Origin of the sequence: Pseudodesulfovibrio senegalensis, assembly GCF_008830225.1 — a bacterium.
GTDB lineage: Bacteria > Desulfobacterota > Desulfovibrionia > Desulfovibrionales > Desulfovibrionaceae > Pseudodesulfovibrio > Pseudodesulfovibrio senegalensis.
In genome coordinates, this window is record NZ_WAIE01000004.1 from 1 (window position 1) to 57671 (window position 57671).

At 59.5% G+C, this 57671-nt stretch carries 53 protein-coding genes and 1 tRNA gene (1 of these 54 running past the window's edge); 34 read left to right on the plus strand and 20 right to left on the minus strand.

The genetic code is table 11. The features are described from left to right. Positions 1-411: 411 nt before the first annotated feature. Positions 412-1116, minus strand: a complete 705-nt coding sequence (locus tag F8A88_RS09990) for a DUF554 domain-containing protein (RefSeq protein ID WP_151151021.1) — start codon at positions 1114-1116, stop codon at positions 412-414. A 171-nt stretch (positions 1117-1287) separates the two neighbouring features. Between F8A88_RS09990 and F8A88_RS09995 the strand changes: the two genes are divergently transcribed. After that, positions 1288-1374 (plus strand) — tRNA-Leu (locus tag F8A88_RS09995). A gap of 9 nt (positions 1375-1383) precedes the next feature. Here the strand turns inward: F8A88_RS09995 and F8A88_RS10000 are convergent. Continuing rightward, positions 1384-2217, minus strand: a complete 834-nt coding sequence (locus F8A88_RS10000) for an AbiU2 domain-containing protein (RefSeq protein WP_151151022.1) — start codon at positions 2215-2217, stop codon at positions 1384-1386. Positions 2218-2451: 234 nt separating this feature from the next. On the opposite strand from F8A88_RS10000, the gene map reads away from it, so the two are divergent. Together map and F8A88_RS10010 are read left to right on the plus strand one after the other, a co-directional pair. Further along, entirely contained in the window at positions 2452-3348 is an 897-nt protein-coding gene (gene map, locus F8A88_RS10005; RefSeq protein WP_151151023.1) for a type I methionyl aminopeptidase, read from the plus strand. Between the two features lie 83 nt (positions 3349-3431). Next, entirely contained in the window at positions 3432-4316 is an 885-nt protein-coding gene (locus F8A88_RS10010; RefSeq protein WP_151151024.1) for an NAD(P)-dependent oxidoreductase, read from the plus strand. 215 nt (positions 4317-4531) lie between these two features. On the opposite strand, the gene F8A88_RS10015 is transcribed toward F8A88_RS10010, so the two are convergent. After that, positions 4532-5521 (minus strand): DUF3089 domain-containing protein, encoded by a 990-nt coding sequence (locus tag F8A88_RS10015; RefSeq protein ID WP_338325291.1) that lies wholly within the window; start codon positions 5519-5521, stop codon positions 4532-4534. A 356-nt stretch (positions 5522-5877) separates the two neighbouring features. On the opposite strand from F8A88_RS10015, the gene F8A88_RS10020 reads away from it, so the two are divergent. The 19 genes from F8A88_RS10020 to F8A88_RS10110 all read left to right on the plus strand — a co-directional run bounded on the left by F8A88_RS10020 (position 5878) and on the right by F8A88_RS10110 (position 25189). Continuing rightward, positions 5878-6846, plus strand: coding sequence for an ABC transporter substrate-binding protein (locus F8A88_RS10020; RefSeq protein ID WP_151151026.1), 969 nt, complete (start codon positions 5878-5880; stop codon positions 6844-6846). Continuing rightward, positions 6843-8786 carry a SpoIIE family protein phosphatase gene (locus F8A88_RS10025; RefSeq protein ID WP_151151027.1) on the plus strand — a complete coding sequence of 648 codons (1944 nt, stop codon included), beginning with the start codon at positions 6843-6845 and terminating at the stop codon, positions 8784-8786. Before F8A88_RS10020 ends, F8A88_RS10025 begins: the two co-directional genes overlap by 4 nt. Before the next feature lie 6 nt (positions 8787-8792). Then, a complete protein-coding gene (locus tag F8A88_RS10030; protein WP_151151028.1) occupies positions 8793-9122 on the plus strand; it encodes an STAS domain-containing protein in 330 nt (109 codons plus the stop codon). 11 nt (positions 9123-9133) lie between these two features. Continuing rightward, entirely contained in the window at positions 9134-9565 is a 432-nt protein-coding gene (locus F8A88_RS10035) for an ATP-binding protein (RefSeq protein ID WP_161598379.1), read from the plus strand. Positions 9566-9606: 41 nt separating this feature from the next. Beyond that, complete coding sequence (locus tag F8A88_RS10040) at positions 9607-10587, plus strand: pyruvate formate lyase family protein (protein WP_151151030.1); 981 nt, start codon at positions 9607-9609, stop codon at positions 10585-10587. A gap of 194 nt (positions 10588-10781) precedes the next feature. Further along, positions 10782-11348 carry an acyltransferase gene (locus tag F8A88_RS10045; protein ID WP_151151031.1) on the plus strand — a complete coding sequence of 189 codons (567 nt, stop codon included), beginning with the start codon at positions 10782-10784 and terminating at the stop codon, positions 11346-11348. Between the two features lie 10 nt (positions 11349-11358). Next, positions 11359-12525, plus strand: coding sequence for a glycosyltransferase (locus F8A88_RS10050; RefSeq protein WP_151151032.1), 1167 nt, complete (start codon positions 11359-11361; stop codon positions 12523-12525). Between the two features lie 487 nt (positions 12526-13012). Beyond that, entirely contained in the window at positions 13013-14071 is a 1059-nt protein-coding gene (locus F8A88_RS10055) for an N-acetylneuraminate synthase family protein (protein ID WP_206666403.1), read from the plus strand. Between the two features lie 2 nt (positions 14072-14073). After that, on the plus strand, positions 14074-15195 hold the full coding sequence (gene neuC, locus F8A88_RS10060; protein WP_194163285.1) for a UDP-N-acetylglucosamine 2-epimerase: 1122 nt from the start codon (positions 14074-14076) through the stop codon (positions 15193-15195). Between the two features lie 72 nt (positions 15196-15267). Continuing rightward, positions 15268-15927, plus strand: coding sequence for a TylF/MycF/NovP-related O-methyltransferase (locus F8A88_RS10065; RefSeq protein WP_151151034.1), 660 nt, complete (start codon positions 15268-15270; stop codon positions 15925-15927). Next, on the plus strand, positions 15924-17267 hold the full coding sequence (locus tag F8A88_RS10070; RefSeq protein ID WP_161598380.1) for a surface carbohydrate biosynthesis protein: 1344 nt from the start codon (positions 15924-15926) through the stop codon (positions 17265-17267). Before F8A88_RS10065 ends, F8A88_RS10070 begins: the two co-directional genes overlap by 4 nt. Before the next feature lie 105 nt (positions 17268-17372). After that, positions 17373-18725, plus strand: a complete 1353-nt coding sequence (locus F8A88_RS10075; RefSeq protein WP_151151036.1) for a surface carbohydrate biosynthesis protein — start codon at positions 17373-17375, stop codon at positions 18723-18725. A gap of 21 nt (positions 18726-18746) precedes the next feature. Beyond that, positions 18747-19907 carry a polysaccharide pyruvyl transferase family protein gene (locus tag F8A88_RS10080; RefSeq protein WP_161598381.1) on the plus strand — a complete coding sequence of 387 codons (1161 nt, stop codon included), beginning with the start codon at positions 18747-18749 and terminating at the stop codon, positions 19905-19907. 15 nt (positions 19908-19922) lie between these two features. Then, the gene (locus tag F8A88_RS10085; protein WP_151151038.1) at positions 19923-20639 is read left to right on the plus strand and encodes an acylneuraminate cytidylyltransferase family protein; all 717 of its coding nucleotides are present in this window, start codon (positions 19923-19925) and stop codon (positions 20637-20639) included. Next, positions 20636-21460, plus strand: coding sequence for an imidazole glycerol phosphate synthase subunit HisF (gene hisF / locus F8A88_RS10090; RefSeq protein ID WP_151151039.1), 825 nt, complete (start codon positions 20636-20638; stop codon positions 21458-21460). Before F8A88_RS10085 ends, hisF begins: the two co-directional genes overlap by 4 nt. A gap of 2 nt (positions 21461-21462) precedes the next feature. After that, positions 21463-22131: an imidazole glycerol phosphate synthase subunit HisH gene (gene hisH, locus F8A88_RS10095; protein ID WP_151151040.1), complete on the plus strand. Its 669-nt coding sequence runs from the start codon at positions 21463-21465 to the stop codon at positions 22129-22131. A gap of 11 nt (positions 22132-22142) precedes the next feature. Beyond that, positions 22143-23351 (plus strand): N-acetyl sugar amidotransferase, encoded by a 1209-nt coding sequence (locus tag F8A88_RS10100; RefSeq protein ID WP_151151041.1) that lies wholly within the window; start codon positions 22143-22145, stop codon positions 23349-23351. A gap of 140 nt (positions 23352-23491) precedes the next feature. Further along, positions 23492-24247: an N-acyl homoserine lactonase family protein gene (locus tag F8A88_RS10105; protein WP_151151042.1), complete on the plus strand. Its 756-nt coding sequence runs from the start codon at positions 23492-23494 to the stop codon at positions 24245-24247. Positions 24248-24562: 315 nt separating this feature from the next. After that, a complete protein-coding gene (locus F8A88_RS10110) occupies positions 24563-25189 on the plus strand; it encodes a cysteine hydrolase family protein (RefSeq protein WP_151151043.1) in 627 nt (208 codons plus the stop codon). Here the strand turns inward: F8A88_RS10110 and F8A88_RS10115 are convergent. The 10 genes from F8A88_RS10115 to F8A88_RS10160 all read right to left on the minus strand — a co-directional run bounded on the left by F8A88_RS10115 (position 25178) and on the right by F8A88_RS10160 (position 34994). Continuing rightward, positions 25178-26293, minus strand: coding sequence for a glycosyltransferase (locus F8A88_RS10115; RefSeq protein WP_151151044.1), 1116 nt, complete (start codon positions 26291-26293; stop codon positions 25178-25180). The two genes, F8A88_RS10110 and F8A88_RS10115, sit on opposite strands and share 12 nt — an antisense overlap. Then, positions 26290-28212: an asparagine synthase (glutamine-hydrolyzing) gene (gene asnB, locus F8A88_RS10120; protein ID WP_151151045.1), complete on the minus strand. Its 1923-nt coding sequence runs from the start codon at positions 28210-28212 to the stop codon at positions 26290-26292. The genes F8A88_RS10115 and asnB overlap by 4 nt, the downstream gene beginning before the upstream one ends. Then, positions 28200-29333 (minus strand): glycosyltransferase, encoded by a 1134-nt coding sequence (locus F8A88_RS10125; protein ID WP_151151046.1) that lies wholly within the window; start codon positions 29331-29333, stop codon positions 28200-28202. The genes asnB and F8A88_RS10125 overlap by 13 nt, the downstream gene beginning before the upstream one ends. Continuing rightward, positions 29333-30214 (minus strand): glycosyltransferase family 2 protein, encoded by an 882-nt coding sequence (locus tag F8A88_RS10130; RefSeq protein WP_151151047.1) that lies wholly within the window; start codon positions 30212-30214, stop codon positions 29333-29335. The genes F8A88_RS10125 and F8A88_RS10130 overlap by 1 nt, the downstream gene beginning before the upstream one ends. Continuing rightward, entirely contained in the window at positions 30211-31311 is a 1101-nt protein-coding gene (locus F8A88_RS10135; protein WP_151151048.1) for a glycosyltransferase family 2 protein, read from the minus strand. The genes F8A88_RS10130 and F8A88_RS10135 overlap by 4 nt, the downstream gene beginning before the upstream one ends. Then, on the minus strand, positions 31308-32591 hold the full coding sequence (locus tag F8A88_RS15910) for an ABC transporter ATP-binding protein (RefSeq protein WP_206666404.1): 1284 nt from the start codon (positions 32589-32591) through the stop codon (positions 31308-31310). The genes F8A88_RS10135 and F8A88_RS15910 overlap by 4 nt, the downstream gene beginning before the upstream one ends. Position 32592: 1 nt before the next feature. After that, on the minus strand, positions 32593-33420 hold the full coding sequence (locus tag F8A88_RS10145) for an ABC transporter permease (RefSeq protein WP_151151049.1): 828 nt from the start codon (positions 33418-33420) through the stop codon (positions 32593-32595). A 1-nt stretch (position 33421) separates the two neighbouring features. Next, complete coding sequence (locus F8A88_RS10150) at positions 33422-33946, minus strand: winged helix-turn-helix domain-containing protein (RefSeq protein ID WP_151151050.1); 525 nt, start codon at positions 33944-33946, stop codon at positions 33422-33424. Positions 33947-34048: 102 nt separating this feature from the next. Then, positions 34049-34306: a hypothetical protein gene (locus F8A88_RS10155; protein ID WP_151151051.1), complete on the minus strand. Its 258-nt coding sequence runs from the start codon at positions 34304-34306 to the stop codon at positions 34049-34051. 7 nt (positions 34307-34313) lie between these two features. Continuing rightward, positions 34314-34994, minus strand: coding sequence for a YkgJ family cysteine cluster protein (locus F8A88_RS10160; protein ID WP_151151052.1), 681 nt, complete (start codon positions 34992-34994; stop codon positions 34314-34316). Positions 34995-35360: 366 nt separating this feature from the next. On the opposite strand from F8A88_RS10160, the gene dsrA reads away from it, so the two are divergent. From dsrA to F8A88_RS10205, 9 genes are all read left to right on the plus strand, one after another. Further along, the gene (gene dsrA, locus F8A88_RS10165) at positions 35361-36680 is read left to right on the plus strand and encodes a dissimilatory-type sulfite reductase subunit alpha (RefSeq protein WP_151151053.1); all 1320 of its coding nucleotides are present in this window, start codon (positions 35361-35363) and stop codon (positions 36678-36680) included. 15 nt (positions 36681-36695) lie between these two features. Next, positions 36696-37841: a dissimilatory-type sulfite reductase subunit beta gene (gene dsrB / locus F8A88_RS10170; protein WP_151151054.1), complete on the plus strand. Its 1146-nt coding sequence runs from the start codon at positions 36696-36698 to the stop codon at positions 37839-37841. Positions 37842-37907: 66 nt separating this feature from the next. Further along, the gene (locus F8A88_RS10175; RefSeq protein WP_151151055.1) at positions 37908-38153 is read left to right on the plus strand and encodes a dissimilatory sulfite reductase D family protein; all 246 of its coding nucleotides are present in this window, start codon (positions 37908-37910) and stop codon (positions 38151-38153) included. Positions 38154-38226: 73 nt separating this feature from the next. Further along, on the plus strand, positions 38227-39633 hold the full coding sequence (locus tag F8A88_RS10180; RefSeq protein ID WP_151151293.1) for a cobyrinic acid a,c-diamide synthase CobB: 1407 nt from the start codon (positions 38227-38229) through the stop codon (positions 39631-39633). Between the two features lie 98 nt (positions 39634-39731). Beyond that, positions 39732-40223 carry a peptidylprolyl isomerase gene (locus F8A88_RS10185; RefSeq protein ID WP_151151056.1) on the plus strand — a complete coding sequence of 164 codons (492 nt, stop codon included), beginning with the start codon at positions 39732-39734 and terminating at the stop codon, positions 40221-40223. Positions 40224-40593: 370 nt separating this feature from the next. After that, on the plus strand, positions 40594-42306 hold the full coding sequence (locus F8A88_RS10190; protein ID WP_151151057.1) for a long-chain-fatty-acid--CoA ligase: 1713 nt from the start codon (positions 40594-40596) through the stop codon (positions 42304-42306). Between the two features lie 332 nt (positions 42307-42638). Beyond that, positions 42639-43298 (plus strand): winged helix-turn-helix transcriptional regulator, encoded by a 660-nt coding sequence (locus F8A88_RS10195; protein ID WP_241667419.1) that lies wholly within the window; start codon positions 42639-42641, stop codon positions 43296-43298. A gap of 2 nt (positions 43299-43300) precedes the next feature. Further along, on the plus strand, positions 43301-44392 hold the full coding sequence (locus F8A88_RS10200) for an N-acetylneuraminate synthase family protein (RefSeq protein WP_151151058.1): 1092 nt from the start codon (positions 43301-43303) through the stop codon (positions 44390-44392). Positions 44393-44551: 159 nt separating this feature from the next. Next, a complete protein-coding gene (locus tag F8A88_RS10205) occupies positions 44552-45499 on the plus strand; it encodes a chemotaxis protein (RefSeq protein ID WP_151151059.1) in 948 nt (315 codons plus the stop codon). A gap of 21 nt (positions 45500-45520) precedes the next feature. On the opposite strand, the gene F8A88_RS10210 is transcribed toward F8A88_RS10205, so the two are convergent. Then, positions 45521-45802, minus strand: a complete 282-nt coding sequence (locus tag F8A88_RS10210; protein WP_151151060.1) for a DUF2325 domain-containing protein — start codon at positions 45800-45802, stop codon at positions 45521-45523. Positions 45803-45992: 190 nt separating this feature from the next. Beyond that, positions 45993-47273, minus strand: coding sequence for a right-handed parallel beta-helix repeat-containing protein (locus F8A88_RS10215; protein ID WP_241667431.1), 1281 nt, complete (start codon positions 47271-47273; stop codon positions 45993-45995). Positions 47274-47521: 248 nt separating this feature from the next. On the opposite strand from F8A88_RS10215, the gene F8A88_RS10220 reads away from it, so the two are divergent. Continuing rightward, positions 47522-49624 (plus strand): methyl-accepting chemotaxis protein, encoded by a 2103-nt coding sequence (locus F8A88_RS10220; RefSeq protein ID WP_151151062.1) that lies wholly within the window; start codon positions 47522-47524, stop codon positions 49622-49624. Between the two features lie 43 nt (positions 49625-49667). Here the strand turns inward: F8A88_RS10220 and F8A88_RS10225 are convergent, their stop codons facing one another. The 4 genes from F8A88_RS10225 to F8A88_RS10240 form a co-directional block, all read right to left on the minus strand. Continuing rightward, entirely contained in the window at positions 49668-50219 is a 552-nt protein-coding gene (locus F8A88_RS10225) for a hypothetical protein (protein ID WP_151151063.1), read from the minus strand. A 2-nt stretch (positions 50220-50221) separates the two neighbouring features. Beyond that, positions 50222-52828, minus strand: a complete 2607-nt coding sequence (locus F8A88_RS10230; protein ID WP_151151064.1) for a PAS domain S-box protein — start codon at positions 52826-52828, stop codon at positions 50222-50224. A gap of 156 nt (positions 52829-52984) precedes the next feature. After that, on the minus strand, positions 52985-54574 hold the full coding sequence (gene groL / locus F8A88_RS10235; RefSeq protein ID WP_151151065.1) for a chaperonin GroEL: 1590 nt from the start codon (positions 54572-54574) through the stop codon (positions 52985-52987). Between the two features lie 30 nt (positions 54575-54604). Further along, positions 54605-54865 carry a co-chaperone GroES gene (locus F8A88_RS10240; RefSeq protein WP_151151066.1) on the minus strand — a complete coding sequence of 87 codons (261 nt, stop codon included), beginning with the start codon at positions 54863-54865 and terminating at the stop codon, positions 54605-54607. A 221-nt stretch (positions 54866-55086) separates the two neighbouring features. Between F8A88_RS10240 and F8A88_RS10245 the strand changes: the two genes are divergently transcribed. Next, on the plus strand, positions 55087-56559 hold the full coding sequence (locus tag F8A88_RS10245; protein ID WP_151151067.1) for an alpha,alpha-trehalose-phosphate synthase (UDP-forming): 1473 nt from the start codon (positions 55087-55089) through the stop codon (positions 56557-56559). Positions 56560-56601: 42 nt separating this feature from the next. Next, a complete protein-coding gene (locus F8A88_RS10250) occupies positions 56602-56835 on the plus strand; it encodes a hypothetical protein (RefSeq protein ID WP_151151068.1) in 234 nt (77 codons plus the stop codon). 16 nt (positions 56836-56851) lie between these two features. On the opposite strand, the gene F8A88_RS10255 is transcribed toward F8A88_RS10250, so the two are convergent. Next, positions 56852-57671 carry the 3' portion of a sensor domain-containing diguanylate cyclase gene (locus tag F8A88_RS10255; RefSeq protein WP_151151069.1) on the minus strand. Its footprint extends 107 nt past the window's final position, so the window shows 820 of its 927 coding nt (coding positions 108-927); its start codon lies off the right edge, out of view; it ends in the stop codon at positions 56852-56854.

A 57671-nucleotide genomic window follows, 5' to 3' on the forward strand; every position in this document is an offset into this window, starting at 1 on the left:
GCAAAAAGACCAACCCCTCGCGTACGTGATGTACGCGTCGGCCTTGGTCTTTTTTTTCGCCTTGCCCTCGCACCGTTCTTGCCAGCCTGACGGAAGGGCGGGGGGCAGATCGCTTTGTTTGGCGATAACGGCCCGATCGCTTCGTTGATGCAAAAAGACCAACCCCTCGCGTACGTGATGTACGCGTCGGCCTTGGTCTTTTTTTTCGCCTTGCCCTCGCACCGTTTTTGCCAGCCTGACGGAGGGGCGGGGGGCAGATCGCTTTGCTTGGCGATAACGGCTCGATCACTTTGTTGCTGCAAAAAAGACCACCCCCTCGCATGCGTTATGTCCGCGAGGGGGTGATTTTTTGTCGTGCGGTTGGGTTTTTCTGTTTCGCCCGCCGATCGGGAAAGCGCGTGCGCGGGGCAGCTAGGCCAAGACTGTTTTTATCCAGTGGGCCAGCGGCGTGAAGACCAGCACCAGCGGCAGGGCTGGCAGCAGGTTGGAGAGCCGGATTTCCTTGATTTCCATGAGGTTGATGCTGATGCCCACGATGAGCAGGCCGCCCGTGGCCGAAAGCTGGGCAATGAGCTCCGGGGAAATGTATTGCTGCAGATAGCCCGCGAACAGGGTCATGGCGCCCTGATAGATGAGTACCGGGATGAACGAGAACAGCACGCCCGAGCCGAACGTGGAGGCCAGCGCCACGGACGCGAATCCGTCGAGGATGGCCTTGGTGTAGAGCACGGTGGGGTCGTTGTTCACGCCTTCTTCCAGCGAACCCACAATGGCCATGGCCCCGATGCAGTAGATGAGCGAGGCCGTGACCAGCCCTTCCGTGAACTTGGGGTTGGCCGAGCCGAGCATTTTCTTGCAGCGGTTGCCCAGCCGTTCCAGCAGGGTGTCCAGCCGCAAAAGTTCGCCCAGTATGCCGCCCACCAGTATGCTGAAGATGACCACCAGAATGTCCTGCACCTTGAAGGCCATCTGCAGGCCGATGAGCAGGGTGCACAGGCCCAGCCCCTGAAAGACGATGACCCGGATGCGTTCGGGGAAGCGGCTGTGCAGCATGCACCCGGCAAGGCTGCCGAGGATGATGGTGGCCGAGTTGGCAAGGGAACCGTAAGGGATCATGGCTGTTCCTGTGTGCTGAGGTTCGGGGAAACAGAACGTAGGCCGGGCCGCTTTCGGCGTCAAGCGGCGCGCGCGGCCGCAACCGCAGGGAAAACAGCCGAAAAACTGCATGTTGGCCGCACAGAACCGTTGACAGGAGACGATTGTAACCCGTATGTAAGATTCCTTCGTGCCGGGATGGCGGAATTGGTAGACGCAGCGGATTCAAAATCCGCCGGGTTCACGCCCTTGAGAGTTCGAGTCTCTCTCCCGGTACCACGAATGAAATCAGCGGCCTGCGAGAATATCGCGGGCCGCTTTTTTGTGGCGTGGCGGAGAAAGCGAGAAGAGAGGGTGTTCGATTATTTTTAACTCGTGCAGTATCCGCTTGAGGTTTCGGCTCGGAGTCTCCGCGTTATTTGTGTGGATGTATTGATCATCCGAATTGTAATAGTGGTTGCCGGGTATAAAGGCTCTCCCCAATAATTCCAACGCAGCCTTGCACCAGTCAATAATTTCGTCCATGTCCTCCAATGGGACCCCTGACGCATTTGTAACATTCTCATTGTGAGCAATAATTTTGTCACGGATATATTTAATTTTGTTGATTTTGTCATCTAAGTTTTTTACTTTTTCCTTTCCCGGCATGCCTTGTTCTATGTCTTCAACAAGTTTTATCAATACCTCTGGGTTAGGTTCTGGTTCGGAAGGGATTCCAATCCACTTCTTTTCAGCTTTTATGCTGTTTTTGTTTTTGGTAATGACAGTTTCAGGGCACTGCCCATTCAGTTGTTTCATGTGAATTATATGTTCTACAGAGATTGGTAGCGTTTTGGCGTGGCTTTTTATGGTGTCTATGATTTTTGGGAACGATCTGGTTTCGTAAGATTTAAAAAAGTCAAACATTTTGCAAATGCTCATGTACATAGTGTGAATTGCAAAGTTCTGTACGCTTCCAAAGAAGTTACCATGTTTTGCTTCATTGATTTTCTTTGCATTATCAGAAATTGTTAGAAAGATGGCTCTTGATTCTTCATATCTAAAAATATCAGTCAGTGGTCCGTCGGATAACATCGAGTCTATTTTGTCACGGATTTGTGCGGGATTGTTTGTGGCTGTCATGTCTTGTGTCCTGTTTTACAGTGTCAAAAGAGTTTTTTTAGAGAGATTGCATTTAATTAGTACAATAAGATAAAATAATCTATAATTAATCCGAGAGGCTTGGATGGTTCCTCAAAAGTCCTGCCTCCTTCCTCCTTTTTCACATCAACACTTTTCAACCGCTGGACTTTTTGTAAACATGGCTCCTCCCGACGGGTATTGGCTCGCCGCGACTTTTTTTCAGGAGCTTTTTTCATGCATTCCAAGATCGGACGCAACGATCCCTGCCCGTGCGGCAGCGGCAGGAAATACAAACAATGTTGCCTTGGCAAGCCCGTTGCCGGGCGCGCGGCGGGCGCGGCAGCCGATTTTTCCGCCGAGGCCATGTACAGAAAATACAAGGTGCGGCTGAAGACCCCGGAGCAGATCGAGGGCATCCGCCGTTGCGGCGTGCTGGTCATGCAGACCTTTGATGCGGTGCGCAACCTGATCCGGCCCGGCGTGAAGACCGAGGAAATCAACACGGTGGTGCACGATTTCACGGTGCAGCATGGCGCCCGGCCCGCGCCGCTCAACTACCACGGCTTTCCCAAGAGCGTGTGCGTTTCGCCCAACGAGGTCATCTGCCACGGCATTCCCGGCGATTACGTGCTCAAGGACGGCGATATCGTCAACGTGGACATCACCTCGGTTCTGGACGGCTACTATGCGGACTGCAACCAGACCTTTTTCGTGGGCACGCCCTCGCGTGATGCCCGCAAGATCGTGGAAGTGACCCGCGAGAGCCTGCGCATCGGGCTGGAGCAGGCGCGGCCCGGCAACGTCATCAACGACATTTCCTCGGCCATACAGAAATACGCGGAAGGGCAGGGCTGCTCCGTGGTGCGCGAATACATGGGCCACGGCGTGGGACTGGATTTTCACGAGGCCCCCAACGTGCCGCACTACAACTCCAACTGGGGCAATACCCCCATCGTGCCGGGCATGACCTTTACCGTGGAGCCCATGATCAACCTCGGGCGCAAGGAAGTGCGCGTGCTTGAGGACGGCTGGACCGCGGTGACGCGCGACGGCTCGCTTTCGGCCCAGTTCGAACAGACGCTGGTCATCACCGAAGACGGGTTCGAGAGCCTGACGCCGTTTGACCTGTAGCCGCTGAATCTTTTGTTGGAACCGCTGGGGCGTTGCCCGCGGCGGGACTGAACCGAACACCCCGAACCATGAGGGAAATCGACATGTCGAAAAAAATAGGTTGGATCGGCACGGGCGTCATGGGCAAATCCATGTGCATGCACCTGATCAAGGCCGGACATCAGGCCTTTGTCTACAACCGCACCCAATCCAAGGCGGACGAATTGGTGCAGGCCGGGGCCGTGTGGTGCGATTCCCCGGCACAGGTGGCCGCGCAGGCGGATGTGGTCTTCACCATCGTGGGCTATCCCACGGACGTGGAACAGACCATTCTGGGCGAAAACGGCGTGCTCGAGGCCGCCAAGCCCGGCACCATCGTGGCGGACATGACCACCTCCGAGCCTTCTCTGGCCAAGCGCATCCACGCAGCCTGCGCCGAAAAGGGCGTGGCCGCATTGGACGCCCCGGTTTCCGGCGGCGACCTTGGCGCGCGCAACGCCACGCTGGCCATCATGGTGGGCGGCGAACAAAAGACCTTTGATGCGGTCTCGGACCTTTTTGAAATCATGGGCGAAAACATCCGGCTCATGGGCGGACCCGGCGCGGGCCAGCACACCAAGATGAGCAACCAGATCCTCATTGCCGGAACCATGATCGGCACCGTGGAATCCCTGCTCTACGCGCACCGGGCGGGCATGGATATGGACGAGGTCATCAGCGTCATCGGCTCGGGCGCGGCCGGATCGTGGTCCATCAACAACCTCGGCCCGCGCATTGCCAAGGGCGACTTCGACCCGGGCTTTTTCATCAAGCATTTCGTCAAGGACATGGGCATCGCCCTGGCCGAGGCCCGTGCCATGAATCTGGGCCTGCCCGGGCTGGCTCTGGTCAATCAGTTTTACATAGCGGCCATGGGGCAGGGCTATGAGGAGCTCGGGACGCAGGCATTGTTCAAAGTGTTGGACTCCATGAGCTCTGGCGGCCGATAACGGCGCGATCGCTGCGTTGCTGCCAAAAGGCCGGAACCTCGCGTACAGGGTGTACGCGTCGCTTCCGGCCTTTTTTTGCGTCTTGCCCTCACCCCGTTCTCGGCCGCCAGTGGTTTGGAGCTGGCAGGCCGTGCTGCATGTGGCTAAGGGTCGGATGTTTTGGCCGGATAACGGCGTGATCGGGTGTACGCGTTGATTCATATGCCTACACACGGCTAGTGTTTTTGCAGATAGGCCTCAATGCGGTCCTGAGCGTTGCGCTCGATGTTGCGATACCAAAGAGCGAAGTCATATTTGTGGAGGACGCCGGGGGGGAAGCGTCCAAGATCGAGTTTTTCCGGGGGCGAGGTCATCAATGCGCGGGTCTTCGTGTCCAGGTACGCACCGGTGTAATGGGGAACCTCCCGTTTTATCGCGCCTGTGAGATCGTCGAAAAAGACCGCGCCCAAGTTAAGATTTTTGTCTGCCGGAGTGCCGTCCGTTTTCCAGTTGAGCGGGTTGATGGAGACTGCGCCGGGAAGCAGCACAGGGGAGCCGGAGCACCCCGGGGCCTCGGTGTTCCAGGAAACAACCACGCCGGTGTCGTCTGCCCGTTGCGCCGGTTTGATCCATGGGTATTTTTTCAGGTCTTCCCGAGTGACGGAATAGCCGATGACATAGGCAGCCACGAGTTTTTCCTGCAGGACCGGATCGTGAAACCGGCGTCTGAGCAGATCGACCAGAATTATGGCCCCCTGGCTGTGCCCGGCCAGAATGAAAGGTCGCCCCTGGTTGAGAAAGGCCAGATAATAGTCGAACGCCCGATGCACATCGTCCATGCCGATGCGGAAGTACGTGTTGTGAAATTTGTCTTTCTGTGAGTCCAGATTTGGGAAGGAAAGTTGGCGATAGTATGGCGCGAACAGGTTTGCAGCCGGAGAAAACGCACCGGCCTGTGACTTCAGCAGCCCCTGTACCTCTCTCCGGAGTCTTTTGTCGAACACGTCCATATTCTTAGGGCTTTTATCAGAATAGATGGTGGGATAGACGTAAAACACGTCCGCACGCTTGTTTGGTTGAGCAGGTCTGGACGCCCACGCGTTGTCTGCAGAGTAATCGGCGCATGCCGGAATTTCGCAGCAGTTGTCATTGTCGGCGGCCCCGATGGGAGCTGTAGACAAAATGCAAAACAACGATACAACTATGATGACACGAACGTTTGGCACAGGTCTCCTCCAATTCTTGGCAGGAGCATACCAGCTGGCGATTACCGGGTAAAGGAAGCCCCTGTGTTTTTTCTGTTCGTAGTTGCCGTGCGCGCGTGCTTATTGGTTGAGTGCCGGTCCCTTTGATTTCGTCAAACGTGTGCTTGAGCCGGATGAAGGTTTCTTGTCCCTTGCCCTCACTCCGTTCTCGGCCAGACGGGGTGGGGATGCACTCGGCGTGGTATGCCGAGTATCTGTTGTGCGTGTCATTTTTGCTGGTTTCAACTTTTTAAATTGATTCACAGTTTTGATTTCTCCTGCTATGAATCCCTTAGCCGCGCGCCTTGCGCGGTTGCCATGCTCACGGGGAGGAAAGTGTGTTTCGCTTGGGCTTGTTGTGGACGCTGGCCGTCGTGCTTGTTTTTCCCGCCCTTGCGCATGCCCAAAAACCGCGCCGGGCCAAACTGGTGTTGCAATGGTATGCGCAGGCGCAATTCGCCGGGTATTTGGTGGCCGAGGAAAAGGGCTTTTACACCAAGCGGGGCGTGGACCTGAAGGTGGTCCCGGGCGGCGCGGACGTCATGGTTTCCGACTGTATCGCGTCGGGCAAGGCCGATTTCGGCACCATGTTCTTGTCCACGGCCATTGAACGGCGCGGCGCAGGCATGAAGTTGGTCAACATCGGCCAGATCGTGCAGCAGTCCGCGCTCATGCTTGTGGCGCGCAAGGATTCCGGCATTGAAGGCCTGCCCGACCTCGAAGGTGCACGCATCGGCATGTGGGGCCGCCAGTTCCAGCTGCAGCCGCGTGCCCTGTTCAAGCGCTTGGGAATTTCCGTGGATGTGGTGCAGCAGTCGCCGTCGTTCGACCTGTTCATGCGCGGGGGCTTGGATGCTGTTTCGGCCATGTGGTACAACGAATACCACACCCTCATGTCCTACGGGCTGGACCCGGACGAAATGGTCACCTTCTTTTTCAGCGATCTGGACCTCGATTTTCCCGAGGACGGCATCTATTGCCTTGAAAAGACGTGGGAGCAGGACCCGGCCATGTGTCGGGCCGTGCTGGAAGGTTCGCTGGAAGGGTGGCGATACGCTTTTGCGCACCCCGACGAAGCCCTGGAAATCGTCATCACCCGCATGAAACAGCAAAAGGTCTGCGCCAACCGCGCACACCAGCGTTGGATGCTCGCCCGCATGCGCGACATTATTCTCGATGGCAGCAGCGTGCCTCGGGGCGTGCTCCGCCGGGGTGATTATGAACGGACCAAGGCCACGCTTCTGGGGAACGGGTTTATCTGGGCCGCGCCGGAATATACGGAATTTTACAAGGGACCAGCACAATGAAACGAACAGGAATAGCCGTTCGCCTCGCAGCGCTCATACTGGCCTGCTCGCTCGTGATCCTCAGCCTCATCGTGGGCTACAACTACGTTGTTTCCCGCAACATCATCATCAGCCAGGACGAGCACACCGGGGCCGGGCTGGCACAGGCCACCAGCGCGCGCATCAGCAAGGTGCTCTTTGCCGTGCAAAAGGTGGCCGACAGCATCGCCTACACGCTTGAGGACGCGGAGATCAACGAAAAGCTCATCGACGAGCTCGGCCGCAGGGTGCTGGCCGGGAACCCCGAGATATTCGGCACGGCCGTGGCCTTTGAACCCTACGCCTTCGACCCGGCCAAACTGTATTTTTCCCCGTACCATTACCGTTCCCAGAATCGCATCGCCTCCACCAATCTGGGCAGCAAGGACTACCGCTATTTCCACATGGACTGGTATCAGCTGGCCAAGGAACTGGACAAGGCCGTGTGGACCGAGCCGTATTTCGACGAAGGGGGCGGGCGGGCGCTTATGTGCACGTATTCCGTACCTTTCTACCGCAATGTTGACGGCAAGCGGATATTCTCGGGCGTTGTCACTGCGGATATCGATTTGAGCTGGCTGCAGAAGATGATCACCGACATCGAGGTTTACGAGACCGGTTACGTGTTTCTGCTTTCGCGCTACGGCACGTTCATATCCAGCCCGAATCCGGATCTGGTCATGAACGAAACCATCTTCACGCTGGCCGAGGAAAAGAATGTGCCCGAGCTGCGGGACGTGGGCCGTTCCATGCTGGCCGGAGAATCCGGGTATCGTGAAATGGAAGACCTTCCGGGCATAGGCGAGGCGTTCATCTACTACATGCCGCTGCCCGCGGAAAAATGGTCGCTGGCCATCGTGTTTCCCAAGGACGAGATGCTGGCGGGCGTGACCCAGCTTTCGCACACCGTGGCGATCATCGGCGTGGTGGGCTTTCTTGCGCTGGCCGCGTTGATCATCTCCATTTCCGGCAGCATTACCCAGCCTTTGCGCAAGCTCACCGTGGTGGCCAACCGCATCGCCTCGGGCGATCTGGACCAGAAGGTGCCGGAAATCCGCACCCGGGACGAGGTGGGCGATCTGGCTTCGTCATTCAAGACCATGAAAATCTCTCTCAAGGATTACATCGCCAACCTGACCGCGGCCACGGCCGCGCGGGAGCGCATCGAGTCCGAACTGCGCATTGCGCGTGAAATCCAGATGGGCATACTGCCCAAGCTGTTTCCGGCTTTTCCGGACCGCACCGAGTTCGACGTGTACGCCTCCATCGAACCGGCCAAGGAAGTGGGCGGGGACCTCTACGATTTCTTTTTTGTGGATGACCGGCATTTCTGTTTTCTGGTGGGCGATGTCTCGGGCAAGGGTGTTCCGGCCGCATTTTTCATGGCTGTGACCAAGACCCTGCTCAAGGTTGTGGCCGAGCGCGGACTGGACCCGGGGCAGGTGCTTTCCAAGGTCAATGCGGATTTGGCCGCGGAAAACGAATCCTGCATGTTCGTGACCCTGTTTCTGGCCATCGTGGATATCGAGACCGGCGAAACGCGTTATGCCAATGCCGGGCACAATCCGCCCGTGCTCTTGCGCCGCGGTCAACAGCCCGAATGGGTGCCGCCGCTGAACGAACCGGTTGCGGGTGTCATGGAAGGCATGGAATACTCCACCAAGACCATGAGCATGAGCCCCGGCGATACCCTGTTCATTTACACGGACGGCGTCACCGAGGCCATGGACGCGGACAAGAACATGTATTCCGATCCCCGGTTGCTGGACGTGCTGGCGACGCTGGACTGCGTGACCGCGGAGGATCTTGTGGCCACGGTGGATGCGTCCATCAAGGCGTTCACCGGGGGAGCCGAGCAGTCGGACGACATAACCATGCTGGCCATGCAGTTCCATGGGCCGGATGGTGAGAACAAGGAGTAGATCATTATGGATATTGCCAACGAACAGCGGGGCGATTGGTTGCTGATGCGGGTCGGCGGTCGCCTCGACGCCGTGACCGCCCCGGATTTCGACAAGGATTTTCAGGCCGTGCTCGATGCCGAGAATTCCCATGTGGTGGTGGACCTTGCCGGACTCGAATACATCAGTTCCGCAGGCCTGCGTTCCATCCTCGCTGCGGCCAAGAAGATTCGCACAGGCGGGGGCAAGATCGTTTTTTCCGGTCTGGACGGCATGGTTGAGGAGGTCTTTCGGGTTTCCGGTTTCGCAGCCATGTTTACCCTGTACGCCACCGCGGACGAAGCCGTGGCCTCCTGACCGGATTCGCCGTGTCTATCCTGCGTATTCCCGCGTCTGCAGACCGTTTTTACGAGGTCTGCGAATTCGTGCGTTCCCGCGCTGCAGCGCTGGGCGTGCCCGATTCCCTGCATATGAAGCTCGATCTGGTGGTTGAGGAGCTGGTGGTCAACATCGCCTCCTATGCCTATCCGGACGGGGGTGGCGATGTGGAGGTCGAATGCGAGCGGGGATTCGACCCCCTGGATGAAGGCGCTTCCGGCGAATTTTTCTGCGTGCGCCTGCGGGATTGGGGGCTGGCCTTTGATCCGTTGCAGGGGCCGCCGCCGGATGTGACGGCAGCCATGCACAAGCGGGACGTGGGCGGTCTGGGCGTTCACCTTGTGCGTGAAATGACCGATAGCTGCCGGTATGAGCGCAGGCAGGACATGAACGAATTCACCGCCTGTTTTCAAATAGGATGATTTTTCGAGCATCCACCTGAATTCAATACACGGAAGGCATCATGAGCCAGAGAATTTCGCAACTGCGTGATGAGGCGCGGGCACATTGTCCGGCGGTTTCCCTTGAACGGGCCGTGCTGGTCACGGACTATTGCCGTGAGCGCGGCGGCCCGCAGCACGGGCCTGAGGACCGGGCCGAGCTTTTCCGTCATCTGTGCATGACCCGGCGCGTGCATGTGGGGGAGAACGAGTTGATCGTGGGCGAGCGCGGACCTGTTCCGGGCGTGGTGCCGCTGTATCCGGAACAGATGGGTTCTGTCGACGGGCTCGTGCCGGAAGGAGAGCCCGTTTACGAGGCGGACGCAGGAATGGCGCAGTCCTTTGATCAGGCCGTGGGCTGGTGGCGGGATGCTTTGGCCCGGGACGGGAACAAGGATCAGCACATTTGGCAGGTCGGCTTTGGCGACGATTTTCCCCGGCTGTGTCACAAGGGCATTCTGGCCCGCAAGGCGGTCATTGCCCGCGCACTCGGTGCAGAAGACGCGGGCCCGGATTCCCGGCAGCAGGCGCGGTTGCGCGCCGAGCTGAATGCCGAAGATATCGCCTGCAACGGCATCATGATTTTTGCGGTGCGCCATGCGCAGCAAGCGGATGAGATGGCCGAGGCGCTGGAGCGGAAAGGAGACGATCCTGAACGCGCAGCCCAGTTGCGGCACATGGCGGACGCGTGCCGCCGGGTTCCGGCCCATTCGCCCTGTGATTTCTGGGAAGCCCTGCAGATGTACTGGTTCATGCACCTGGGAACCATGATGGAACGCCCGCAATGCGAGCCCGTGCGCGTGGGCGAGTTGCTCGATTTTCTGACCCCGTATTATGAAACCGACACCAAAGAGGGCGGCATGCCCGGTGAGTTCGCCAAGGAGCTTGTGGCCTGCTTCATGGTCAAGGCGCACACCCACGGCATGCTTGCTTTGCCGGAAAGCGCGGATGGGGAGTTGGCCGCACGTATGCTGGAGGTCGCCGGAGAATTGTCGATCGAATAGTGTTTGGTTAAAAAGTTGCATATTTAAGTATTTGAAATAATGGATATTTGATCTATTTTTCGTGCTGCGAACAGCGCGCAGGCCCTGCCCCCGGTGCGGCAGGGCTGTTTTTTTGTGCTTTTTTGCGGGTTGGGGTACACAGAGCGGAATATGGCGGCGCGCACCGTGCGCGGCAAGTTTTTCAGGGAGAACCGATGCGAGTTGGCCGTTTTCTGGAGCGAGTGATCAAGATGCCGTGGGTGGCCTTGTGGGGCCTGCCGTTCTTCGTGTTCAACGCCGGGGAGCTGCGGCACTGGATGCCCATGCTGGGCGGGGCGCACGAATGGTTGCGCACGTTTTTCCTGCGTCGTTTGGGTGCGCGCATCGGCAAGGGCTCGCGGGTGCGCAGCCATGCGTATGTGACGCGGCCCAAGTTTTTGCGTATGGGCGTCAATTCGCGCATCGGCAATGGCTGCCGCCTCTTCCTGCACGACCGACTGACCATTGGCGACAACGTACACATCGGGTCCGGTCTTTCGGTCATCACCACGGACCACCGCATCGACGATCCCGCCAGACCGTTGGCGGCGCAGGGCATGAACCTCGGGCCGGTGACAATCGAAGATGACGTATACATCGGGGCCAACGTGACCATTTTGCGCGGTGTGACCATCCACGGCCGTACCGTGGTTGCGGCCGGGGCCGTGGTCACAAGTGAACTGGCCTCGGGCTTCGTGTACGGCGGAGTTCCCGCCAAACCGCTGCGCGCGTTGGATTCCTGAGGCTTTTCCCATGAGCGTCCGCCAGTTTTTTTTCGCCAAGAAATTCATCCTGCCTTCGCGGGCGGCCAATGCGCTGCAATCCCTGACCATGGCCTATGCCTTTGCGGAAAATGGCGTGCGCACCACCCTGTGGCCCGGGTTTCGCGCCCGCGACCATGCGGCGTTCCAAGCCGGGCTGGAGCGCGATTACGCGTTGCAGGCTTCGGATTCCCTGAACCTCGTGTCTCTTTCCGGCGCGCACAAGGGGCTCTACGGCCTCGGGTTCCGCGCGCGTCTGGCCGCGGCATGGCTCACCGCGCCGCGTGATGCGGTTTTTTATGCCCGCGACATCAAGGAAGCCCTGATGCTGGCGCGGCTCAAGCGACTGTCGCCCGTAAAGCATCCGTTTTATTTCGAACTGCATGAACTGTTGGCTGAGCAGCACAAGGCCCACGGCACCGGACGCGAGGACCATTTCGCGCGCATGGAGGCCGAGGTGCTGGCGCAGGTGGACGGCGTAATCAGCATCAGCCCGGTGCTGGTGGAGGCCCTGCACGCGCGCTACCTCGTGGACGCCCCGGTGCTGGTTTCGCCCATGGGCTACAACCATCGCCTGTATTCACCCGGGCCGGCCGCGGACTTTTCCGGCGCGGTGACGCTGGCCTATGCGGGCAGCCTGTACGAAGGCAAGGGCGTGCACAATCTGGTGCGGGCCATGGCACACCTGCCCGAGCGCTTCCGGCTGCTGGTGGCGGGCGGTTCGCCGGAAAGCGAACTGGAACGGCTGCGGGCCATGGCGCAAGATATTCCGGGCGGCGCGGAGCGCATCGAATTTACCGGGTTCCTTTCGCCGGGCGAACTCGGCCCGCGTCTGGCCCAATGTTCCATGATGGTCATTCCCCAGTGCTCGGGCGCGGAATTCTTTTCGCCCATCAAGCTGTACGAGGCCATGGGCATGGCCCTGCCGCTGGTGGCCACCCCGGTTCCGGCCCTGACCTCGGTGCTGGATCACGGCGAGGATGCAATCATTGCCGACGACGAATCCCCGGAAGCGCTGGCCCGCGCCGTGCAGGACATGGCCGGGGACCAGCCCCGCGCCCGCGCCATGCAGCAGCGCTGTCGGGAACGTGCTGCCACGCTTTCGTGGAAACACCGGGCAGGGCAGTGTCTGGAATTCATGGCCACAGGCCGTCGATAACGGCACGATTGCGGCGTTGCCGCAAAAGGATCAACCCCTCGCGTACGTGTTGTACGCGTCGGTTCTGCTCCTTTTTTTGCGCCTAGCCTTCGCACCGTTCTCGACGGCCTGTGGCCGGAGCGTGATGGTCGTCCTCTGGGGGGGCGGCAGGGTTATGGCTACTCCCGATTGCGGCGTTGCCGCAAAAGGATCAACCCCTCGCGTACGTGTTGTACGCGTCGGTTCTGCTCCTTTTTTTTGCGCCTAGCCTTCGCACCGTTCTCGACGGCCTGCGGGTCGCTGTTGCGATCAATCCGAATCGCCGGTGTCCGTTTGTTTCCGGCAAAGGCCCGCGCCATGCGGCTTCTTGCCTAAGAAACCCGCATACGGTACTGTGTCCCGTTCCGTTTTCGGCGCAGGTCTGCGCCGTGGCATGCATTGGGTGAAAAACGGAACCGTGAACAATCCTTGCAGCGAGACAACAGGCCCGTTTGGCGGGCAGAGATACATGATGAAAACGCCTGAAATTGATATTTGCGGCAGAAAGGTCGGCCCGGACCACGCGCCGCTGGTCATTGCGGAGATAGGCATCAACCACGAGGGCAGCCTCGAGGTGGCCAAGGCCATGGTCAAGGCGGCCGCCGATGCCGGGGCCGAGATCGTCAAGCACCAGACCCATGTGGTGGAGGACGAGATGTCCGCCCAGGCCCGCAGCGTGGTGCCCGGCAATGCGGACGTGTCCATCTATGAGATCATGGAACGTTGCGCCCTGAACGAGCAGGACGAGCTGGCGCTCAAGCAGTATGTGGAATCGCTGGGCATGATCTTTCTGTCCACGCCGTTTTCCCGCGCGGCCGCCGACCGTCTGGAGCGCTTCGGGGTCGGGGCCTACAAGATCGGTTCGGGCGAGTGCAACAACTATCCGCTGCTGGACCATGTGGCCTCCTTCGGCAAGCCGGTCATCCTGAGCACGGGCATGAACGACATTGCCAGCGTGGAAAAGGCCGTGGCGGTTTTTCGCAAGCACGGCACACCGTTCGCCCTGCTGCATTGCACCAACATCTATCCCACGCCGCCGGAGCTGGTGCGGCTGGGGGCCATGGTGGAGCTGGCCGAGCATTTTCCGGACGCGGTGATCGGGCTTTCCGACCACACCGAGACCAACCACACCTGCCTCGGGGCCGTGGCGCTGGGGGCCAGCATTCTGGAGCGCCATTTCACGGATGACATGAGTCGCCCCGGGCCGGACATTGTCTGCTCCATGGACCCGGCGGCCCTGAGCGACCTCGTGCGCGGCTCGGCCATCATCCATGCGGCGCGCGGCGGCAGCAAAAAACCGCTGCAAGAGGAACAGGCCACCATCGACTTCGCCTACGCCACGGTGGTGACCATCCAACCCGTGCGCGCGGGCGAGCCCTTTACCCGCGAGAACCTGTGGGTCAAACGGCCCGGCACTGGCGAACTGCTGGCCGAGGAATACGAATCCGTGCTGGGGCGCATTGCCGCCGCAGACATTCCTGCGGATACGCACCTGAAACGCTCTGACATGACGGACGTGACGGACTGATCATGAAGAAGATACTTTTTCTGACCGGAACGCGGGCCGATTTCGGCAAGCTCAAGCCGCTCATCGTGCGGGCCGAGGCCCTGGACGACGTGGAAGTGTTCGTGTTCGTGACCGGCATGCACATGATGCGCAAGTACGGGTACACGCACATGGAGGTGGAATACCTGAACCTGCCGCACCGCATCCACGGATACGTGAACCAGAACGAGGCCGACACCATGGACACGGTGCTGGCCAAGACGGTTTCCGGTCTGTCCGACTACGTCAAGGAAGTCCGGCCGGACATGATCGTGGTCCATGGTGACCGCGTGGAGGCTCTGGCCGGGGCGTCCGTGGGCAGCCTGAACAACATTCTGGTGGCCCATGTTGAGGGCGGCGAGGTTTCGGGCACGGTGGACGAACTCATTCGTCACGCTGTTTCCAAGCTCTCACACGTTCATTTCGTTTCCAACGATCAGGCCCGTGCGCGGCTGCTTCAACTGGGCGAGACGGATGAGAGCATTTTCGTGATCGGATCGCCGGATATCGACGTCATGGCCTCGGGCGACCTGCCGGGCATTGACGAGGTGCGTTCCCGTTACGAATTCGATTTTGCAGACTACGGCGTGGTTTTGTTCCATTCCGTGACCACGGACCTTGAGAATCTGCCGCGCCATGTGAACGCCATGGTGGAGGCGCTGGAGGCCAGCGGCAACAATCACGTGGTGGTGCACCCCAACAACGACCCGGGCAACGAGATCATCCGCAAGGCCTACGAGCGCCTTGAGGGCAATCCCCGGTTCCGGTTCTATCCGTCCATGCGTTTTGAATATTTCCTTTCGCTGCTCAAGCACGCGGACTACATGGTGGGCAACTCCAGCGCGGGCATCCGCGAGGCCCCGTTCTACGGCGTGCCCAGCATTGATCTGGGCCACCGACAGTCTAACCGAGGCACGGCCGCCAGCCTCATGCACGTGGATTTCGACAGGGACGCCATTCTTGCGGCCATACAGTCGGCCCCGTCCCTGCGCGGCAACCCCTGCGCGGATTTCGGCTCCGGCGACAGCGCCGAACAGTTTGCCGCCGCACTGACCGATGACGCGTTCTGGCAGCGCAGCACGCAGAAATATTTTGTTGATATGTAGAAAGCTATAGAATAGTATCCCTCCGCCAACCGTTGAAGGGGGTTGGTGTAAAAAAAGAAATGGGGATTCAATATGATAGCTTTGCCTGATTTTGCTGAGCCGTTCGACTATGAGAACGGTTTTTATCTGACATGCCAATCCCGGCGCGTGGGGCGCCTGCTTGCTCATTATGAATTGTACAAGATGAGCCTCGGGCTGGCTGGGGATATTGTCGAATGCGGTGTGTTCAAGGGGGCTTCCTTTGTACGTTGGGGAATGTTTCGGGATTTGTTCGAAACACAACAGGGCAGGAAGTTATTCGGATTTGATTCGTTTGGTACCTTCCCGGCCACCAACTACGAGGCGGACAAGGCTGAGTTGAATTTGTATCTTGAGGAAGCTGGCGACCAGAGCATCTCTACGGAACAGCTAGACGAGGTCTTGGCCAACAAGGGCATCAGCAATTATGAATTGATCAAGGGCGACATCAACGAAACCGTTCCCCGTTTTGTGGAAGAACGGCCGGAGGTGCGCATAAGTCTTTTGAATCTTGATACTGACGTTTACGAACCAGCTGTCACCATTCTTGAGCATTTGTATCCCAAGATTGTCTCTGGAGGTATTCTTATTCTTGACGATTATGGGGTGTTCCCCGGAGAAACTGCTGCTGTAGATGAATATTTTGCCGGACAGGACGTGGAAATCAGAGGTCTGGGTTTCAGTAACGTTCCTTGCTATATCATAAAATCGTGATTCGATTCGGAAAGAAACGACCGTGGCTGTATCTGCCCGCCGAAATCAAGGTTCGGGAGTTTGAGGCCAAGGTGCTGATAGCCTCTATGGCAGCTTCACGAGGGTTTAATGTCGTTTTTGGCGATGTTGCTCCGGTTTTGAAGGTTGCACGCAACGGGCCTCCCGGCGTGTTTATGTTTAAGGATTGCAGTTACCCCATGATGGAGACGTTTCGCGAACTCCATGAGTTGGGGCATCGCGTCTGCGTGCATGATGAAGAGGGGCTTGTCGTTTTCAATGACGAGATTTTTCTGAATTTTCGAGTGGACAACCGCTCTGCGCAGTATGTTGATTTGTTTTTCGCCTGGGGCAAAGAGCAGGAAAAAATTCTGCTGAAAAAAATTGAACCGGAGCGGGTTGCCCGTACCGGTCATCCGAGATTCGACATCCTGCGCAGGGATTTGCGTGGAATATTCGATGAAGATGTTCGTGACATACAGGAACGCTATGGCCGATTCATCCTTATTAACAGTAATCTTGGGGCGTGGAATCATCAAGACGGCCCTGAGGGGTACATCCGTATCTGCAAGGAACAGGAGGCTCTGGACAACCCGGAGGATGTGGACTTTTATGTGCGATATCAGAACCACGTGAAGGGCCTCTGGGATCGTTATGTCCCGCTTGTCCGTCGACTGGCTGAGGATTTCCCTCAACATTCCATCGTGGTTCGTCCGCACCCTGTGGAGGATGTCGGGACATGGGAGCGGCTTATGGCAAATGAACCGCGTGTGTTCGTGGACGACGACGGAACCGTGGCCAAATGGATTTATGCAGCAGATGTCGTTGTACATACCAATTGCACGACAGCCATTGAATCTATTGCCATGGAAACCCCGGTTTTTTCCTATTTACCGTCTTATGATCCGGAATTTGATTGTGACTTGCCGAATGATTTCAGCAAAGTCTGCCGCACGGATGACGAGTTGTCCGCTGCCTTGTCCTGTTGTGTAGGTGGCGAGGGTTTTGCCTCTTTCGGTGAGCAACGGGTTTTGTTGAAGCAGTATGTGTCTGCAATTGAGGGAGATTTTTCAGCATCGCGTATTGTCGACCAGCTTGAACGAATTGCCCTACCCTCTGAGAAGATGAGAGTTTCTTTGCGCCACACGCTGTTGCCCAAGTTGCGTCTAGAGTTTGATCGGATGCTTGGCAAAAGCAAGTCCACGCAAAAATGGCCACATACGTCCTTAATAGAAGTACAAGAATTGGTTTCCCGTTATTGTCATTTTCTTGTTTCGCTCAAAAACATCAAGATTGCTCACCTTGGAAGAAATCTGTTTTCTTTTTTCTCGATAAACAAGTAGTTGTCTTTTAGAAAGGCGGTGGCTATGGCTTCTCGTGAAGGGCCTTCTTCGCTTGATCCATAAGCGGGCCTTTTTTGCATGCTTTTTTCGGGACAGGGAGTTTGAATGAGCAAAGCCTTTGGGCGGCCGCGCAAGTGGCTGTATCTGCCCATGGAAATAAAAGTCCGGGAATTCGAGTCCAAGGTTCTGGTGGCGGCCGAGGCCGCAGAGCGGGGCTACAACGTAGTACTCGGCGTCAAGAACCGGGTGCTCCGCTGGGCGCACGACGGTCCGGCCGGCATATATTTCTACAAGGACGGCAGCGAGATCATGCTGCCGGATTTCCGCTCCCTGCGCGAGCAGGGCCACAGGATCGTGGTGCACGACGAGGAAGGGCTGGTGGTGTTCAGCCCGGAGATATTCATGAGTCAGCGGGTTCCGGCGGAGCTGGACGCGGTGCTGGACATCTTCTTTGCCTGGGGCGACTGGCAGGCGCGCATGCTGCGCACAGGCGTGACTCCGGCCAAGGTGGTGCCCACCGGGCATCCGAGGTTCGACATTCTGCGCAAGGACTTGCGCGGGGTTTTCGACGGCCATGCCCGTGCATTGCGTGAGCAGTACGGACGAATGATTCTGGTCAATACCAATTTCGGGGCATGGAACCACCAGCTGGGGCCGGAAGGGTACATCGACCTGTTCCGCTCGCACAACATGTTCAAGTCCAAGGCGGACGAGGATTTCCGCTACCGCTATCAGGCGCACGTCAAGGTGCTGTTTGAAAGCTACGTGCAGGCCGTCAAGCGCCTGTGTGCCGAGTTCCCGGACCATACCGTGATCGTGCGGCCGCACCCGGTGGAGAATTACGAGGTTTGGGAAGACCTCATGCGCGACACGCCCCGGGCCGTTGTCTGCGACAGGGGCACTGTGGCCCGCTGGATTCACGCGGCGGACGCGGTGGTACACACCAACTGCACCACGGCCATCGAGGCCACGGCCATGGACACGCCGGTGTTTGCCTATCTGCCGGTTTCCGACCCCGAATTCGATTCCGAACTGCCCAACGCCTTCAGCATGCAGGTCTTTGACGAGGACTCGCTGGTCGCGGGCCTGCGCGAAACACTGGCGGTACCCAAGGATTCCTTTGTGTTGCCGGACAACCTGCGGGAGTTGATGAACGAGTATCTCACGGGTATGGATGGAGACTGGGCCGCCACCCGGATCATGGACGCCTGTGACGGGCTGGACGTGCCCGAGTTGTCGCACCGCGTGTCCTGTTTTGCCGGGCTGGCCAACCGCTTTCGCATCTGGCAGCAACGCCGTGCGTTCACGGACAAGGGCGGCCAGAAATTTCCGTCCACGTTTGTGGAAGAGGTGCAGCAGGTCATCGGGGAGTTCGCCACGGTTTCCGGCCGTTTTGAAGGCGTGCGGGCCGAGGCGCTGCACAGGAACCTGTTTCTGGTCTCTTCGGATCAGGCGTAACCACGCAGGGAGATGAACACCATGTCCACCACCTTGAAAGTTCTGCACGTGGCCAGCTTCATGGGCAACATCGGCGACAACGCCAACCATTGCGGCATGCGTTCGGTGCTGGCCGAGAATCTGGGCTGCGAACTTGCGTTCACCGAGCTGGAAATCCGCAAATGCTACGCCAATTATGCGGCTGCGGACCGCTGGGCTTTTGACGATGAGTTCGTGGACCTTGCCAATGCGCACGATCTGGTGCTGGTGGGCGGCGGCAACTATTTCGAACTGCGCCACAGTTATTCCAGCACCGGGACCACCATCGACATCACCCCGGAACGCATGGCGAAAATAAAAACGCCGCTGGTGTTCAACGCCTTGGGCTGCGATGTGGGCGCGGGCGTGACCGACGAGAACGTGGCCAAGTTCGGGCGTTTTCTGGACGCGGCCATGGACATGAAGACCTGCCTTGTTTCCCTGCGCAACGACGGGGCCATGGGCACGCTGGAAAGGATTTACGGCAAAAAATATTCGGATCACGTCTACCATGTGGCGGACGGCGGCTTTTTTACCCGCGTTCCCGAGCGTGCCTATCCGGAACTGCCGGACGGTTGCGATTTCGTGGTTGTCAATGCGGCCGTGGACATGGAGGACGTGCGTTTCCCGGGCCGGGACGGTCTGCTTTCCCACGAGGCGTTCTGCACGGAGTTCGCGGACGTCATCGGGCGGCTGCTGGACGGGCACCCCACCGTGCACCTGCTGTTTGCGCCGCACATGTTCAGCGACCTCAAGGCCATGTCTCGGGTCATGGATGCCATGCCCGACCATTTCCTGCGTGACCGGGTGTCGTCCCTGCCCATGCTGCACGGCCAGAACGGGCACGACTACGTGTTCGGCGTGTACCAGCGCGCCTTGTTTTCCATGGGATTCCGTTTTCATTCCAATGTCTGCCCCGTGGCCTTGGGGACGCCGTCCATCGGACTGGTGTCCTATCCTCAGGTGGCCTACCTGTACGAGGAACTGGGCATGCCCGAGCGGGCCGTGCGGGTCAACCGGCCCGGATTCGGCGAGCCGTTGGGCCAGTTGATCGACGCTACCATTGCCGGGGCGGGCAACATCCGCGCCCGGTATGCGGATGTCGTCAGGAGTCTGCGTGCCGAGGTGGACGTTTTGCACAAGGATATTGCCGCGCTCTTGTAGCGCAGGGGGAAGAGCATGAAGGTGCTGGGATTGATCACGGCCCGGGGCGGGTCCAAGGGCGTGCCGGGCAAGAACTGGAAGATGATCGCGGGCAGGCCGCTCATCGCATGGACCGTGGCTGCGGCCAGGGCGTGCAGTTGTCTGGACAGGATCGTGGTCAGCACCGACCATGAGGAAATAGCCGAAGCCGCACGCAATGCCGGGGCCGAGGTGCCGTTCATGCGGCCCGAGGAACTTTCCCGCGACGACTCTCCACACATCGACTGCGTGCTGCACGCGCTGGACTGGCTGGAGCGCGAGCAGGGCTACGTGCCGGACTGCGTGTGTCTGCTGCAACCCACCTCGCCGTTGCGCCTGCCCGAGGACATTGACGGGGCCGTGGCCATGGCCGAACGCCTCATGCGCGAAAAGGGCGCCGCCGCGGTCATCTCGGTCACGGATTGTCCGCACCATCCCTACCTTGCCCGCAAACAGGACGAATCCGGCAGGTTGCTTCCCTTCATGGAGCATGATATCGCCTACCAGCGAAGGCAGGATCTGCCTCCCGCATTGGCTACCAACGGGGCCGTGTACGTCAATTCCGTGCGCTCCTTGCGCGAGGACAAAACGTTTTATCCCGCCGAATGCTACGGCTACCACATGCCGCAGGAGCGTTCGCTGGAAATCGACACCCCGTGGGAATTTTCACTGGTCGAGGCCGTTTTGCAAATGCAGCAAGAGAAGGGTGCATGAACATCCGCCTGATACCCCGTCTGGACATCAAGAGCGAGAATCTGGTCAAGGGCGTGAACCTGGAGGGCATCCGGGTTCTCGGACCGCCCGAGGCCTTTGCGCGCTATTATTATGAGCACGGCGCGGACGAGCTTTTCTACATGGACGTGGTGGCCAGCCTGTACGAACGCAACAGCATCCTCGAGATCGTCTCTTCCATTTCCCGCAATATTTTCATTCCCATGACCGTGGGCGGCGGACTGCGCAGCCTTTCGGACATCGGGGACGTGCTCAAGTCCGGCGCGGACAAGGTGGCCCTGAACACGGCCGCCGTGCGCGACCCGCAACTGGTGCGCCGGGCTAGCGAACTGTATGGCTCATCCACCATCGTGGTCTCCATCGAGGCCAAGCGCCAGAAGACCGGCGGCTGGGAGGCCTACATCGACAGCGGCCGCGAGCACACCGGGCTGGATGCCGTGGAATGGGCACAACAGGTCACGGAACTGGGCGCGGGCGAGCTGATCGTGACTTCGGTTGATCAGGAAGGAACCGGCAAGGGGTTCGACGTTGATTTGGTGCGGGCCGTTGCCGAAAGCTGCTCCGTGCCGGTCATTGCCGGGGGCGGCGCAGGCTCGGCCGAACATGTGCGCGAGGTCTTGCAGGACGGCATGGCCGACGCCGTGAGCTTTGCCTCGCTGATGCATTATCCGTTGCTGCGCGACAACGAGGAATTTCAGTCGTACCCCGGTGCGCGCTGGGCCGGTGGGCTCGGCCAGTTCGAGTCCGTGACGCTTGAGGAGATCAAGCAGGGCCTGCGCGAGAGCGGGCTGGAGACGAGGTAGCCATGGGTTTGCCGGTTGTTGCCGTGGTCGACTATGGGGTCGGCAATCTTTTCAGCGTTGCGCAGGCGTTGCGCCGTTTTGACCTGAACGTGGAAATCACCGGAGACTGGCGCGCGGTGCAGGCCGCGGACGCCGTGGTGCTGCCCGGCGTGGGCGCGTTCGGCCCGGCCATGCAGCGGCTGCGCGAACTGGAGCTGGATTCGGTCATCCGCGATGTTGCGGCCATGGGCAAGCCGCTCATGGGCATCTGTCTGGGCCTGCAGCTGCTGGGCAGGCAGAGCAGCGAATTCGGGCATCATGAAGGGCTGGGCATCATCGACGGCTCCGTGGTGCAACTGCCCCGTGTGGAGCAGCAGGGCCGCGTGCTCAAGCTGCCCAACATCGGCTGGCAGCCCGTGTTGCCCGCCCCGGGCAATGAGCAGGCGTGGGGCAAGACCCTGCTTTGTGACGTGCCGCAGGGGACCACCATGTATTTCGTGCACACGTTCGCGCTGCAGGTGAACGACCCGGACGTGTGCGTTGCGGTTTCTGGCTACGGGGACCATGAATTTTGCGCGGCGGTTGCCTCGGGCAGCGTGTTCGCCTGCCAGTTCCACCCGGAACGCAGCGGCGAAACCGGCCTGCGCATGTACGGCAGCTTTGCCAAAGAAATCAATGAATACTGCAAGTAACGAGGTTAGTCGTGGAAGTTAAATACGGTCTGCCGGAAAAGGTTCAGTACTGCACCCGGTGCGTCATTTCCAACCAGCGTCCCAGCTCCTCGGTGGAGTTCAAGAACAAGGGCCAGAAAAAACAGACCATCATGTTCGACGACGAGGGCGTGTGCGCGGCCTGCCGCTATGCGGACATCAAGGAAAACGAAATCGACTGGGCCGAGCGCGAAGACGAGCTGATGCGCCTGTGCGACCAATACCGCAGCAAGGACGGCGGCTACGATTGCGTGGTGCCGGGCAGCGGCGGCAAGGACAGCGCCTTTACCGCCCACATCCTCAAGGACAAGTTCGGCATGACGCCCCTGACCGTGACCTGGGCACCGCACAAGTATACGGAAATCGGGTGGAAGAATTTTCAGAACTGGATTCACGCCGGGTTCGACAACATCCTGTTCACGCCCAACGGCAAGGTGCACCGGCTGCTGACCCGGCTGGCCTTCGAGAACCTCGTGCATCCGTTCCAGCCGTTCATCGTGGGCCAGCGCATGATCGCGCCCAAGGTCTCCATCGAAAAGAACATTCCCCTGATCTTCTACGGCGAGAATCAGGCCGAATACGGCAACAACATCGAGGAAAACTTCATTCCCACCATGAACACGGATTTCTTCGCGGGTTCGCAGGATCCGGCCGATCTGGTGCTGGGCGGCGTGACCGGCCGCGAGCTCATGGATGAATACGGCTTGAGCGCCAAGGATCTCATTCCGTACATGCCCGTGAAAAAGGAAGACCTCGACCGCACCGGCACCGTGGTCCACTACCTCGGCTACTACGTGAAGTGGGACCCGCAGGAGTGCTACTATTACGCCAGCCAGCACACGGGCTTTCAGTGCAACGACGAGCGCACCGAAGGTTCCTATTCCAAGTATTCCTCCATCGACGACAAGATCGACCCCCTGCACTACTACACCACGCTGGCCAAGTTCGGCATCGGCCGGGCCACCTACGACGCGGCGCAGGAAGTGCGCAACGGCAAGATCACCCGCGAGGAGGGCATCGCGCTGGTGCGCAAGTACGACACCGAGTTCCCGGGCCGGTTCTTTGACGAGATGCTGGAGTACATGGGCATCACCGCCGAACGGTTCCACGAGGTCGTGGACGCGGCCCGCAGCGAACATCTCTGGGAGAAGCGCGACGGCGAATGGCATCTGCGCCATCCCATCTGGGAAGAAGGCAAGTAGGCTTCGGTCATATCCGCAGTTTCGCGGCGTGTCCGGTCATTTCCGGGCGCGCCGTTTTTTTTGCCCGCCTGCCTCCCCGCGCACGTCTTGACTTGGCGCGCCAATGGCTCATACTGGCGAAAAACGCAGTGGAGGAATACATGAGCCAATACCTGATCCATCCCATGGTCATGGGCACCAAGGTTTTCGACAAGGGCATGATGACCTACCAGCACGGCTACGGCACGCCCTACACCATCCCCATATACAGCTGGTACCTTGAAGGCGGGGACAAGACCATCCTCGTGGACACCGGGGAGATGCACCCCGTGGTTTCCGAGGACCGCGAAAAGGCCATCGGCGGTCCCATCCTGACCTTTGAGCAGGGACTGGAGCGGCATGGACTCAAGCCCGAGGACGTGGACATCGTCATTCATACCCACCTGCATAACGACCATTGCGAAAACGACTACAAATGTACCAACGCCCGTTTTTACGTGCACGAAAAGGAACTGGAACACATCCATGACCCGCATCCGTTGGATTTCAGGTATCTGGAAGACTACATCGAGGATGTCGAGGACAACGGGCAGGTCGAGGTGGTCACCGGCGACATCGAAGTGGTGCCGGGCATCCGCATGGTGCACACCCCGGCGCACACCGAGGGCGGCATGTCCGTGCTGGTGGACACCCCGGCGGGCACGGTCATGATCTGCGGGTTCTGTACCATTCTGGAGAATCTGTATCCGCCCGTGGATGTCACGGCCATGGAAATGGACGTCATCCCTCCGGGCACCCATGTGAACGCCAACGATGCCTACGACATTCTTGTGCGCGCCAAGACCATGGCCGACATGGTGCTGCCCCTGCATGAACCGAAATACGCCTCGGGCGCGGTCATCGGCAGCCGGGAGTAGCTCGTGGTGCCGGGGCAGGGGAAATGAAAGCCCAACAAAAAAGGCTCCATAAAGGAGCCTTATTTGAGCGGAAAGCCGTCATGGAAGGGGAGCGAGTCATGCGCGGCATTCCGCAAGCAATCAGTTCGTAAACTGTGTAGCTTGAGTAGAAAGTATCCTGTGGCGTGAAAATTACAATGGGGCACGGCCCTCTTTTTCATGAAAAGAATTAGGGGAATCCCCTAGTTCTGTTCAGGGTTTGTTGAGGGTTTGCTGTGTGGATAATGCGGGAACCCGGCGGCAGGCTGTCGCAGACCGCACAAGGAGCATGTGACGATGAAGGAATTGACCGAGCCGGACATGGGTGCCTGCGCGTTGGTTATCGTGGATATGCAGAATGATTTCGTGCGCCCGGAGGGGAGCATGGTCACGCAGGGGGCCGAGGCCATGCTCCCGGACCTGGTGGCGTTGGCAAACCGCTTTCGCGAACGCGGTCTGCCCGTGGTTCATGTGGTGCGGCTGTATGAACAGGACGGCTCCAATGCGGACCTGTGCCGCAGGGAGCGGCTGGCAGCGGGCGAGCGGCTTGTGGTGCCGGGCACATGGGGCGCGAGCGTGGCCGAGGGCCTGTTGCCGCGAGGCGCAAGGCAGGATGAGGAATTGCTGCTGGCCGGGCGTCCCCAGCCGCTGGGTGAGCGAGAGTTTCTTTTGTACAAGCCGCGCTGGAGCGCGTTTTTCGGAACCCGGCTGCACGGTCTGTTGCAGGATTTGGGGGTGGGCAGCGTGGCCGTGGCCGGCACATGGTATCCCAACTGCATCCACGCCACCATCTATGACGCGGCCGCGCTGGATTATCGTGTGCTTGCGGTGCGCGACTGCATTGCGGGCATCACGGAAAAGGATTGCGTGGACCTCGGGCGCGTGTGTGTGCGTGTGGCCGGATCGGGCGGGTTATTCCAGTAGGCTTGCCAGCGTTTTTTCGCTGCGGCGCACCATTCGTTGTGCGCTGAAATTCTTGAGCATGTGCCTGCGCATTCCCGTGGGCGGTGCGTCCAGTGCCGTGATCAGCGCATCGGCGAGCGCCTGGCCTCGGCCCGGCTCGGTGACCGTTCCGGTGTTGCCGAGCACGCGTGCGCTGTCCCCGGAATTCGTGGCCACGCAGGGCACGTCGCAAGCCATGGCCTCGCCCAGCACATTGGGAAATCCTTCGCCTTGCAGGGAGCTGAGGCAGAAGACGTCCAGCCCGTTGAAGGCTTCGGGCATGGTTTCCTGATCCCGCCAGATCACGTGTTTTTCCAGTCCCAGTTGCCGGGTCATGTTCAAGAGCGGCTGGCGCGCGGCCAGTGTGCCCCTGCCCATGCACACGAATGTGCAGTCCGGGTGCGTGCGCACCAGCAGTGAGGCGGCGCGCAGGAACGTGGCGTGGTCCTTGATCGGGACGATGCGCGCGGCCATGCCGATGACCGGACCGACATGGTCCGGTGACAGCCCCCAGCGGGCGCGGGCGCGCAGTCCGGCTTCCGGGTCCGGACGAAAGCGTTTCATGTCGATGCCGTTGGGAATTACGTGCAGCCTGTCTGCGGGATATCCGGCGGCAAAGGCCTGTTTCATGCCTTCATATGAATTGGCGATGATCATGTGCGGGGTGCGGCAGAGCCCGCGTTCCACGCATGCATGCAGCGCGGCCACGGGTCCGCGCCCCTCTTGCTGCATGTCCGAGGTGCGCAATCCCCATACGGTTTTCATTGTCGGGAACAGGGGGCGCATGAGCGAGGTGAACAGATTGGCCGTGCCCAGATAGCCGTGCATGATCTGCGGCCGGAATCTGCGGATGCAGCGGACGAGTCGAAAGGAAAACCCGGCCATGTCCGCGCGGCTCTTTTTTTGGAGGTCGAAGCAATGCACGCCGTGCAGGCGTTCCTCCAGTGCGCCGCCTCCATAGAACACGGCAACGGCAACGGCATGTCCGCGTGCTGCAAGACCGTTGGCCAGCGTCACCAGCTGCGCCTCGGCCCCGCCGGGGTCCAAGGAGCGCACCAAAAAGAGAATGCGCATGGGGGTGTTCACGAAAGGTCCTTTTGGTGGCGGTCCAGCCAGGCCTGGAACATGAGCGTATCCCAGATGTAGGTGCTCCAGTTTCCCTGCCCGTTTTTGTAGTTTCGCCACATGCGCGCGACCATATCCACGTCCACGTACCCTTGTCCACGAATGATTTTCGGGTCGAGCAGTGATTCGCACCAGTCGCGCAGATCCGTGCGCAGCCAGTGCTCCAGCGGAATGCTGAATCCCATCTTGGGTCGTTCGAACAGAGCCGGGGGCACATGTCTCGCCAATACCGCACGCAGGGGCAGCTTGGCCCGTCCATCCGGTCCGAGCTTCATGTCCGCAGGCAGCGAGGCCGCAAACTCCACCACCCGGTGGTCCAGCAGGGGCACGCGCGCTTCAAGGCTTGCAGCCATGGTGGCACGGTCCACCTTGGTCAGGATGTCGTCCGGCAGGTAGGCGCGGGTGTCCATGAGCGTCATGAGCGCGCCCTTGTGGCGCGTGAGTTTTCCATAGTCGTGCGTAAACGGCGTGTCCGGCTCGGTTGCGCCGTGCACGAAGTCCGCCGGGTGTTTCTGGTGCGAGAGCGCATGGCGGTAAAAGGCTTGGAAGTCGGGCAGGGCCAGCGCGTCCAGCCGCCAGTGGATTTTCGATGCCAGCGGCCCGAGCAGCCCCATGACGCGGTTGGGCACGGCCTTGCCCGTCCGGGATATGGCCCGGCGCACGGGCAGCGGCAGGCAGCCCAGCAGCTTCCATGCGCGCAGGGCCAGCGCGTAGCGCGCATAGCCCATGAACAGCTCGTCCCCGCCGTCGCCGGAAAGGGCCACGGTCACATGCTGGCGCGTGAGCCGCGCAAGGCACAGGCTGGGCACCTGCGAGGAATCCGCGAACGGTTCGTCCCAGTATTCGGGCAGCGAGGGGATGACCTCGGCCATTTCCCGTGGCGTGACCCGCAGTTCGGTGTGGTCCGTGCCCAGATGCTGTGCGATGGCGCGGGCCATGGGTGATTCGTCGTATTCCGGCTCGTCGAACCCGATGGAAAAGGTGCGCACCGGATTGGAGCTTTGGGCCTGCATGAGCGCGGCCACGGTGGAGGAGTCAATGCCTCCGGAAAGAAACGCGCCCAGCGGAACATCCGAGATCATGCGCAGCCGTACCGCGTCCGAAAGCAGGCGGTGCAGGTGCTCGGCGGCCTCGTCCGCGCTGCCGGAAAACGGCGCGGCCAATCCTTTTTCCCATGCGCTTGCCGCGCTCCACCAGCAGTGGTCGTGCGTTCCGTTGCTGTCCAGCGTCAGGATGTGGCCGGGTTCCAGCTTGCGCGCGCCTTCATAGATGCAATGGGGTGCGGGAATGTAGTTGTGCCGGAAGAACAGGGACAGGGCGTTGCGGTTCAGGCGCGGGGAAAATTCCGGGTGCGGGCGCAGTCCCTTGAGTTCGGAGGCGAAGAGCAGGCTGTTGCGGGTGCGGGCATAGAACAGGGGCTTGATGCCCATACGGTCCCGCGCCAGTTGCAGGGTGTGGTTCTCGCGGTCCCACAGGGCCAGCGCAAACATGCCGATGGCGCGTTTGAGGACGGCCTCCAGCCCCCATTCGGCTATGGCGGCCAGCAGGGTTTCCGTGTCCGAGGTCCCGCGGAATGCGTGGCCCAGCGATTCCAACTCGCGCCGCAGGTCCGGGTGATTGTAGATTTCGCCGTTATAGGTCAGCACGAAGCGCTTGCAGGCCGATTCCATGGGCTGCGCGCCCGACGGCGAGAGATCGAGAATGGACAGGCGGCGGTGGCCGAAGGCCACGCCAAAGCGTTCATCCGTCCATATCCCGGACCCGTCCGGTCCCCGGTGGCGCAGGGGGTCGGTCATGGCCCGGCAGATGGCTTGCATGTCCTGTCGGTTGCGTTCCCCGGTTCCCGGGCAAAGGGGCGCGAATCCGGCTATGCCGCACATGGTCGGCCTCCGGCGTGCAAGAGCAGTTCTTCCCATTGGTCCAGCACCGCGCCTTCCTCAAAGGTCTGGCAGACGCGCACGGCTTCCGTTCCCAGCCGGGTTCGCAAGGATTCGTCTTGTGCCAGTTGGATCATGGCATCCGCCATGGCCCGCACGTCTTTAACCGGAACCAGCAGGCCGTTGCGTTCATGCTGCACGATGTGCGCGCACCCGCCCGGGCCGTTGCTGGCGACGCAGGCCAGACCATGGGCCATGGCCTCGCACAGGGCGTTGGGAAAGCCTTCGTGGGCCGAGGCCAGCACGAATATGTCGCCATGCGCGAGGTGTTCCCCGGCATCGGGCACCACGCCCGTGAAATGTACGTGTTGCGAGAGGCCCAGCGCCTGCGCACGCGCCTGCACGTCCGCGCGCAAAGGGCCGTCGCCCACCATGGTCAGGGTGCGGCCGCGCAGGTGTTCGCGGGCAAGGGCAAAGGCTTCCAGCACGTCCATGGGGCGCTTCTCTTGGGAAAAGCGGCCCACGAAGACCAGTCCTCTGCCCGAGACCGTGCGTTGGGAACGCGCCACCGGGTTGGGAATGACCGCGCTGTCGGCCCGTGTTTTCGGCAGCATGTCGTGCAGGATTCGCTGTTCTTCCGGTGTCTGCACCACCACGGCCCGCGCGTGGGGATAGGTCAGCCTGCGCAGTGTGCGGTGTATGCGGCCCGGAATCTCCCCGGCCAGCGACGCACGTTCCGCCACCACCACCGGAACCCGTGTCCCGCAGGCGGCCAGCAGGGCCAGCACGTTGGTGGCGGTCAGGAAGGAGAGGACCACGTCCGGATCAAGGCGTGAAAAGGTCCGGTGCAGGATGCGGATCCGATTGATATTTGCGCAAATCGCTGCGGCAAGGCCGAGGCTCGGACTGATGCAATCCAGGCGCCGCAAATGGACTGCCGGGTTCAGGGCATAGTGGGGCGGGTTGTCCGGGGAATCAAGGGTGATGAGATCCACATGATGAGCGCGTGTGGCCAGATGGTTGGCCAGCCGGGTCATGACGTGTTCGGCCCCGCCCGGCCCGAGGGTGGAGATGACCAGTGCCACGCGCAGGGATGACTTGTTCTTGTTCCGGTCCGCGGACATCAGAAGTTCTCCCAGTCGCGCAGGCCGAATTTGGACAGGTAGCGTTGCCTGATTTCGCCAAGGTCTACATAGCGGTTTGCCCGGTAGCGGGCATGGGAGAACGGGTTGGCAAGTATCTGTGTGAGGCTGGGGTGGCGTCGGTGCAGTATGCCGGCTTCACGCGTTGCCGCCACCTGAAGCCCGGCCTTTTTGGCGCGCAGGAAAAAGTCGTTGTGTTCATATGGCGTCAGGTCTTTGTCCCATCCATTCATGCCCTGTACCGACTCTGTTTTCGCCACAAAGAAATTGCAGACGAGATCGCAACGCACCAGTGATGTTTCCGGTTCGAAAAAGTCCACATGCATGGTCTTGTCGCGTTCCCGGAAATTGCCGAAAAAGATGCGTTCCTTTTTGCGGCGCATCAACGTGCGCGCCGTGTCCGCAAAGCCGGAGGAGAACAATCCGCGCAGAATGTTCTTGCGGCCGTAGGCATCGACAAACGCCCAGAACGGATCAATGCGGTCCACCACCCGCCCGGCCAGGATGTCCAGTTTGTGCTCCGTGAGGACTTGCAGCATGAACGCGGGCCGGAACAGTTCCGGCGTGCATACGAAATCGTCGTCAAACAGAAAGAAGTAGGGCGTGTCTGTCAATTCCAGCAAACGGTTGCGTCCTGCGGAGGTGCCGATGTTGTATTCGGTTTCCACGAGGCGCAGTTCAAAGGGCAGCGCAAGCTTGTCGGTAACTTTCCGGCAGGAGGTGCGGCTGTCGTCCAGCACCATGACCGGACCTGTCCAGCCCGTGGCCGCCAGCGAGGCAAGGCAGCGGCGCACGGCCCAAGGCCGCTCAAAGGTCTTGATCAGTATGGTGGATTCCGGTCCGGTCGTGCTGGGTGCGGTCATGGCCTGCCCCCGGCGTTCAGGCTTCGCAGCGCGTCCTTGATGCGTTTGCGCAGGCCGCGCTCGCTGGCGCGGTCATTGTCCCAGTGCAGCAGGCATTTGGCCAGCAGCCGCCAGTGGCCGCGTTTCGGGGAAAAAGCAGTCCTGCGCCATTGCCGCCAGACGGCCTGCCCGAGCACGGCCGCATGCTCGCAGACGTTCATGAACCGCAGGTCCAGTTCCCCGGCCAGAGCGGCAGGATCGAAGATTCGGGTCGTTTCATTGGTCTGGTGCAGGCGGCGCAGCCAATGGGCGGTCTGCCATACGAAATTCCGCGTTTTTTCAAGATCGCCGCGCGCAATGGCGTTGTGCAGGTGCAGTTCCTGCGGTGTGGCTTGCAGCCCGAGCCGTTTGAGCACCCGCGCGCGCACGTTGTCCGCCAGTTTGCGGCCGCGCTCGGCGGTCTGGCGGCTCATGCCCATGGGGTTCATGCGGTAGCGTAGCAATGGTTCGCCGAGGTTGGTGCCGGGAATATCGTGGTCCAGTTGCAGGCGCAGCCACAGGTCATAGTCCTCGGTGTAGGGCAGGGATTCGTCAAAGCGGATTGAGGTGTCGCGCAGCACCGAGGCCCGGAACATGGTGGCCGGGTGGGAAAAGGAAACGTGAAACAGCAGCCGGGCCGCGCAGGCTTCGGGCGTTGTGGGCCAGTGCTCGAAGTCGGTCTCGTGTTCTTCGCCGAAGCGCAGGCATTGCGTGCCCAGCAGCCCGATATGCGGCTGTTCCTGCAGATGGGCCACCTGTCTGGCAAAGCGTTCCGGGTGGCAGATGTCGTCCGCGTCCATGCGCGCCACAAATTTGCAGGACGGGTCGGCAAGGGCCGCGTCCAGCCCGATGTTCAGGGTGGCGGCCAGCCCCTTGTTGGTCCTGTTGCGCAGGATGCGCACGCGCGGGGTCTGTTCGTATCCGGCCATGATGCGCAGGGTCTCGGCGTCCGTGGACCCGTCGTCCATGAGCAGCAGAGTGAAATCCGTGAACGTCTGGTTGAGCACGGATTCCAAGGCCTGTTGCAGGTATTCGCCCGTGTTGTGGACCGGCAGCAATACGGCCAGCGGCGCACTCATCGGGGTGCTCCATTGCCCCCGGAAGGGTCGTGCAGGCCCCAGCGATGGGTCATGTAAATGCCGTCGCGGTGTTCCACAGGCTCGAAGCCGTGCCCGAAATAGTCGCCGCCGTGCACGTGCAGAGGCTGGTTGATGAGCCGCGAGCAGGCCAGCCCGTTGTGGTTCAGGTTGATCTGCACCGTGTATTCGCCGGGCATGACCGGACTTTTTTCCACGCGGCAGCACAGGGTACCCGCAGCCGGGACCGGGCCGAAATGGGGCTGCTGCATGGAGCAGCACGCGGTCTTGAGTTCCCCGGACGGCGAGCGGATGGCCATGCTGGCCTGCAAATGGGGCAGCTCGACGGATTGGTGGGCTGGCGATAGCACCGCGTAATCCAGCAGCACGTTCATGGGCGCGCCGCACTGCACGGGCGAATCCGGCGTTTGGCCCATGAAGCGCACCCCGGTGATGACCGGATGGCCGGGGTTGTCGGAAAGATGCAGTATTTCCCCGGCACAGGTCCCGCCCATTTCGTGATATGCGGCCACGGCCTCGGTGGCGCTGGCGTCCAGCGCGACCCGGCCCCCATCCAGCACGATGCCCCGGTCGCAGAGCCGGTCGATGATGCCCATGTTGTGCGAGACGATGATCACGGTGCGGCCCTCGCCACCCACCTGCTCCATCTTGCCGAGGCATTTTTTCTGAAAGCGCAGGTCGCCCACGGCCAGGACCTCGTCCACCAACAGGATTTCCGGCTCCAGATGCGCGGCCACGGCAAAGGCCAGCCGCACATGCATGCCGGACGAGTAGCGCTTGACCGGGGTGTCCAGAAAAGTCTCCACTTCGGCAAAGTCCACGATTTCGTCGAAGTTGCGGCGGATTTCCCTGCGGGTCATGCCCAGCACCGCACCGTTGAGAAAGATGTTTTCCCGGCCCGTGAGTTCCGGGTGGAACCCGGTGCCCACCTCCAGCAGGCTGGAAACCCGGCCCCGCAGCCGGATGCTGCCCGTGGTCGGCGCGGTGATGCGCGAGATGAGCTTGAGCAGGGTGGATTTTCCGGCCCCGTTGCGGCCCACGATGCCCACGCGCTGCCCCGGCTCGATGCGCAGGTTCACGTCCCGCAGGGCCCAGAACGGCTCGTTTTTCGGGCGGCGGTCGCCCCACAGCCCGAACCCGGTGCGCGCCATGCGGGCCAGTTCGTCGCGCAGGGCAACGTAGCCGAAGGCCGCGCTGCGTCCCTTGTTGCGGGCAATGCTGTACTGCTTGCCGAGATTTTCGGTTTTCAGGATGGCTGTCATGTCAGATGGTGTCCGCAAATGTTGCTTCCATGCGCCGGAAGATGCGCAGCCCCGTGAACAGCAGGGCAAGGGACACGGCCGCGGAGATGATCAGGCCCGGCAGGTACGGCAGGTCCGTGCCCAGAATGGCCCAGCGGAACCCGTCGATGACTCCGGCCATGGGATTCAGGTAATAGGCGGCGCGCCACGCCTGCGGCACCACCGCGCTGGAAAAGCCCACGGGCGAGACATACATGCCCAGCTGGATGATAAAGGGCACGATGTAGCGGAAGTCGCGGTAGGTCACGTTCAGGGCGCACAATGCCAGTCCCGCGCCCAAAGTGGTCACGGCCGCGGGCAGGACCAGCGCGGGCAGCAGCAGCATGCGCCACGAGGGCGCGAACCCGTAGCCCAGCATGAGCAGGGCCAGCACCATGAGCGAAAGAATCATGTCCGCCGCGTTGACCAGAATGGATGATGCGGGCAGCAGCATGCGCGGGAACCAGACCTTGGAGACCATGGGCGCGTTGCTGACGAGGCTGTTGCCCGCGTCGGACAGGCCCGAGGCAAAGAACTGCCACGGCAGCATGGCCGCGAAGACCATGATGGGATAGGGCGTGTTTCCGTCGCTGGGCAGCCCGGCCAGCCGGCCGAAGACCACGCTGAAAACCATCATTGCCAGCACGGGGCGCAGCACGGCCCAGGCAATGCCGATGGCGGTCTGCTTGTAGCGCACCAGCAGGTCGCGCCAGGCCAGAAAGAAAAACAGCTCGCGGTAGCGCAGCATGTCCTGCCAGTAGTGGCGTGCGCCCTGTCCGGCGCGGATCACGGTTTCGTGGCGGCAGTCCATGTCAGACCACCTTCCATGTGGGGCGGTTGTCGAATATGTTCCTGTCCTGCTCGAACTCGTCCGCGCTCAGGGTCATGGTGCGTATCTTGCGGTTGATCTTTTTTTCGGTGATGCGACGCAGGTTTTCCAGCCGCTCGCGGTCGATGTCGCCCACCACCAGCAGGTCGATGATGCCGGAATCCCGGCCCTGTGCGTAATCGTCCAGAATGTAGACCGCCTCGACCCGACCCAGCGAAATCATGATTTCGTCCACCAGCCTGTCGATGCCCAGGGTCTTGCGCACCATGGAGCTGATTTCCGGGAAAAACGGATGATTGGTGTTGGCCCGGAAATAGATGGAGCGTCCGCTTTGTTCCTTTTCGAGGTATCCGGCGTTGCTCAGGCTGTCCAGTTCGCCCTTGATGGCGTTGGGCGAGACCTTGAATTCCGAAGCCAGCTCCCGCAGGTAGCAGGAAACCTGCGGGTTCAGGAACAGCTTCATGAGCAGCTTGATGCGTGTCTTGGAGGTGAATAGTTGGGTCAGCATGGTGGTTTCGTACAAAAAAACTGAACGAAGTGTCAATGTGTGCAAAAGGGCCGATGCGAATACGCACCGGCCCGGAAAAGCGGAAGCCATGTGCCGGGAGCTCTAGCCCTCGGACAGCAGTTTCTTGGCTATGTCGAGATCGTAGAGGGCCAGCGGGTTGCGGTCCGTGCCGCGTTCCCGGTACTTGGCCGCGGCCATTTCAATGACCTCGTAGGGCAGCCACTGGTGTTTTTCCCATGTTTCCGGGTGTATGGGATTCCAGAGCCGGAATTCCACGGCGCCGTTGTTGTCGCGCACATACATGCGGGTTTCCGGGTCCTGCAGGGACGGAGTGTAATAGATGCCGCGTTCGTCCTTCATGCTTGCCTCACTTGGATATTTTGCGGAACGCCAGGCGTCCGTTTTTTTCAATGGTCACGGCCGTGGCGAACTGGCGCAGCAGGGCGCGGGCCGGACGGCCGAGAATGAAGTCCATGGCCCCGGCGTCCATGCCGCTGCGCTCCGGGATCAGCTTGCGCATCTCATCGTCGTAGCGGACCATGGTTTCCAGTTCCGCGGCGGCCTCGTCGTCGCCCGTTGCCGCCGGGGTGGCCAGTTCCGCCAGCCGTCTGGGCGGACATTGCCGGTCGTGCTCGTCGATCAGTTCCAGCAGGGGGTGCCCCTCGGGGATCAGGTGCCTGCGGGTGACGTGCTCGTGGGCGTGGACTTCTTCCAGCGCGGTGAGATCGTGGCAGTCCAGCGCACGGCATTCCGCTGGCCGGTGTTCATATATGGTACAGTGTCCGGCCTGTTCGCTGAAGAAGATGCAGGTCCACGAGCCGCCTGTGCCCTTGAGCTTGACGAATTCGCCGTCAATGGGCGCGAAGCGGTTGCGAAGCTGGTCGTAGGCGTACTCGCCGCTGCGGATGGTGACCATGTGCTCAAGACCCGGGCCAACGCCAGAGCGTATGATTTCCAGATCTTCCACATGCAGGGAAGGGCCGCCGCTGCGACAGCAGTCGCCGCAGCAGGTACAGGATTGTTCTTGTTCCGGTATCGTTTTCTTCATGTGGGCTTGATAGGGTACCTGTTTTGGGGTATCGGATAACTATCCGGGCTCCGTGAGCTCGGAACAGGGCTGAGATACTCTGCATGGGCCCCAAAAGCAAGCCCCCCACGGTTGCGGGCGTGGCGGGAATCCCCCTTTGAACTGAGGGGTTTCCCGGGGTTTTGGGGGTTGACATGTTTGAGCATTGTCCATTACATTGGGCACCCTGCGTAACTAACGAATATGAGGGGTAAATTCCCGTATTCGTGACTTATTTACGTTTGGAGGAAAGGCGTCCGGGAAAGGCCGGCCCTGTTTGGGGTCTGATTTCACCGGGCGGATACCGGTTGATGGCAACATCTTAATCAAACAATGGAGGTTAAGGGAATGGCGAAACACAAAACTCCTCTGTTGGACCAGCTGGAAAGCGGCCCGTGGCCCAGCTTTGTGTCCGACATCAAACAGGAGGCCGAATCTCGCGCCAAGAACGAGAAAGGTCTGGATTACCAGATTCCCGCTGACTGCCCGGAAGATCTTCTCGGCGTGCTGGAATTGTCCTACAATGATGGTGAAACTCACTGGAAGCACGGCGGCATCGTCGGCGTGTTCGGTTACGGCGGCGGCGTTATCGGTCGTTACTGTGACCAGCCCGAACAGTTCCCCGGCGTGGCTCACTTCCACACCATTCGTGTGGCACAGCCTTCCGGTAAGTTCTACACCACGAAGTTCCTGCGCGACGTTTGCGACCTGTGGGATCTCCGTGGCTCTGGTCTGACCAACATGCATGGCGCCACCGGCGACATCGTTTTGCTCGGCACCCAGACCCCGCAGCTCGAAGAAATCTTCTTCGAACTGACCCACAACCTGAACAACGACCTCGGTGGTTCCGGTTCCAACCTGCGTACCCCGGCTGCTTGCATGGGCATGTCCCGCTGCGAATACGCCTGTTACGACTCTCAGGAACTGTGCTACAACCTGACTCAGGAATATCAGGACGAACTGCACCGTCCCGCATTCCCGTACAAGTTCAAGTTTAAATTCGACGCTTGCCCGAACGGTTGCGTGGCCGCTATCGCCCGTTCCGACCTTTCCTTCCTCGGTACCTGGCGCGACAACATCCGCGTTGACCAGGAAGCCGTGGCTGCCTACGTGGGTGGCGAAATCGCTCCCAACGCCGGCGCACACGCCGGTCGCGACTGGGGCAAGTTCGACATCGTCAAGGAAGTCGTGGACCTGTGCCCCTCCAACGCAATCTCCTACGAAGGTGGCAAGCTGTCCATCAACGACAAGGAATGCGTCCGTTGCATGCACTGCATCAACACCATGCCGCGCGCCCTGCGCATCGGTGAAGACACCGGTTGTTCCATCCTCTGTGGCGCAAAGGCCCCGATCCTCGACGGCCCGCAGATGGGTTCCCTGCTCGTTCCGTTCATCGAAGTGAACAAGGACGACGACTACCAGGCCATCAAGGACGTCATCGAAGGCGTTTGGGACTGGTGGATGGAAGAAGGCAAGAACCGTGAGCGTGTCGGTGAAACCATGAAGCGCCTCGGCTTTGGCGCCCTGGTGCGGGCCGCAGGCGTGCCCATCGACGCACGTCAGGTTCAGGAACCGCGTCACAACCCCTACATCTTCTGGAAAGCGGAAGAGGTTGAAGGCGGTTGGGAACGCAGCATCGACGACTTCCGCAAACGCCACCAGCGCTAAAAGGGGGAAACTGATATGGCTTTTATCTCTTCTGGATACAATCCCGAAAAACCGATGGAAAACCGGATCACGGACATCGGGCCTCAGCACTTCACCGAGTTCCTCCAGCCGGTTATCAAGAAGAACTTCGGTAAATGGCTTTACCACGAAATCCTGGAAGCGGGCGTGCTCAAGCACGTTGCCGAGTCCGGCGACGCCGTGTACACCGTCCGTTGCGGTACTGCCCGTCTGATGACGGTCACGCACATCCGTGAAATCTGCGACATCGCAGACGAATGGTGCGGAGGCTACCTGCGCTTCACCACTCGTAACAACATCGAGTTCATGCTCGAGGACGAGGCCAAGGCTCTGGAACTGAAAAAGTTCCTCAACGGCCAGAAGTTCTCCGGCGGTTCCATCAAGTTCCCGGTCGGCGGCACCGGTGCCGGCGTTACCAACATCGTCCACACCCAGGGTTGGGTTCACTGCCACACCCCGGCTACCGACGCTTCCGGTACCGTCAAGGCTACCATGGACGCCGTGTTCGATCAGTTCACCGACATGAAGCTGCCCGCCCCGGTGCGCATCTCCATGGCCTGCTGCCTGAATATGTGTGGCGCGGTTCACTGCTCTGATATCGCTATCCTCGGTATCCACCGCAAGCCGCCCATCATCGACCACAAGTACCTGGACAACCTGTGCGAAATCCCGCTGGCCGTGGCTGCATGCCCCACCGGCGCCGTTCGCCCGTCCAAGGTTGAAATCGACGGTGAGACCTACAAGACCGTCGCCATCAAGGAAGAACGCTGCATGTTCTGCGGCAACTGCTATACCATGTGCCCCTCCCTGCCCCTGGCAGACAAGGAAGGCGACGGTATCGCCCTGATGGTTGGTGGTAAGGTTTCCAACCGCATCACCAAGCCCGCGTTCTCCAAGGTCGTGGTTCCGTTCATCCCGAACAACCCGCCCCGTTGGCCCGAGATGACCGATGTCATCACCCGCATCCTGAATGCGTACTCCGAAGGTGCCAACAAGTACGAACGTCTGGGTGACTGGGCCGCACGTATCGGTTGGGAACGCTTCTTCGAAGTGTGTGATCTCGAGTTCACCGAACACCTGATCGACGACTTCCGCGATCCCGCCTACTACACCTGGCGTCAGACCACTCAGTTCAAGTGGTAGAAGACGAGTAATTATTGGGGTGCGGCGATTGTGCCGCACCCCATTTTCAACGAGAAGGAGTCAGATATGCCTCTCGATGTAGAACAGGCGAAAAAAGAAATTCTGGATTTCTGCGAAAGCAAGTCCAAATCCAAGTCCAAATTCTACTTCAACGACTTCACCAAGCTCTTTCCGGATGCGAAAGCCCGCGAAGTCAAGAAGATTTTGACCGCTCTGGTCAACGAAGAAAAGATCGTGTTCTGGTCTTCCGGCAGCACGACCATGTACGGCCTGGCTGGCGCTGGAAAGCAGGCTGCCGCCGAGGGTGAATAGCATTTCATCCGGCATTTGACGTCTGAAGCCTTGTCCCGTTGCGGGCAAGGCTTTTCTTTTTCAAGGATTGCGCATCGTGTCGAAATTTCCCCGCATCGTGGTGGCCGGGCTTTCCGGCGGAACCGGGAAAACCATCGTGTCGCTGGGCCTTGCCCGGGCGTGGACGCGCGGCGGCCGTATCGTGCAGCCCTTCAAGAAAGGGCCTGACTACATCGACGCCAACTGGCTCGGCCTTGCATCGGGACGGCCCTGCACCAACCTCGATCCCTATTTTCTGGATGCCGAGCGCATCCGCTCACTGTTTCAGCATCGCGCCGCATGCGCACAACTGAACCTTGTGGAAGGCAATCGCGGGTTGTTCGACGGCATGGACGAATCCGGTTCCTGTTCCACGGCCGAACTGGCCCGCCAGTTGGATGCGCCCGTTGTGCTGGCCGTGGATTGCACCAAGATGACCCGTACCATCGCCGCCATCGTTCAGGGTTGCGTTTCGCTGGAGCCGGGACTGCGTCTGGCCGGGGTCATCTGCAACAGGACTGCCGGCGAGCGGCACCGCAGCATCCTGCGCCGGAGCATCGAAACCCATACGGATGTTCCCGTGCTGGGAATGCTGCCCAAGCTCAAGGCCAATCCCATCCCCGAGAGGCACATGGGGCTTGTGTCCGATCAGGAATACGAGGCGGGCCACTATGAAGGGCAGGCCCATGCGCTGGATGCCGTGGCGGACATGGCCGAAGAATGGCTCGACATTGACGCGCTGACCTCAATCGCCGAACAGGTCCCGGAAATGGCGACCGCTTCACCCCTGTGGGCCGAACCCGCGCGGGAAAAGACCGTGCGCATCGGCTACGTGCATGATCAGGCCCTGTGGTTCTATTACCGGGAGAACCTTGAGGCCCTTGAACACGCCGGGGCCGAGCTGGTGCGCCTGAGTCTGCTGGACGAGAAACCGTGGCCCGAGCTGCACGGCCTGTATCTGGGCGGCGGCTTTCCCGAGACTTTTGCTCCGCAGTTGGCCGCCAATGGTGCCCGGCGCGAAAAGGTGGCGGCCATGTGCCGGTCCGGCATGCCCGTATACGCCGAATGCGGCGGGTTCATGTATCTCTGCCGCGAGTTGGAGTTCGAGGGCGACATGTATCCCATGGCCGGCGTCTTTCCGGTATCCACCACATTTTGCCCGAAGCCGCAGGGACTGGGCTACACCACCGCCGTTGTGGAGCAGGACAATTTGTTCCATCCCACGGGCGAATCGTATCGCGGACACGAATTTCATTATTCCCGCTGCGTGAGGAACAACGCCGAATCCATGGATTTCGCGGTGCGCATGGAGCGGGGCGCGGGCATGCATGGCTGCATGGACGGGGCCGTGTTCCGGAATACATTTGCCGGGTACAACCATGTGCACGCCCTGGCCGTGCCGTGGTGGGCGCCCGCATTTGTTCGCGCTGCCGAACGGTTCAGGGCGGGCGGTGGCTGCTGATCCGGGGACGCTGCGGCGCATGCCGTTGCCACGCGCAACAACCTCTGGTAGAGCCTTGGGGGTCCCGTTGAGGGAAATATACGTACAAGGAGACTTACATGATCAAGCTTGAAACCAGCATGGGTGATATCGTCCTGGAACTGGACGAGGAAAAGGCACCGAAATCCGCTGCCAATTTCCTGCAATATGTTGAAGAGGGTTTTTACGACGGCACCATTTTTCATCGCGTCATCGACGGATTCATGGTCCAGGGCGGCGGCATGGAAAGCGACATGAGCCAGAAGACCACTCGCGATCCCATCGAGAACGAAGCCAACAACGGACTCAAGAACGACAAGTACACCGTGGCCATGGCCCGCACCATGGATCCCCATTCCGCCACGGCCCAGTTTTTCATCAACGTGCAGGACAACGGCTTCCTGAACCACACGGCCGAGACCCCGCAGGGTTGGGGGTATGCCGTGTTCGGCAAGGTGGTCGAAGGTTTCGACGTTGTGGACAAGATCAAGGCCGTGCAGACCGGCACCTTCGGTTTTCACGAGAACGTGCCCACCGAGCCTGTTTCCATCGTCAAGGCTACCGTGATCTAGTTTTTGCCAACGAGTATTTGGAGGCCGCCTTTGGGCGGCCTTTTTTTTGCGCGGGGGAATCTTCCGGGAAAAAGGTTCCCCCGCGCGCTCCCCACTCCAAAGCCTTTTGTCTGCCTGTGAATGATCGCATCATTCACGGGCGTGTTTGGTAGTGGGGCTGCGGGTGGGGCAGAAAGTGTCGGAAGCAGGGTGGGAGGGGGCTGACGGTGGCCTTATGAGGAGAGCCGGGAAAGGAAAACGCAGGATTGGAAAGGGGGAGGCCCTTTTGGCGGCATGGTGACGTCATGTGGCGGATATTGACCCATGGACCCGGGTAATATACCGTGCGCCAGACTGCCATTGGCGGTCCAAATCACGCAAGGAAGATGGAATGGAGAATCTTGATCGTCCCTGGCTGAAGTCCTACGATCCCGAAGTGAGCACGTCCATTGATTACGAGCGCATGCCCATGCACCGTTTTCTGGACCGCGCGGCCAAGAAATGGCCCAAGCGCAAGGCCGTGATTTTTCAGAACTGGTCGGCCAGCTATGCCAAGCTCAAGCACCTGACCGAGGTGTTTGCCGCCAATCTCAAAAAGGCGGGATTGCGCAAGGGCGACCGTGTGGCGCTCATGTTGCCCAACTCGCCCCAGGGCCTTATTGCCTATTGGGGCTGCCTGCGGGCCGGTGGCGTGGTGGTCTGGACCAATCCCCTGTATATGGAAACCGAGATCCTGCATCACTTCAACGATTGCGAGGCGCGGTTTCTCATTGCCATCGACCTGCTTTGGCCGCGGCTGGAAAAACTGCGCGCCGAATTGCCCATAGAAAAGTATTTTTTCACGTCCATTGCCGACGGGCTGGCCTTTCCCCTGAATCAGCTCTACCGCCTCAAGACGTGGCGCGAGGGCAACCGTCCGGCCATTCCCTTCGACAACAAGACCGTGCATCCCTTCAAGCCGCTCATGAAGGGCAAGGATACCTACACCTGCGAATCCCTGAACGCGGACGATCTGGCCCTGCTTCAGTACACGGGGGGCACCACGGGCGTTGCCAAGGGGTGCATGCTCACCCATTTCAACCTCGCGGCCAACGTGCAGCAATGCCAGGCCATGCTTCATGAACTGGAGCATGAACCGCAGACCTTTTTGGGCGTGCTGCCCTATTTCCATATATATGGGCTGACCACCTGCGTGAACTGGCCCACGTCCATCGGTTCCACCCTGATACCGTTTCCGCGCTATGTGCCCCAGGACGTGCTCAAGGGCATCCACAAGCACAGGCCCACGGTTTTTCCGGGCGCGCCCTCGGTGTACATTTCGCTTTTGCAGCAGAAGAATCTGGAAAAATACAATCTCGATTCCATCAACTACTGTGTGTCCGGCTCCGCGCCCATGCCCGTGGAGTACATCGAGAAGTTCAAGTCCGTGACCGGGGCCACCCTGCTGGAAGGGTTCGGCCTGACAGAGGCTTCGCCCGTGACGCATCTCAACCCCATCCGCGGCCAGCGCAAATTCGGGTCCATCGGCCTGCCGTTCCCGGATACCGACGCCAAGGTCGTGGACATGGTGGTGGGCGGGGAGGCCCTGCCCATGGGCAAGATGGGCGAGCTGGTCATCCGCGGCCCGCAGGTCATGAAAGGCTACTACAACCGCCCGGACGCCACCGCGGACGTGCTTCGCAACGGCTGGCTCTACACCGGTGACATCGCCTACATGGACGAGGACGGTTATTTTTTCATCGTGGACCGCAAAAAGGACCTGATCATCTCCGGGGGCTACAACATCTATCCGCGCGAGATCGACGAAGTGCTGTACGCGCACCCGGACGTGAAGGAAGCGGTTACCGTGGGCATTCCGCATGAAGGCCGCGGCGAAATAGTCAAGGCCTACATCGTGCTGGAGCCGGGACGTGAGCTGACCCGTTCGGACGTCATTTCCTACTGTCGGGAAAAACTCGCCAACTACAAGGTGCCGCGCAAGGTCGAGTTCCGCACGGAACTGCCCAAGACCATGGTGGGCAAGGTGTTGCGCCGCGCCCTGCGCGACGAGGAAGTGGAAAAGGCGCAAAAACGGCGTGAGCGCAGGAAGCGTAAAGACGATTGATGCCCGGGCTGCCGAGGAACAAATAACGCCCGTGCCGTTTTTGTCGGCGCGGGCGTTTTTTGTGCCGGGCAGGAAGATCTTTCAGGTACGTTTTTTGAATACGCTCCATGAGTAGGTATTTTTGCCCTGTCGGCACTAAAGAAAATTGTTCGGTAGACCGATTATTCAATGGACCGATGAATTTTTCTGTGTGCGGCAAATGTCGTCCTGAGGGCGAAAATGCCGGATGCCATGAAGGATTGCAGGATTTGACAGGGTTTGTGGGCAAGTCTACTGTAAACGACAATTCGGGAAGAGCCCAAGGGCGTCCCGACAAATCATTGACCGAGTGAATGTTGAATACACAAATGGAGCACACGACCAACAAGGTCATCCAGCGGTTGATTTCGGAAGGGGCCTACCTCAAGCCGAGCAAGAACACTCGTGTTCTGGCCATTCTGGATTCTTTGGCGCAGGATTCCGGCATTTCCCAGTATGAACTGGGAAAACGGCTGAATCTTTCCGGCGCCATGATCAATCAATACCTGAAGCAGCTGCAGGCCGAAGGGCTGGTGGAGTTTTTGCCCGTGAACGGCAAGAGCTACCACTATGAACTCACCGTGGACGGCGAACGCCAGCGGCGCAGGATGTTTTCCGATTATTCCTCGGAGACCATCTGTCTGTATACGACCATCAAGGATTTTGTTCTTGAGCGTCTGGAGGAACTCGAACGTCGGGGAATGTCGCGGCTGGCATTGTTCGGCGCGTCCGAAACCTGCGAGGTGGTGCTCTCCGCGCTCAAGGAGTCATCCTTCCAGGTGGTGCTCGTCATGGACAACAACAGGGATAAACAGGGGACCACGTTTTTGGGGCATGTCGTTTCCGCGCCCCATTTGCTGGAACAGGTGGACTGCGATGCCGTCGTCATTACGTCGTTTGGCAGGCAGGACGAAATCTATGAACAGCTCGAACCCGTTGCCGCAAAGCGGGGATTCGAGATTGTGAGATTTTGAGTATGAAGGAAATAACGCATATCACGCTGCGCTCCGGTGTGGAGATCGGCAAGGGACGTCCTTGTTTCGTTGTGGCCGAGATCGGCAACAACCATCAGGGCGAGGTCGAACTGGCCCGGAAGATGATCGACCGGGTGGCCGAGGCCGGTGCCCAGGCCGTGAAGTTCCAGAAGCGATGCACCGAAGCCCTGCTCACGCGTGAAGGCCGCGCCGCCGCATATACCGGGCGCAACAGCTTCGGCCCAACGTATGGCGAGCATCGCGATGCGCTTGAACTCGGCATCCGCGAGATTGCCGAGCTCAAGGAATATGCGGAATCCCTGGGATTGGTATTTTTCGCTTCCGCCTGGGACGAACCGAGTCTTGACCAGATTCTCGGCCTGGACGTGGAGCTTTTGAAGATCAGTTCCGCGGAGCTGGTCAACCTGCCGCTGGTGCGCAAGTATGCGTTGGCCAATGTCCCCATCATCATGTCCACGGGCATGAGTTCGCTGGAGGAGATCGACGCGGCAGTGGAAACCATCCGGGAAGTGCACGACGACCTGATCCTGCTGCATTGCAATTCCACCTACCCCTGCCCGGAAGAGCAGATCGGCCTGCCGGTCATCGAAAGCCTGCGCGAACGCTATAGCCTTCCCGTGGGTTATTCCGGCCACGAGCGCGGCCTTGCCCCCAGCGTGGCCTCGGTGGCCCTGAACGCCTGCGTGGTGGAGCGTCATTTCACCATGGACAAGACCATGAAGGGGACTGACCATCAGGCATCGCTGGAGCCGCAGCAACTGCACGACATGGTTGCCATGATCCGCGAGGTGGAAAGCTCCATGCAGGTCTGCGGCAAAAAGGTCTTTCCCGAAGAACAGGCCGCGGCAAAGAAGCTGCGCAAGTGCATCGTCTTCTCACGCGACCTTCCGGCCGGGCACGTGCTGTCCGAGTCCGACCTGACCACGCGTTGCCCGCGTGTTGGTGTGACGCCTGTGCACTGGAACGAGGTGGTCGGTTCCACCCTGAACCGGGCGGTGCAGCACGAAGAACCCGTGCAGTGGGACTATATCGTATCCCGCGAAAGGGAGTGCGTGGACGCGGCCACTTCCTAGCCGTTCATCAGGATGAATGTTTTTGGCAGGCCTGCGGCAGATTGAGCCGCAGGCCTGTTCTTGTCATGAATCTGGGGCTACGGCCAATAACTAATACAATCACGCACCATAATGGTGTACACATGGCATAAACAGGACTTTGACCCAGAGGAGCGCCCCATGAGCAAGCAGGACATACTGTTGGAGACCGGGACAAATGAACTCGAAATCATAGAATTTTTTGTCCGGGAGCGGGTTGGCGAGGCCGTGGAGACCCACTATTTTGGCGTCAACGTGGCAAAGGTGCTCGAGGTGGTGGAGGCGCCGGAAGGGCTTGAAGGCTCGGAGTCGGCCGAACACCCCAGTTTTCTGGGTACCATTCCGCTTCGCGACATCATTCTGCCGGTGGTGGATTTGAGCGTGTGGCTGGAGATGGATCGTCCCAAGGATGAAAACGAGCCCATCATCGTCACGGAGTTCAACAGCGCGGTGACCGGATTCCTGGTTTCCGGCGTGACCATGATTCATCGCATCAACTGGCGCGATGTGCAGTCCCCCAGCTCGTTTGTCAAGAATTTCGACACCAACTGCATTACCGGAACCGTGGACATCGGCGATCATATCACCCTGATGCTGGACCTTGAACTCGTGCTTTCCGAGTTGGGCGGCCAGGCGGAATCCGCTGGTGACGAGAACGTGCGCGCAGAGCGCGAATACCGTGCGCTCATTGCCGACGATTCCACTTCGGTGCGCAACGTGCTGCGCCAGAATTTTGAAAAGGCCAACTTCATCCCCGTTCTGGTTTCAGACGGGCAGGAGGCGTGGTCGAAGCTGGAAAAAATCAGGGAACTCGCCCAGGAAGAGGGCAAGAGCCCCTTGGAATATCTCGACGTGGTGGTTTCCGATGTGGAAATGCCGCAAATGGACGGCTACACGCTGACACGCAAGATCAAGGAAGACCCTGTGCTCAAGGATCTGCCGGTCTGCCTGTTTTCCTCGCTCATTTCAAAGGGCGTCATGCACAAGGGAGAGGCTGTCAAGGCCGATGACCAGGTCACCAAGCCCGAGTTCAACGCCCTGACCGGGCGTGTCATTGAGCTGGTCAGGAATTGGACCCGTCCATCGTAAGGGACGCGGGGCAACCGTTCTCTAATTGCTGACGTCTCCCAGACACCTGCGCAGCGTGCTCACGCCGCAGGAGTGATGCATGTAGACGGGGGTCTTCTTGCTTTTCAGCGCCTTGACGATGTCCCTTTTCGCCTTGTGGGAAACCTTGTTGGTGAACATCACGACAAAGTCCACGTTGCCCATTGTGTTCCCGATGGAACGCTCCTTCCCGGTATAGCATTTCAGTTTCACACCATGCCGTTTGGCTTCGTCAATGTAGTCCCGCTTCAATCTGTCCATACCGCCGATGAGGGCCGCGCACATGATAGGCTCCTTGTTTGAGATTGAATTTCGTTATCATTTACACCCGGCACAACACGGTGTCAACCATTTCATTCCAATGCGGTGGAAACGATGTCGTCCGGTTTCCGGCTGTGTTGTCGGGCAGATGCGGCTGTGGCCGATACGATTGGGGTGAATCGATGTCGGAAATGTTTTCGGAACCGTTTCGATTTCAGGGCAGGGTGTCCACCGGCTCCCAGTCCTCGCTGTCCAGCTCGTTTCCCGGCACTTCGGGGCGCTGCAGATCCCGGTGGGAATCGGCCTTGCCCTTGTCGTTGATCAGGGCGGTGCCGAGTACCGTGTTCACGCCACCCCGCAACAGGATTTGGCCTTTGTAGCCGGTGAATTCGTCGAGCCTGTTCCAGGCGATGGTGTTGGCCGATGCGGAAAGGCGCTCGAACGGCACGTTGAAGATGGCGTATTGGGCGTGTCCGCGTATGCGGTTGTCGAGAATGAGCCCGCGCGAACCGGTTTGGACGATGCCCAGCGATTTTTCGCCGCCCGCCGCAATGATGTCGTTGCCGGCAGCGACCACGCCGTCCGCAAACAGCAACAGCCCTGTGGAGGATGGGCCGCGTATTTCCACCCGGTTGCCCAGGATGCTGACCGGGCTGTTCTTTTCCGGGTTCGTGCCTCCGGAGGTGTCCAGAAACCAGCCCGCGACAATGCCGTTGGGCGTGAACATGTTGGGATGGGAAATGCCTTCGTCGTCCGTGACCACGCGATTGCCGGAGATGACGATGCCTGCCTCGTCGTTGCCGCCCCGGTCGTTGTCCAGGGCCTCAATGCCGTTTCTCGAGGCACGGGTCACCGTGTTGTTCTCGATTTTCAGGATGGCTCCCCATGTGCGGTCCGCAATGATGCCGTGGCCGGAGGTCATGGTGGGCCGGTCGCAAAGCATGTGCAGGCGGTTTCCGGCAATGGTCACTACGCCGGTCACGGCCATGCGTACCGGTGTTTGCGGGTGGGCCACACGCGTGCCCACCACGATGCCCGAGGCAAAGCGCAGGGTTTCGGATTCGCGCCAGGGCCGTTTCAGTTCCTGCGGCCGGACGTTTTCCACCTCCACGTTGCGGATGGTCACTCCCGAGGCATAGACGATGTGGATGGCAGCGCCTTTGGGGCGGTTGAAGCGGATGTTGCGGATGTCGATAAGCGGCCCTTTTTTGGCGGGGGGCGCAGCCGGTACGGGCAGCTTGCTGTAAAAAACCCAGAACCCGCCCCTGATGACAGTCGTGGGCAGGCCCAGTGAGTCGGTTTCCCCCCTGATCGTGGCCTTCTTGTTGATGATGATTCTCCCTTCGTCGCCAAAGTCGAAGCTGCCCCGGAGCATGACTGTTCCGCCCCGGTCCACGGCTGCCTGCACGTTCCTGACGTCCTGAGCCGGGTCTCCTGTGCCGATGACCGTGTTGGTCTGGTTTGCTTTGGCGATGTTGGGCAGCGCGAAAACCATCAAAAAAAGAAATATAACCCCCGCTTTTTTGATTTTTTGCGCGTCTTGTGTGTGAAGAAGGTACGCTTTCCTGACAGTATTGTTGGTTTTTTTCATAGCTGCGTTGGTATTGTTCATGACGTGATTGGATTATACGTATTATTTTTTATTGATAGGACATTGCCGCAGCGCTGTTTTTGGCTATTATGCGCTGGGGGGCTTTTTTGTCACTGTAGGGTAACGCAACCATGATTAGCAAGGGAGTCTCCATGAAATTGCAAACCCGAATGGTCTTGTCCCAAGTCGTCACCATTGCGGTTACTATTGTGGTGCTATGCACTGTTTTCATTCTCGAAATCAATGAGTACTCCTCTGCGGAAATGGAGAGCTACCGCAAGGAGGCCATGGCCTCACAGAAAATGGAGCTTGAAGACCTTGTATCCATGGCCACGGCCACGGTGAAAAGTTACTATGACCGTTCCCGGGATGTGGAAGCGCTCAAGCAGGACAAGGTCGACGACCTCAAACGTGTTGTGGATACGGTCTACAATCAGGTGGAAGCGCTTCGTCAACGCGTGGGCAGCTATGCTTCGCCCGCACAACTGCTGGACGAGGCGCGAAAGATCGTGCTGTCCGCCCGTTATGACGGCGACAACTACGTCTGGATCAACGATCTGGACAACCGCATGCTCGTCCACCCGAGCCCCAAGTTGCAGGGCAAGGATCTGACCGATCTCCAGGATTCAAAGGGTAATTACATAATCCGCGACCTTTCCGCCGTGGCCCGGGAAAAAGGCGAAGGCATGACGTCCTACTGGTGGCCCCGTCCCGGGGAAACCGAGCCGCATCTCAAGGTTTCCTATGTGCGCCTGTTGCCCGAACTGGGCTGGGCCGTGGGTACCGGGGCATGGATCGACGAAATATCTTCGACGATGAAGGCCGAAGCTCTGCAGCGGGTGGCGAATATGCGCCTTGCCGACGGCAATTACTTTTTCATCAACGGCATGGACGGCACGAGCGTCATGCATCCCACGAATCCGGGCCTTGTGGGCAAGAACCTCATGAGCATGAAGGACAAGCGCGGCAACAAGTTGTTTGCGGAAATGCTCGATGTGGCCAAAAAGGACGGCAAGGGTTTTGTCACCTACTGGTGGAGCCGTCCGGGCAAGGACGTGGAGGTTCCCAAACTTACCTACGTCCAACTCTTCAAGCCGTGGGGCTGGGTCATCGGCATGGGAGCCTACATTGACGACATTGACGACAGCATAGCCAAGAAACAGGCAGGGCTTGAAGATACCATATCACAGATGCTGAAGATTCTCGTGCTCATCGCTCTGGGCATTGCCCTGCTGGCCGCGTTGGCGAGCGTCATTTTTGCGCGCAGGGTAACGGACACCGTGGGTGGTGAACCCGAGAACATTGCCGATATTGCCGGACGTGTGTCCGACGGCGACCTGACCGTGCGTTTTGTGGAGCCCAAACGCGGGGCGCGCGGCATCTACAAGGCCATGTGGGGCATGACCGGCAAGCTCAAGCGCCTTGTGGGCGAGATTCAGGAGGCCACGGAAAGCGTTTCCGCCGGCAGTCAGGAACTGTCTTCGTCCTCGCAGGCCTTGTCACAGGGAACCACCGAGCAGGCCGCGGCCGTTGAGGAGGTCAACGCCTCCATCGTGCAGATGGCCGGGAGCATTCATGACAATGCGGACAACGCCCGCAAGACCGACGAGATCGCCGCGCGGGCTGCGGATGAAACCGAAAAGGGCGGTACCGCCGTGAGCCGGAGCGTCGGCGTGATGCAGGAGATTGCGGAAAAGGTTTCCTCCATTGAGGAAATAGCGCGGCAAACCAACCTGCTGGCCCTGAATGCGGCCATCGAGGCGGCCCGGGCCGGAGAACAGGGCAAAGGCTTTGCCGTGGTTGCTGCCGAGGTGCGCAAGCTCGCCGAACGCAGCGGCCAGATTGCGGGCGAGGTGTCCGAGCTGTCCTCCCAGAGCGTGGAAATCGCCGGACAGGTGGGCGCGCTGTTTGAAAAGATCGTACCGGAAATACGCAAGACAGCCGAATTGGTCAGTGAAATATCCAAGTCTTGCGACGAGCAGAATTATGGAGTCGAGCAGGTGCAGACAGCCGTGGAGCAGCTGGATGCTGTTATTCAGCAGAACGCCTCTGCCGCAGAGGAAATGGCGTCCACAGCCGAAGAGTTTGCCAGTCAGTCCGAAGGATTGCAGGCCACCATGTCGTTCTTCCGTGTGGACGGCAACGGGGCTTCCGACATGACCGGGCGCACAATGATTGCGGCACGTTCCATGACACCGCCACCATTGCCGCCGGGACCGGCCCCCCACGAGGACCAGGATTTTGAAAAGTATTGATGGGAATGGATGAGAGGCCGGGTGAATGCCCGGCCTTTTTTTTTCAGTATCCGCGTTTGCCGAGTATGGCGTCGCGGCGCTGGGGCGGCAGGGCGTGGTTATGCCGCATCTGCGAGAAATAGGCCCGGACGATTGCTTCACAGGACGCATCAAGGTCTGCGCCGCCTGGAGACTGCCATTGCAGCAGGGTGTCCGCAAGCGCCTCGGCCACAATGCGGTCCTCGGACCATTGCGGATATGACTGCCAATAGCGTGCTGCCTGTTCGGCCCTGCCCAGCTTGGCGCAGGCGTATCCGGCGTGCAGCCATGCGTCCGGCACGTCGTCCCGCATGGCTATGGCCTGGTCCAGCAGGTCGAGGGCCTGCTCGTTTCTGCCGATGCGTACACATGCGATGCCGGCCATGACAAGATGACGCACCAGCGGCTGGCTTCGTTTTTTTTGTTTTTTTTCCACCAGTTCCTGCAGGGCGTCGGCGCAGGCCGTGAAATATGATTCGGCCTTGTCGAAGTCGCGGCGTAACTCGGCGCGCATTGCCCGTTCGAAATTCTTTTCGCCCTTGGCATCCAGCGGGACGAGCCTGTCCAGAAATCCCATGATTATCCTTTGATTACCCGGTTTCTTCCCTGCGCCTTGGCTTCGTACATCAGGGCGTCCGCCCTGTGTTGTGCGGTTTCGAGTTTCTGGTCCTCCGGGCGCAGCTCCGTGACGCCGATGCTGGCCGTGAACCGTATTTCGGCGTCTTCCCACGGAAGCGCGAGATCTTCAATGGCCAGGCGCATGCGCTCGGCTACGGAATAGGCGTTTTCCAGTGGTGTTTCCACCAGTACTGCGGCAAATTCCTCGCCGCCGATGCGGCCGAAAATGTCCGTGTCGCGCAATATGGTTGTGCATGTCTTTGCCAACTCTCTGAGCACGCAGTCACCCGCCTGATGCCCATGCGTGTCGTTGATGGATTTGAAATGGTCCACATCGAGCATCAGCACACTGTAGGGTGTTCCGTAGCGTTTGAACCGCTTGAATTCATGTTCGCTCTGTTCAAGGAAGGCAAAGCGGTTGTTCACTTCGGTCAGGGCGTCGGTTTTGGCCATGCGCACAAGTTTGGCCTCCAACCGCTTGAGCTCGTTGATGTTCTCGATGACCTGAAGGATGTATTTCGGGTTGCCCTCGTCATCGCGAACGATGGTGGTGGTCACGCGGCCCCAGACTTCGGACCCGTCCAGACGCACGTATCGTTTTTCGCGAACGTACATGGGTATGTCCCGTATCCACAGGCGACTGTTGAGGTCCTTGTCCGTGTTCTGATCTTTTTCATGGGTTATTTCGCTGATGTTCATACCCATGAGGTCGTAGTCCGAGTAGCCCACCAGCATGGCCATGCGGCTGTTGACCCGCTGGATCGTGCCGTCGCGGTCAAGGGTGCAGATGCCTACGCCTGCATTGGCGAAAATGGCGCGGAACCGTCGTTCGCTGGACCGCAGGGCCTTTTCGGTGCGTTTGCGTTGGCTGATGTCCTCAATGGCCCAGATTACACCCTTGGTCAGGTCCGGCGGTGTTGCCGTGTCCAGGGCCTTGCCCGAAAGCATGCACCAGACCGCGCTGCCGTCCTTGCGCCGCAGCCGGAATTCCACCTGCGTCTGTTTGCTCTCCCTGAGGGGGTAGTAGAAATTTTCCCCGAATTCGCGAAAGGCGTTTTCCGAAAGATGTATTTCCCGAACATTCAGTCCGGTCATGGATTCGGGCGACGGGTACCCGAGGATTTCTGCCAGCCGCTCGTTGGTCCGTATTATTTGCCGTTCGTTTTGCAGCATGAGCATGCCCACCTGCGTATTGTCGAAAATGGATTGCAGTTCGTGGCGGGATCGCATCAGTTCACGTTCTGCCTGAAGGCGTTCGGTAACGTCTTCAATGATCCAGACCCCCCCCTGCGACAAATCATCCCAGTCCAGGGGCGCGGCAATGGTTCGGCACCAGAATCGACTGCCGTCCGAACGCTTGAAATGGTGCACGGCATCATATTGCTGTCCGGATTCAAAGGCTGCCTTCGAAGCCTGCCCCATGGTCGCATATTGCTGGTCGTCAATGTACAGTATCCGCGTGGATTGGTTGATCAGCTCATCCACTGTATGTTTCGAAATGTCGGCAGCTTTCTGGTTCATCCATATGAAACGCCGATCGCGGATCAGGGCGATACCCATGTGGGTGTTGTCCAGTATGCGTTGCTGCAGTCGGTTGACGTGGCGCAGTTCCTGTTCGATCTTTTTTCGGAAACTGATGTTGCGCAACGCTCCACGCACCTGAATCGCCTGCCCCTGTTCATTGCAGTCCACAAAGAACTGGGCAAAGAACCACGGCCGTTTTCCGGAAGGCCTGAAGCCGCGCAATTCCGTGTGGAAGCTGGAGCAGTTTTCAATGCTCTTCTCAATGAGGCTTTTGAGTGCCCTCCTGTCTTCCGGCTGCAGCCGAGCCAGGATGTTGTCGATGGTGCATTCCACGGAACCCGGATCATAGCCGAGCAGCCGATACAGTTCGTCGGACCACCAGTGCCGGTCTGTCATCAGGTCGATCTGGAAGTTGCCGATTTTACCGATGTGCTGGGCATCGTTGAGCCTGATTTTGGTCTCTTCCAGCTCCTGCGTTCGTGCGGCAACGGTCTGTTCCAGCTCGTTGCTGGCATCGCGCAGTTCCTTTTCCGCCTCTGCAAGGCGATTGTTGTCCTGTCCTATCGTGGTGATGACGCCAGCAAGGTCGATCATGAAATTCTGCAGGGACGAAATTTTTTCCGGTTGTATCAGCGTGGCGGCCAGATGCTCGGCATACAGCTCGTCGGCATCCAGATGCAGCTTTGCTGCCAGTTTCCCGAGTTTTGTGCGGTCCGGTTCATCTGTCCTGAACGGCCCGATGAAGATTGACCCGGCATGATGATCGTCAATCATCACCGGCAGGGCTATGTCGTGCAGCCCCAGCGGGCAGGACGATGTGACGGCTTCCCCCTTGGCAAGGCGTTTTGCTATGGATTCCCAGCGGGCCAGGCAGGCCTTGTTTGAATTGGTTGCATGGTGCTTGGCGCAGATGTCGTTTCTGCTTCGAACTGCGGCGAGGGTGCTCTCGGCATCAAGAAGCGAGCAGGGCACGTCGAGCATGTCCTGAAAACTGGCTACCAGCCTGTGCAGCTTATCGATTTCAACCAGTTTGCTGAGCTTCATACGCCTTCTGTCGGTTCGTGTGTCTGCCTGGAATTTACAGGATGTTATTACTCTTTTACATGATAACCTCAGGGTTTACAAAAATGGCGAATGCATAAAGAAAAAGGGAAGTCCGCAATGCGGACTTCCCTTTGGAATACGACAGCAGGATGGAATCTAGTCTTCGTCTGCGGGCATGTCGGCCACGGCGCATTCCGTGGTCAGCAGCAACCCGGCAACCGAGGATGCATTCTGCAGGGCCTGACGCACAACCCGCTTGGGATCGATGACGCCGCTCTTGAGCAGGTCCTCGTATTCGCCGGTGCGGGCATTGAGACCCTTGGCTCCGGTCAATCCCTTGACCTTCTCCACGACCACGGGACCTTCGAGGCCCGAGTTGCAGGCGATCTGGCTCAGGGGTGCTTCAATGGCGCGGCGGATGATGTTCACGCCCGCGTTTTCATCGTCGTCCTTGAGCTTGAGACCGTCCAGGGCCTTGCCCGCGCGGATCAGGGCAGTGCCACCGCCGGGAACGATGCCTTCGTCCACGGCCGCGCGGGTGGCGTGCATGGCGTCTTCGACGCGATCGCGCTTTTCCTTCATTTCCACTTCCGTGGCCGCGCCCACCTTGATGACGGCGATGCCGCCCATGAGCTTGGCCAGCCGTTCCTGCAGCTTTTCGCGGTCATAGTCGCTGGATGCCGCACGGATGTGGCTTTCGATTTCCTCGCAACGCCGCGAGATTTCCTTTTTGTTGCCTGCGCCGTCCACGATGGTGGTGTGTTTCTTGCCCACCACGATGTTCTTGCAGGTACCCAGATCGTTCAGCTCCATGTTTTCGATGCTGACGTTGGTATCGTCGGAGGCCACGGTGGCGCCGGTGAGGATGGCGATGTCGCGGAGCATGTCCTTGCGGCGTTCGCCAAAGCCCGGAGCCTTGACCGCGCAGACCTTGAGGGTCTTGCGCATGGCGTTGACCACCAGGGTGGAAAGGGCCTCGCCTTCAAGGTCTTCGGTGATGATCAGCAGGGGCTTTTGCGCCTTGACCACCTTTTCCAGCAGGGGCAGCAGGGTGCGCATGCTGTTGATTTTCTTTTCGGAGATCAGGATGAGCGGTTCTTCGAATTCGCAGAGCTGCTTGTCCTGATTGGTGACGAAATAGGTGGACAGCCACCCGTTGTCGAATTCCATTCCTTCCACGACCTCCAGCACGGTTTCCATGCCTTTGGCTTCGTCGATGGTGATGACGCCTTCGGTGCCGATACGCTCAACGGCTTCGGCCAGAATGGCACCCACGGAATCATCGTTGTTGGCGGAAATACTGCCTATCTGAGCGATTTCCTCGTTTTTCTTCACCGGGGTGGCAATGTTGGCCAGCTCGTCGATCACGGCTTGGACGGCTGTGTCCATGCCACGCTTGATGGACATGGGGTTGCGTCCTGCGGCCAGAAGCTTGACGCCCTCGTTGAAGATGCTCTGGGCCAGAACCGTGGCGGTGGTGGTGCCGTCGCCCGCGGTTTCGTTGGTCTTGGAAGCCACTTCCTTGACCATCTGCGCGCCCATGTTTTCGAGCTTGTCGTCCAGATCGATCTTTTCGGCGACGGTGACGCCGTCCTTGGTCACCTGCGGCGCGCCCCAGGTCTTTTCAATGAGGACATTGCGTCCCTTGGGGCCGAGGGTCACCTTGACCGCGTCGGCCAGGGCATTGACGCCGCGTTTGAGTCCTTCGCGTGCGATTTCCTGAAAATCAAGAGATTTGGCAGACATTATACGTTCCTTGAAGCAGTTGCGTTGTGGTTATTCGAAGACGCCCAGAATGTCGTCTTCGCGCATGATCAGCAGCTCGTCGCCGTCCATGGAGAATTCGGTTCCGGCATACTTGGCGAAGAGAACGGAATTTCCGGCCTTGAGGGTCTTGCACTCGGGGCCTGCGGCCAGAATTTCGCCGCCCTGCGGCTTTTCCTTGGCGGAATCCGGGATGATGATGCCCCCGGCGGTGGTTTCCTGTTCTTCGGTACGTCTCACGATAACGCGGTCATGCAGCGGTTTCAGTCCCATGTCGGTAACTCCTTGAGAAAGTATTTGATTGTTGCGCACAAGGCGCATGAACGTCGTGCGGTTGCTGATACATAAACAGTGATTGCGGGTTGTCAACCGGGGCGGGGAAATTTTTCACACCATGGCAACGCGGCCAGCCTTGCGTTCGGTGGCAAAGGGCGTTAGTTCTATATACTGGCATACAAAGGTGTTACAGCAAGACGCGCAAGGAGAATCAGGGCATGGAACCCGGACTCAGACGACTGGTGGTCGTTTCCAATAGGTTGCCGGCCGCATTGAAGAACGAGGGCGGAGAATGGACGGTCAAACCCGGAGCAGGAGGGCTGGTCACGGCGCTGGCCCCGGTGCTGCGCGATCGCGGCGGCATCTGGATCGGCTGGTCCGGGGCTTCGGATCCCACCGTGGACGTGGACGGGCTGCTCGGCAGCTTTTCCGCCAAGGCCGGCTATGAACTGCGCACCGTGCAGCTCACCGAGGAAGAGGTGCGCGGCTATTATTTCGGGTTTTCCAACGAGGTCATCTGGCCTCTTTTCCATGATTTGCAGACCCGCTGTCATTTTGATCCGGGCTATTGGCGCACCTATCTGGACGTGAATTTCAAGTTTGCCGAGCAGGTGGCGCGTCATACCGGCAAGGAGGATTACGTCTGGGTGCACGATTATCATCTCATGCACCAGGCCTTTTTCCTCAAAAGCATGGGCGTGAAGCGCAATACCGGATTTTTCCTGCATATCCCCTTTCCCACGCCGGACATATTCATGAAGCTGCCGTGGCGCTGGAAGATCATTCAGGCTCTGATCGAGTTCGACATGGTAGGGTTCCAGACCACGCAGGACCGTGACAATTTCGTGCGTTGCGTGCGTCACTTCATCCCCGAATGCACCACCGAAGGCGATGGGGCCGTGGTCACGGTGCGCACCGGATCGCGGGAATTCCGGGCCGGTGCCTTTCCCATCAGCATCGATTTCAACCAGTTCGCCAATCTGGCCACGCGCGAGGACATCGTCCAGAAGACCTTCAAGCTGCGCGAAGCACTCAAGCACCGCAAGATCATTCTCGGGGTGGACCGGCTGGACTACACCAAGGGCATCCCTGAACGGATTCTGGCCATACGCACCCTGCTCAAGCGGTTCCCGGAACTGACCGGGCGGGTGAATTTCGTGCAGGTGGCGGTGCCCAGCCGCGAGGACGTGGAAGAATACAAGGACCTGCGCGACGAGATCGACCTTTTGGTGGGCCGGGTCAACGGCGAGTTCTCCTTTCCGGGCTGGGTTCCGGTTCACTACCACTACCGCAACCTGCAGCGCGAGGACCTCGTGGCCTATTACGCGGCTGCGGACATCGCCCTTGTCACCCCTCTGCGCGACGGCATGAACCTCGTTGCCAAGGAGTATTGCGCCTGCAACGCTTCGGAGTCAGGCGTGCTGATATTGAGCGAGTTTGCGGGCGCTGCGGCGCAGATGCAGGATTATGCCTATCTGGTGAATCCCTACGACCTCGAAGGTGTGGCCCGGGCCGTGAATCGCGCCTTCCATTGGGATAAGGTTGATCGCAGGCGCATGATGGTGGGCCTGCGGGATCATGTGCGTTCCCACAATATATTCTGGTGGGTCGATTCCTTTTTGCAGGCCAGCTTTTCCACGAATCTCGGAGACTTTCCGCCCGTGGATACCGTGCAGTTCGAAAAGATATGAGACCGGCTTCAGTTTGTGGCAGGGCTGGGCTATGCTGTAGCCATGTTGACGCTTAAATGTTCCGCATGCCGTGCAAAGCTCTGGAAGTACTACAAGATCGGACCGGGAGAGGTGTTGCGTTGCCACCGCGACCGCATCCGCAAGGTCTGGTGCATGGAGGAGCGGGACGGCAAGGTGTTCTGTTCCTGCGGCAAGGCGGTGGGCATTGACAAGGGCAGCTTCGTGAAAATGAACAAGGGTGCGTTTACCTATTCCGGCACCAAGGACACGACCTGACGTCCGCTTGCGCGCATCAGTCTTCTTTCGGAATTTCGTCGAAAAAGGCCAATCCGTTCTTGCCGTGGCGTTTGACGTGGTACATGGCCTTGTCCGCCTTGTCCATGAGGTCCACGGGATGGCTGGCATCGTCCGGGAACAGGGCCAATCCGACGCTGGCGCTGGTGATCACGGTGTCTTCGGCCAGAGTGTGGGGTTTGCCCAGTTCTTCGACCATGGCCTGGCCCATGTCTTTTGCCGAGTCCCTGTTCTGGTTGTGCGTAAGCACCACGATGAATTCATCCCCGGCCAGACGGTAAACCCGCCCCCTGTCGCCGATGCATTCGGTCATGCGTTTGGCCGTGCGCATGAGCAGGCTGTCGCCCGCCTTGTGGCCGAGGGTGTCGTTGACCTGCTTGAACCCGTCGATGTCAAGGAACATGACCGCAGCTCCGGTTCCCATGTCCTGTGCCCGGCTCAGGTCCTTGGGCAGTTGTTCGTCCAGGGCAAGCCGGTTGCTCAGGCCGGTGAGCGCGTCGCGGTAGGCCAGCTCCTCGGCATTGCCCCGTTCGCTGAGGTTGCGGGCCACGCAGAAATAGGATTCGTGGTCCGGGGAGTAGATGACATTCCAGTTGGTGCGGCAGTATTCACCGCTGTCGCAGAGAAACCGGAAGGTGAACGAAGTGGAGGCGATGTCCGCGGTGATCAGGGCCTGGAGTTCGGCAAGGGCCTTTTCCCGATCGTCGAAATGGATGTATTCTGTAAGATAGGAGTTCTGCATGGTTTCCCGGCTGTGGCCGGTGACCATTTCCCAGTGGGTATTCACGTCCTCGAACATTCCGTCCGTGGAAATGACG

Coding starts and splice junctions, on each gene's coding strand:
- asnB (WP_151151045.1), bottom strand. CDS start 28,212: ATGTGCGGCATAGCCGGATTCGCGCCCCTTTGCCCGGGAACCGGGGAA.
- F8A88_RS10065 (WP_151151034.1), top strand. CDS start 15,268: ATGATAGCTTTGCCTGATTTTGCTGAGCCGTTCGACTATGAGAACGGT.
- F8A88_RS10045 (WP_151151031.1), top strand. CDS start 10,782: ATGCGAGTTGGCCGTTTTCTGGAGCGAGTGATCAAGATGCCGTGGGTG.
- F8A88_RS10175 (WP_151151055.1), top strand. CDS start 37,908: ATGCCTCTCGATGTAGAACAGGCGAAAAAAGAAATTCTGGATTTCTGC.
- F8A88_RS10050 (WP_151151032.1), top strand. CDS start 11,359: ATGAGCGTCCGCCAGTTTTTTTTCGCCAAGAAATTCATCCTGCCTTCG.
- F8A88_RS10130 (WP_151151047.1), bottom strand. CDS start 30,214: ATGACCGCACCCAGCACGACCGGACCGGAATCCACCATACTGATCAAG.
- F8A88_RS10210 (WP_151151060.1), bottom strand. CDS start 45,802: ATGTGCGCGGCCCTCATCGGCGGTATGGACAGATTGAAGCGGGACTAC.
- F8A88_RS10220 (WP_151151062.1), top strand. CDS start 47,522: ATGAAATTGCAAACCCGAATGGTCTTGTCCCAAGTCGTCACCATTGCG.
- F8A88_RS10205 (WP_151151059.1), top strand. CDS start 44,552: ATGAGCAAGCAGGACATACTGTTGGAGACCGGGACAAATGAACTCGAA.
- F8A88_RS10105 (WP_151151042.1), top strand. CDS start 23,492: ATGAGCCAATACCTGATCCATCCCATGGTCATGGGCACCAAGGTTTTC.
- map (WP_151151023.1), top strand. CDS start 2,452: ATGCATTCCAAGATCGGACGCAACGATCCCTGCCCGTGCGGCAGCGGC.
- F8A88_RS10145 (WP_151151049.1), bottom strand. CDS start 33,420: ATGGACTGCCGCCACGAAACCGTGATCCGCGCCGGACAGGGCGCACGC.
- F8A88_RS10155 (WP_151151051.1), bottom strand. CDS start 34,306: ATGAAGGACGAACGCGGCATCTATTACACTCCGTCCCTGCAGGACCCG.
- F8A88_RS10055 (WP_206666403.1), top strand. CDS start 13,013: ATGATGAAAACGCCTGAAATTGATATTTGCGGCAGAAAGGTCGGCCCG.
- F8A88_RS10030 (WP_151151028.1), top strand. CDS start 8,793: ATGGATATTGCCAACGAACAGCGGGGCGATTGGTTGCTGATGCGGGTC.
- F8A88_RS10110 (WP_151151043.1), top strand. CDS start 24,563: ATGAAGGAATTGACCGAGCCGGACATGGGTGCCTGCGCGTTGGTTATC.
- F8A88_RS10230 (WP_151151064.1), bottom strand. CDS start 52,828: ATGAAGCTCAGCAAACTGGTTGAAATCGATAAGCTGCACAGGCTGGTA.
- F8A88_RS10245 (WP_151151067.1), top strand. CDS start 55,087: ATGGAACCCGGACTCAGACGACTGGTGGTCGTTTCCAATAGGTTGCCG.
- hisF (WP_151151039.1), top strand. CDS start 20,636: ATGAACATCCGCCTGATACCCCGTCTGGACATCAAGAGCGAGAATCTG.
- F8A88_RS09990 (WP_151151021.1), bottom strand. CDS start 1,116: ATGATCCCTTACGGTTCCCTTGCCAACTCGGCCACCATCATCCTCGGC.
- hisH (WP_151151040.1), top strand. CDS start 21,463: ATGGGTTTGCCGGTTGTTGCCGTGGTCGACTATGGGGTCGGCAATCTT.
- F8A88_RS10190 (WP_151151057.1), top strand. CDS start 40,594: ATGGAGAATCTTGATCGTCCCTGGCTGAAGTCCTACGATCCCGAAGTG.
- dsrB (WP_151151054.1), top strand. CDS start 36,696: ATGGCTTTTATCTCTTCTGGATACAATCCCGAAAAACCGATGGAAAAC.
- F8A88_RS10010 (WP_151151024.1), top strand. CDS start 3,432: ATGTCGAAAAAAATAGGTTGGATCGGCACGGGCGTCATGGGCAAATCC.
- F8A88_RS10240 (WP_151151066.1), bottom strand. CDS start 54,865: ATGGGACTGAAACCGCTGCATGACCGCGTTATCGTGAGACGTACCGAA.
- F8A88_RS10225 (WP_151151063.1), bottom strand. CDS start 50,219: ATGGGATTTCTGGACAGGCTCGTCCCGCTGGATGCCAAGGGCGAAAAG.
- F8A88_RS10040 (WP_151151030.1), top strand. CDS start 9,607: ATGAGCCAGAGAATTTCGCAACTGCGTGATGAGGCGCGGGCACATTGT.
- F8A88_RS10185 (WP_151151056.1), top strand. CDS start 39,732: ATGATCAAGCTTGAAACCAGCATGGGTGATATCGTCCTGGAACTGGAC.
- F8A88_RS10025 (WP_151151027.1), top strand. CDS start 6,843: ATGAAACGAACAGGAATAGCCGTTCGCCTCGCAGCGCTCATACTGGCC.
- F8A88_RS15910 (WP_206666404.1), bottom strand. CDS start 32,591: ATGACAGCCATCCTGAAAACCGAAAATCTCGGCAAGCAGTACAGCATT.
- F8A88_RS10200 (WP_151151058.1), top strand. CDS start 43,301: ATGAAGGAAATAACGCATATCACGCTGCGCTCCGGTGTGGAGATCGGC.
- F8A88_RS10000 (WP_151151022.1), bottom strand. CDS start 2,217: ATGACAGCCACAAACAATCCCGCACAAATCCGTGACAAAATAGACTCG.
- neuC (WP_194163285.1), top strand. CDS start 14,074: ATGAAGAAGATACTTTTTCTGACCGGAACGCGGGCCGATTTCGGCAAG.
- F8A88_RS10080 (WP_161598381.1), top strand. CDS start 18,747: ATGTCCACCACCTTGAAAGTTCTGCACGTGGCCAGCTTCATGGGCAAC.
- groL (WP_151151065.1), bottom strand. CDS start 54,574: ATGTCTGCCAAATCTCTTGATTTTCAGGAAATCGCACGCGAAGGACTC.
- F8A88_RS10250 (WP_151151068.1), top strand. CDS start 56,602: ATGTTGACGCTTAAATGTTCCGCATGCCGTGCAAAGCTCTGGAAGTAC.
- F8A88_RS10150 (WP_151151050.1), bottom strand. CDS start 33,946: ATGCTGACCCAACTATTCACCTCCAAGACACGCATCAAGCTGCTCATG.
- F8A88_RS10125 (WP_151151046.1), bottom strand. CDS start 29,333: ATGTCCGCGGACCGGAACAAGAACAAGTCATCCCTGCGCGTGGCACTG.
- F8A88_RS10215 (WP_241667431.1), bottom strand. CDS start 47,273: ATGGTTTTCGCGCTGCCCAACATCGCCAAAGCAAACCAGACCAACACG.
- F8A88_RS10075 (WP_151151036.1), top strand. CDS start 17,373: ATGAGCAAAGCCTTTGGGCGGCCGCGCAAGTGGCTGTATCTGCCCATG.
- F8A88_RS10135 (WP_151151048.1), bottom strand. CDS start 31,311: ATGAGTGCGCCGCTGGCCGTATTGCTGCCGGTCCACAACACGGGCGAA.
- F8A88_RS10160 (WP_151151052.1), bottom strand. CDS start 34,994: ATGAAGAAAACGATACCGGAACAAGAACAATCCTGTACCTGCTGCGGC.
- dsrA (WP_151151053.1), top strand. CDS start 35,361: ATGGCGAAACACAAAACTCCTCTGTTGGACCAGCTGGAAAGCGGCCCG.
- F8A88_RS10085 (WP_151151038.1), top strand. CDS start 19,923: ATGAAGGTGCTGGGATTGATCACGGCCCGGGGCGGGTCCAAGGGCGTG.
- F8A88_RS10195 (WP_241667419.1), top strand. CDS start 42,639: ATGTTGAATACACAAATGGAGCACACGACCAACAAGGTCATCCAGCGG.